This is a genomic window from Fulvivirga sp. M361 (assembly GCF_007097395.1).
GTDB lineage: Bacteria > Bacteroidota > Bacteroidia > Cytophagales > Cyclobacteriaceae > Fulvivirga.
The window spans coordinates 57672-115342 of record NZ_VKDC01000019.1; the positions used below are offsets into that span (position 1 = coordinate 57672).

A 57671-nucleotide genomic window follows, 5' to 3' on the forward strand; every position below is an offset into this window, starting at 1 on the left:
AGGTTGTCCCTGTACGGCCACCCTATCTTCGTCATCATCGTCATCATCCAGTGAAATACGATCTATCGTTCCTCCCAGGTCCACCACTTCTGTTTCAAAAGCAGTAAACAGGTTTCTTATATTCCAGGTAAAATCTCCGGTCCGGACAACATTAACTCCCAGATCGATCTCCACACCATCGGTATCCACACGTCCTACATTGGTAAGTATGTTGGAAAAACCTGTTGAACGATCAAGGGCCCGTTCAAGGATCTGGTCCTCTGAAATTCTTTTGTATACAGAAACGTCCAGATTAACCCTTCCTTGAAAAAAATTACCTTCAACTCCCAATTCGAACTCTTTATGCAGTTCCGGCTTCAGGTCAGGATTGGGTAAACGTAACCTAACACTGTTAGCCACTATTGCTGTACCATCTCTTTTGATAAACTCCTGAGGGTCTAACTCCAGGCTTTCACGGGTATTAAAGGCACCGGGGAATCCGGAGGACGTTGCATAAGCGCCCCTGATCTTCAGGTTATCGATCACATTGGACCCTAAATTAAACGCTGAAGTAGGTATAAAAGAAACTGCTACTCCAGGGTAAAACAAACTCCTGTTTTCAGGTTCTACGGTTGACCCCCAGTCATTTCTGCCTGATAAGGTAAGATAAAGGTATTGATCATAGCTGAATTCAAACTGCCCAAAAACCCCGACCAAGTTCCGACGCGTCCTGGAAGCCTCTGCTGTGGTAACATTAAAATTATCAGGCCTGTTAAACCCAAAAACGATTTGTTCTCTGGACCGAGATGAATTAGACCTGAATTTATCTATTCTTGAATTGATGCCTACCTGTGAGGTAAAACCTAGCTTATCTGCCAGTTGATAATCAGAGCCGATGATGATAGACTGATCGAGTAAAATATCCCTGTTAAAATCAAGCTCTAGCTCACCAAGCTCATCCCCCTCACCTGACAAGCTTACAATATTTGTAAAGTCTTCTTCATCTTCCGTTTCATTGTTGTAGCCTAAACGATAACTTATGTTTAAATTATCTGTGAGTCGATAACCTACATTTAACGTAGTAAATAAGCGAACAATATTGTCATTCCTGCCGGTATTATTGATGGTCCACAACGGGTTAGTATCTCCCCTGTAATAAACATTTTCCCCCGTCTGGGGATTTTGAAAGGGTAAATTTTTAAGGTCTAAGTTTCTCGGGAGATACAGTAAACGTTCAAAGATATCGGTCCCGCTTTGCGAATTACGCTCCCTGGTCATATAGCTCATGGTCGCAGAAACATTCAGCTTATCTGTGACCTGCGCCTGCCCACCTACGGATAAATTGAACCTTTCCAGGTCATTGTTTCCGATGATGCCCGATTCTTCTGTATACCCAATGGAAACGTTAAAAGATGTTCTTTCCTGGCTGGTGGTTATGTTCAACGCTGTTACAGAACCTGTACCTGTTTCAAAGAAGTCTTCTACATTATTGGTAGCTGGCACGTATGGCACATTAACGGTAGCAAATTCAGGAAAAATATCGGCTTGTCCTGCATAAGGGTGAGGCACAGAGTCCAGCTCAGCAAATGCGGGACCCCAGTTACCTATGGAACTGCTAAAAGTTCCATCAGCGCCCTGACCATAGGTATTTTGAAATTCAGGCAGGTTCGCCAGGGTGTTGGTATAGAAAGTCTGGGAAAAGTTTATCGTCGTATTTTCTTTGCCTTTCCCTTTACTGCCACTTTTTGTTTGTATCAGTATAACCCCGTTTCTACCGGCGCTACCATACAAAACAGAGGCATTAAGGCTTTTTAAAACCGTTGTTTCCTTAATATCATTAGGATCAATGTCTATTAAGCTACCGGCAAAAGGGACATTGTCTACCACGATCAAAGGGGCATTTCCCTGGGTAATGGATAGCGAGGACCGGACTCGAATAGAGGGGGTATTCCCTGTACTACCACTGGATTCCGTAAGCTGTACCCCGGCTATTTTACCAAATAACGATCGCCCTACATCAGACTCTGCTTTACCTTGAACTTCCTCCCCACTAATACGGGCAATACCGTAACCCAACGCCTCTTTCGACTTCTCTATCCCCTGAGCGGTAACAATTATTTCACTCAATGACAGGATATCTTCTTCCAAAGCAAATTCATACACCGTCTGTGCAGAAGTAATTTCCTTCACCTGGTATCGATACCCAATACCCGAAACCACCAGGTAGCGACCAGGCTCAACTTCCAGTGAAAAATTACCGTCGATATCGGTGATCGTGCCATTAAGAAAGTCATTTTGACTCAATACCTCTCCGGTCGGCCGTTCGTTAGTCACATAAACCGTCATACCAGGCAGTCCATTACCGTTCCGATCCGTTACTTTTCCTGTTATATTGATGGGTGCTACAACAGCAGCTGTCTGCTTGTTTGGAGGGTCACTTTTTTCTTTACGAGGTTTATCAAACAAAATAATCTGTTTGTCCTTTATATTATATTGCGTACTTGTTTCTGAAAAAAGGATTTTCAGAACATTCGTAATAGAGACTTTCCTGACATTTATTGAGACTTTACGGGATACATCTACCTGTTTATTACTGTATACAAACCTAAAATCTGTAGTGACTTCAATCTCATCAATAATTGCCGCAATGGAAGAATTCTCTGCTTTTAGTGTGATCTTGCTTTTTTGTGAGTAACTGTCATTAGCTTGTAATCCAATCAGAGTAGTTAATAATAACAGTGTAGTAAGTTTCATCCTTAAACCGAATTTCATAAAAGAATGATAGAACCTCTCTTTGTGTAGAAGTTTTTTCATATTTGCAATGTGTTTTGAGTGGTTAATTAATTTTGGTTAATCACTTTCATAGACCGGGAAATGTTGCCGCATTTTCCGGTTTTTCAGATAATGTTTCAACACCATCCAAAAGTGAACACCGAATTTTCATTCGTAAGTTAGTTGTGTTCCATATATTCCATTTTAGGCTTTAATTGTCTATTTAATTATTTGATATACAAGGTATTATCTTTTATCTTATAACCTATTCCCTGGATATCATCAAAATAACTTAGTACCATTTCTATGGTTTTATTGGTAAAACTGGCACTAAACAATTCTTCGCCTAACGCTTCATTTTCCAATACAATTTCAACATTGTAGTGCCTCTCCATTTTCTTAAGAATGTTCTTAAAAGGAGTATTTCTAAAGACAAGCTCTCCGTTTCTCCAGGAAGTATACACCCTGGTATTGACAGGTTCTGTTACTACTGTCTTTCCTGATTTATTAAAAGAACCTTTGAGTCCCGGAGTCAACGTCAGTGCATCTTCAACTACTTCCTGATCATTGTACATACCCACCATACCTTCAATAAGTACCACATCGGTTGAAGCATCTTCTACATAAGATGAAAGGTTAAATTGTGTCCCCAGAACGGCAACATTCAATGCTCCGGCATTCACAATAAAAGGATGTTCCGCATCTGTAGTCACGTCAAAATAAGCCTCACCAACGATAGACACTTTACGATCCATGTTTTTTAAAAAAGTAACAGGATATCTCAGACTGGTCCCGGAATTTAAGTGTACTTGCGTACCGTCGCTAAAGCGTTTGCCATAAGGCACTTTTAAGGTATTATATAGTAATGTCTCCGAATCATTCGTCCCCTGGTAGGTTAATTGACTTTTGTTTTGTACCCCTACAAGGTTCCCGGCTGCATCTTTAATATCTTTTGTGGCTCCCGGATTAATGGTCTGAACCAATCCGTTGTCCAATTCAAGGGTGATGAAATCTTCTTCAGGCACCAGAGTGGTTTCTTCCGGAGAAAGGAAGAAACCTTGCTGATATATAAAGGTCAATCCGACCAATAACACCACTGCCGCCGCATATTTCGTCCAGTTCGGGATCAGTTTTCGGATTGGCTTTTCTTCATGGTCAATCTGAGTGATCACGTTGTGGTAGGCGGCATCTACGTCATTTTTTATAATGGCCAGATTTAAATCATGCTCATCTTGTATATAGGTCTCAAGAAGCTTTTGATTTGCCGGATCTTTTAGCAACTCATGAAGTTCTAAGAGCTCTTCTTCAGAAATAGTCTCCGTTAGAAGCTTGGAAATCAGGATTTTCAATGTGTTTGACTTTATAATTAGTACTATTGCTCAAAAAATAAAAAAAACCTTAAAGATTTTTCGCTTTTTTTTTGATCTTTAAAATAGTCGGAGTTGGTTTTTCCTTACAAAACAAAATATGGACGAGGTAGAAGCTGCAAAAGCCTTAAAAAAAGGAGATAGGGCAGTTTCTAGGTATTTCTTTGAACGCTATTATGATCGACTGATAGCCTACATTACTACTTATACTCGTGATAAGCTCCAATCTGAGGACATCGTACAAGAGGCTTTCATTAACCTCTGGAAAGACAGAGACAAGTTAGATCCTACTAAATCACCAAAAAGTTATTTGTATGCGATTGCTTATAACAGGTGTATTGATAGTTTAGAAAAAGCTCCTGGAGGTAATATGGCATAGAGCACTGGGCGACCGTATAAAGGAAGATACCGAATCACTCGAAAAACGTATTGAAAAGGTGAAACAAGTGGTAGATTCCCTCCCTCCCAAATGCCAGGAGATCATTCGGCTAAACAAGCTGGAAGGTATTAAGTATAAAGACATTGCAGTTCGAATGGACATTTCTGTTAAAACAGTAGAATCACAAATGCGCATAGCTTTTAAGAAAATAAGAGAAGCTTTTCACGATTAATACCCCCGTTTCTTTGTTTCCCGGATGAAGTAATTCAAAATGTTAGAGGCCGTCTCAAAAGTAGTTGAGGCGGTTTTTCTGTTTTTGACATAAAAAAGAAGGTGCCCTTTTGAGACACCCTCATCTGTGAAAACTTTGGAATAAATCTGATCCTTTTAGAATGACTGTGAGACATTTCAACAATCAAACTATCAAAAATTCTTTTATTCAATATGGATGACTCCAGGCCGACTACCTTATTACATGAACTTGATACTTCAATCAACCAAGCTGAATGGCACACAAACGGTCGCACCGAGGATGCTTTGTAATAATCCAGTCTTGCTTTAAATTCTTCTTGTTGATAATTGCCATATAGAAGCCTCAAGGTACATCCAAAATGATCATACCATAGTTTTTTTTGCAGGGCAATGCAGCAAATGCTAGTACTGCTTATCCTACCTAATAATATTAGATTAAAATCGTTCGTTCCTACTAATTTTTTGTAATCTTCCATAACATAGAAATGGTACTCATGAATTCAAAAACTTTACCCATCCAAGTAAGTTCCCAATTAAAAGTTAATAAAGTAGTTATTTGCAATGTTTACAATGATTAGTTTTCACGGTTAAACAAAGGTGCTAATACCGCCTGAAATCAATGATGATCAAATTTTCACCTGCTTTATTAAGTACGCTGTTTTTGGGATGGCTGTCCTGTAGTTCTTCTATTCAACTAGGTGAAGTAGACCCTACAGAAGAATATGGAGCCTTGCACATACGCTGGTTCCGCGATCTTCATCTTTATATGGAACAACCTAATTGGATTATGAAATTAGAAGGGCCGCAAAATCTTCGTCGAGAAACATCTTATAAGAAAGACTCTGTATTCATAGGGAAGATTCCTACAGGGATTTATCAATTGAGCTTAAGTCGTAGGGTGGTAGAGCTCAATAGAGAAATCAAAATAAAGATCAGCGAAATTGTCGTAGTCAAGGAGAAAGTAAGTTTCGTCTCAGTCACGAAAGAAGATGAGCAGCTTACCCGTACTAAGGGTTCAAGTCTTTGGGAAGGGCATCAGATACTACTGAATCAATTAGACAAGACAGGCAATGTTGTAGGCTCTGTTGACACAATAGCATTTAAAAAATGGTTTAATGAGCCATTATCACCCTACAACGGCCAATTCAGGAAAGCTGTAATGGGAAACAGTCCTCGGGACAAAGCAGATTACCTGGTTGACCTGGATTCAGCGGCATCATTCCAATTTCATCATGTCAAGCCAGGTTACTACAAACTGCACGTAGTATTCCGTGAAAATCAAGCCTCTTACCAATCCAGGATTATCCAAAATGTATTTGTCAAACCGAACACTGCCTCAGTAGTTAAAGTGGATCAATTCATACGTCACATGTCATTGTTTCCTCCTCTGACTGGTAGCCAATACATGGATTGGCTACCCCAATTTAAACCGAAATAGTTACTCAATTAAACCAATACAGTTATGAACAAATCCCATAAATGCCTAATCACAGCAAAGGGTAAAAGTTGACCCTGCTCTCCGTATGATTTACCGTTCCAAATATTCACAACCTTTGTAGCCATCTTCGAGAATGGCAACGGCTCCCATAAGAAAGCTAACCCCGGGTATTAACGTATTATTTTCACTTTTCACAATCAAGTACGGCAGGTTGAATTCTAAAAAGAATGAGCAGCCTTACCTTGATTGAATAAATTACCATTCAATCAACTTCCAATAAGAATCTCTGAAAGCAATTAGAGTATAGCTTTTCGGGGATCCTTATTAAGATGTAACTGAAGTCGATGATCAGGGATAACCATCAGTGAAGATTGCAAATATGAATGATCACCAGTAAGAGGAGGTTGATTCAAAGAGTTACACCACTGGAAAGGAGACTGAAATGATGTTAAAATCATTCGATTACACCAACGAATTACCTTCACCACTTACTGGTTTCATATTTAAATATAGTGAAACAATGAACTACGCACCAGAAGGCACCTACATGATCTATCTAAATGATGAAGAAATGGAACTGAAGATGCTAAAAGCTACTAAATGCTTAGGGTTGAATATGGATATGGTATACCTCGACTAATATCGGCTACAGATCACACCAGATTAGGGCAATAGTTTAGTGCTGATGGAATCCATCAAGTAGTAAGAAGTGAAAGCAGAATTGTTCAAGCACTTTCGAAATAGAGAATGCAGGAATCCAGGGAGAACATTATTCAACTAATAAGAGAGCAAGTGGACAACTAACCGCTAATGCTATTGGAAATGGATAAAAGTGATGTGCCTTTAAAAAAATAGGTTACTCAAAGAAGATGGACAACCCTGAAAGGGTCCGCACAGCTATCAAGAATATTAAAAAATCTGCAATTTTCTACAAAAAAAAGCTTTGGACATAAAAAAAGCCCTTTTTAAGGGCTTTTAAGGGTGATTCGGCTGGGGCTCGAACCCAGGACCCTCTCCTTAAAAGGGAGATGCTCTACCAGCTGAGCTACCGAATCATACAAGAAATTTCATTAAAAAAAGCCTTCATCAAAGGCTGTATTTTCTAATAGAGTTGCAAAGGTAATAGCCCGTACATAAAATGCAAAAGATGGGAGAAAAAAACTGTAAAAATAAATTCACAATGCCAAGTGCGGCATAATCTATCAGGTAAGAATTAAGAATTCTCATCCAAGGATTTATATTTGCAGGCAATGCTGAAGAAAACTTTATTGTCTACCCTTGCCGTATGTTGTAGTTGGGCATTTCTTTACGCCCAGTCTACCGTTAATGAGCAACTGTCAAAAGCGGATTCATTATTTAGCGCCGGGAAGTACACGGAATCATTTGATCTCTTCCATCACCTGATGGAAACCGAAAAACTATCCAGCCCTGCTATGCTGCTTAAAATGGCTTTTATAAAAGAAGGGCTCGGTGATTTTAGTGGTGCACTTTATTACCTTAATACTTACTACTTAAAAACGGTTGACCGAAGGGTAATGACAAAAATGGAAGAACTAGCTGAAAAGAAAGAGCTATACGGTTATGAATTCCAGGACGCTGACTTTGTGATCACTCATTTCTATAAATACTTTAATATCATTACCTATAGTCTATTAGCTATTGCAGTATTACTATTAGCCCTTGCCTACCGTCAAAAAGTAAGGTTGAAACAAAGCCCGGTATTGCCCGCGGTATTTATGGTAGTAGTGCTGGCCATTCTTTTCTATACACTTAATTTTGGAAGAGATTATGATCGCGCTATTATCGTAGATTCCAACACTTACCTGATGAGTGGGCCTTCAGCAGGTTCTGAAGTCATTGATGTGGTAGGCAAAGGGCATCGGGTGAGCTATCTTAACGAGAAGGACGTCTGGGTCAAAATAGACTGGCAAGGCAAAATGGCATTTATCAAAAAAGATAAATTACGATTTATTAGCTTCTAGTACATCACCGTAAGCGCTCCCTGATATTTGTTATTGGAATAAAGGATGGTATAATAATAAACACCCGAGGCCACTCCATCCCCAAACCATTTAAAATCACGACTGGTACTTGAAAATACTTCTTTGCCCCAGCGGTTGTGGATGAGTACCTGTTCAAACTTACCTGCACAGTTGTCTGTCGGGAGATAGATCAAACGGTCATTTTCATTAGGGTTTTCTACAGGGTAATACCCGAAATAATCGTTCATATCCGGGCTGGTTTTTGGAGTAATGATATTCGTTATGGCAAATTCATTTTTACTCGGAAGGTCTTCTACATGTATGGTCAATGATGCGGTATCATACTGTGGCTGAAAACAATTTTTATCCCACAGTACAAAGGTGAATTCAAACTCCTCGGAAAGATCACCATTGGTAAATACCGAACAGTCCGGCGTCCATGACAATGTGGATGATACACGCCCCACTCCTTTTGCCGTTTCAAAATCTACTTCAGGCAGATTGTTGTTCAGAAGAAATAGTTCCAGGCTATCCCCTTCAAAATCCAATCCACTCACCTGAATATTCAATTCAGTATCTACAAAAAAACCAACACTATCCTGCGCTTCTATCCTTAACTGGTTCAAACTTGAAAAGGATATTTCTGGTCTGGTACTGGGAGGTGGGCCTAATAAAAAATCCACCGTCAAGGTATCTTGATTTGTGAACTGACATACATCAATATCCTCCACCAAAAACTCAACCCTTAAAGAATCCTGTTCTTCCAGGTCAAAATCACAGGCAAGCTCCCAAAAAACATTGCTAAATACACGTTCTTCCGATTCTGCCTCAGGAAAAATAAAATTCACCAGTTCAAAATCAAAGTTTATCCCCCTGGCTGATAACTTTATCAAATCTTTATCCTCATCAAAACCTCTTATTGTATGTGTAACAACTTCCCTTAATCTGTACTCAAATTGAAGCAATTCACTATCAGGATTATCAGACTCAAAAATGACAGGTTTTGACTGTTCGGGATCATTAATAAGTAAAGTGATCAATAATTGCTGAGGGTCCTCCCACTCACATTGATCAAAATCTTCTGTTTCCACCAGAATATCAAAGGCTTTGGTAACTCCAACGCTCGTTGGTACATCACGTCCGGCGGAAAAATCAAGGTCCTGGGAGTTACAATCAAAATTCCAAACTAAATTGGTTAAAGCCTCGCCATCTGAATAGGTTATTTCATCTAACTCAATTCCAATATCCGCAAATTCAAATCCCAAAGGCGTTAATACCAGGCTGACTGAATCACCATCATTATCAAAACTACCAATATCAATTTCCCGCATACCGTTGTCCTCAAGGGTATTGGAAAAAGTTACTATTCCTGACCTGGCAACATTATTAACCCGAAAAAAAGCATTTTCATTCGGTGGTGGTGGCACATTCAGTGATACAATGATCGTATCCAGCGATGGCTGAGGGCACGCATCATCAAACCCGATTATGCCAATCTCGTAAAAACCGCTTCGGGTAAACGGACAATCAGGAAAGCAAACTGTAAACCGGGCCGTATCGGTTTCACTCCTTATCACCACATTCTGAGAAAAATCAATTTCGATATCCTCTAAATCTGCATCGAAATTGATAGGTATCGCTCTTAAATTTACGTTTGAAACTGAATCTCTTCCAATGTTAGTAAGTGAATCCGTTACAAGTACATCGATACATTTGTCAGGATCATTAAAATCAAAATTTATGACTGTTCCTTCCGTGTATAAACTATTTTCCCCGGTTTCACGGGCAAGCACTAAAGGATCGCCGTTAGAATCACAATCAGCAATTACAAGCATCTGAAAATCCCTTCTCATTTCCCCGTGCTTTACACCATCTCTGAATTCTTCTACTTTAACCGCAAAAACGTAAAGACCAGCATTTGAAGGAGTCACGGTTAAAAGGCCATCAGAAGAAATCGTGAGGTCAGGATTACCTCCAATTATATTGTCAATACCAAAACTTGGCCGCCAAACCACTTCGGGGTATGGGCCAGGATTAGGGGTAAGCGGGAATGCATTTTGTGTATCTACCGTACTATTGGGTGTAACCAGTGAGTATACAAGCGAATCACCGTCATCATCCGTACCTCCAAAATCAGTAAAGTAGAGTTTATTGATGCAGGCGAAATCGCTCAACGGAGGAAACAAGCGCGGTGTGGAATTTACAAACGGACTCCCGTCAATGGTTACCGGAGGAAATTCAAGGTAAAAAGTCTGTCCGGCGGAAATACCAAATCCCAACGGGTCATTGCTTTGGATATTGGTTATGGTGTAATTTCTGCAACATCTTTCCCATGAAATGTAATATCCCTCCGGATCACTGAAACTTTCCGGAGGTAAAGTAAATACATCAGTATATAATAGTCGTGAGGTTGAAAGTGTTTCATTATCGGGATCACAAGAAGGATTGCTATATTCTACCTGCGTGTCCGTAACGAGATTTAGCGTTCGTGTGAGCACAAGTACATTATCCGATTTACGATAAAAATACACTGTCACTGTCGGGTCCTGGGCGCCGGGCTCACCATTTATCCTATCAAAATACAGGATCATATTCAATCGATACCGAAAATCCTGTACGTGCAATAATTCAAACTCTCCCCCCACAATATGAGAACCAAATACACTAGCTTTGCAGGCTGCAAAAAGAATAAAGAGAATTACATATCGCTTCATCACTGGTAGGTTTACCTCATCCGAACAATTTTCCTAATCGATAGCTCTGATTGGACTCGAAAAGAACATGAATTTAAAAAATAAAGTTTTAAAAGATATCAAAATAGAAGGAATTGCGTCTGAAGGTAAGTGTATTGCGCGTTATGAAGGACAAGTAATCTTTATCAATGGTGTAGCACCAGGGGATATAGTAGATCTAAAGGTAGTACGTAAAAAAAAGTCTTTTATGGAAGCCGTTCTCCTGGAGATCAAAGAGCACTCTTCACTACGAACCACTCCTTTTTGTAATCATTTCGGAACATGCGGTGGCTGTAAATGGCAACACCTTCAATATGACCGGCAACTTGCTTTTAAACAACAGCAAGTTGTTGACAATTTTGAACGTATCGGAAAAGTAAAGCTACCTCCTATTTCTCCCATCATTAGCGCCAGTCAGACCAAATATTACCGAAACAAACTTGAATTCACTTTCAGCCATAAACGATGGCTGAGTAGAGAAGAGATCGAAAGCGGACAAGAAATAGAAAGAAATGGGTTAGGTTTTCATATCCCCAGGCGTTTTGATAAAATTCTGGACGTTGAGCACTGCCACTTACAAAGCGACCCGTCAAACGACATACGCCTGGCCGTAAAAAAGTACGCTATTGATCATAACATTCCTTTCTTTGACATGGTCACCCAAAAAGGTTATTTGAGAAACCTTATCATCCGCAGTACTTCGATCGGTCAATGGATGGTAATGCTGCAGGTGACGAGTGATAAACCTGTTATAATAGAAGGTATCCTGGAGCATATTAAAGCACAATTTCCTCAGGTGGCTTCGCTGAACTATATTGTCAACTCGAAAAAGAATGATACTTTCCACGACCTGGAAGTGATCCATTACGCTGGTACTCCATATATAGAAGAGCAAATGACATTATCAGGTGGTGATGAAAAAGTGATCTTTCGGATAGGGCCAAAGTCTTTCTTTCAAACCAATACAGCACAAGCGGAAGTCTTATATAAGAAGGCATGGGAAATGGCCGGCTTAACAGGAAATGAGTTGGTATATGACCTTTACACCGGTACAGGAACCATCGCTAACTATGTAGCCAGGCATGCCAGGCATGTGGTAGGTATTGAATACATCGATGAAGCTATACAAGACGCTAAAACCAATTCCGGCATCAACGGTATCACAAATACAGATTTTTTTGCCGGCAATATGCGGGACATGCTCAATGCCTCGTTTCTGAACGAACATGGACATCCGGATGTCATTATTACAGACCCTCCAAGAGCCGGTATGCACCCGGACGTTTGCAACGTAATACTCAAAGCTACACCCACAAAAATCGTTTATATCAGCTGCAATCCGGCTACTCAAGCACGGGATGTGGAATTGCTAAATTCCAAATATGAAGTAGTAGAGATACAACCGGTGGATATGTTTCCACATACCCATCATGTGGAGTGCGTGGTTTTGTTGGAGTTAAAGAAGTAGATGGGAAATCAAATGAGAAATTTCCTATTCAATTTACGAAATAAATGCATAATTGTGTTTTTGGTACTTTTTCATTTCCTAGTCATTCCTATCATTTCTCATCCTTTCCCAACATTTTTTACTATTTCTCAACATATTTTTGTTCGAATCTTGTCCGCGGAAAAGAAAGGACAAACGTATCCTTCGGATATTGGATTTGACACTTATTCAATTTATTAAAATCGTTTATATTTTCAAACTAAAAGGAACTAACAGTACCTTTATAATTAATTTTTTAAACTTTCAGCTTGTAGTAGTTTAAAACATATGATAAATTGGTACTATGACTACTGAAAGAGGAAGTAAAATAAACCAACTCTTACAATCCCAACCCAAAGGGGTTGTTTTTCTGGCTTCCTGGCTATCTCAAAACGGATATAGCTCTGATCTGCAAAAGAGATACCGAAAAAGCAACTGGCTTAAATCCATCGGCACAGGCGCTATGGTCAGAACTGGTGATGAGGTCAATTATGAAGGTGCTTTATTCGCATTACAGAAGCAGACCACTTCAAGTATACATCCTGGTGGAAAAACAGCACTGTCCCTGTTGGGAAAGTCTCATTATCTTCAGTTTTCAACCAAGAGAATAACGCTGTTTGGAGGAAAGGGAGAAAGTCTACCTATTTGGTTTAGAAACTATGATTGGGGTGTTGAATTCAATCATTATCAATCAGGTTTCCTTCCCAAAGATTTAGGCCTCACTCAAATTGAAAGGAAAAATTTTACACTGAAGATATCCAACGCGGCAAGAGCACTTATGGAGTGCTTATATCTTATTCCAAAATATCAAGAATTGCATGAATGCTACGAATTGATGGAAGGGCTAAATAACCTGAGACCAAAAGAAGTACAAAAGTTATTAGAAGCATGTACCTCTATAAAAGTGAAAAGGCTTTTTCTTTTCCTTGCGGATAAAGCGGGGCATAGCTGGTTTAATTATATGGATGTAGATAAAATAGATTTGGGTAAGGGAAAACGGAGTATCGTAAAAGGAGGCATTTACATTCCGAAATATCAAATCACTGTAAATAAGGAATTGGGTCTGAAGGATGAACGAGATTTATAAAGGGCAGGTATCTTTATTACTATCTGTTATACCAGAGATAGCGAAAGAGAAATGTTTTGCCTTACATGGGGGAACAGCTATCAATCTGTTTGTACGTGAAATGCCCAGGTTATCTGTGGACATTGATTTGACTTATGTGCCTATTGAAGATCGACATACTTCATTAGATAAAATTGCTCAAGCACTCGAAGGCATACGAGAAAGAATTCTCTCAATTCTTCCCAAGGCAAAAGTTCAACACCAAAGGGAGGTGTCGAAACTTCAAATTTCTAATCAGGGTTATCAGATTAAAGTTGAGGTAAACCAAACCAATCGAGGTATTCTTTCTGATCCTATAGATTATCTACTATGCGAAACCGCACAAGATCAGTTCGATGCATTTTGTTCAATTGCTATCGTACCACTGTCCCAATTGTATGGTGGGAAAATATGTGCCGCTTTAGACCGACAACATCCGAGAGATATTTTTGATGTGAAATACTTACTGGAAAATGAAGGATTTACAGAAGATATAAAAGAGGGCTTATTGCTATCTATACTTAGTAGCAACAGACCAATACATGAGCTTCTCCGACCCAATTTACTAGATCAACAAGCAATCCTTGAAAATCAATTTTCGGGTATGACCACCGAGTCTTTTGCTTACAAAGATTTTGAAGCAACTAGAGAGCAACTTATAGCCAATATATCTAAATTCTGGACCGATTCTGATAGACAATTTCTAATTGGATTTTCAAAATTAGAGCCTGATTGGAGTATCTATGATTTTGAAAGGTTTCCTTCGGTTCATTGGAAAATTCAAAATTTAGCAAAGCTTAGGCAGGATAATCCTGATAAGCATAGGGAGCAGGTTAAATTGTTGAAAGAGGTTTTAGTGAAGGAATAGATCCATTTTTCATACCGCCCACTATCACCTTCAACATAGAAAAAAAAGTATGATAATTGCTTACGAATAACGGTAAATATCAAATCAAAAACCTGATAATGAATGAGAATAGCTATTTTATTTGTAAGCGATGCGGCATCGAAGGTGTGAAATCGCCACTTTACAAAGATGAAATGTGCGATCCATGCAACAGGATATTTTATATGGAAAAAATTAGAGATGAGCTAGACAAGTTTCCCCTAGATATTGGGAATAAACCCTTCTTATATGCGCTGAATGTCTCAATCGATGACTATGAAGAGCCAATCACAACAAAAGACTATACCTTAATCAAAATTGATGAACGTATTAGGCAGGTACTTAATAATTTATTAGAGCTTGTCAGCCTGGATATCAGGCAAGAAGTTATTGATAGTTCTGGGTACCTTTTTGCAACAGATACTTACCTTAATATTGGAAGGGTAGAATGTCACTTGCACAACAGATTCAGTGGAAAGTCTTGTGAGTTTTCAAGGTCAGCTATTCTGGGGTTCACGACACAGTATAGCGACTGGAAATTTCGGTACAAGCCTGCGAATAACGTTCTCAGGATAACAACTGAAGGCGTTGAAGAAATATCAAAGCTTCGACTGGATATTAGCAAATCAATCACGCTTGATGAAATTGATGCTCGATTCATATTGAAGCGGTTGGAAGAATCAAAAGATAGTCATTTGTTTCGGGGCATAAATAGACACTACTTTCATAATGATGGAATAGCTGCATCCATATACAGAAATAACAACGATTTGGTAGAACATGGAAAACTGCAAGAGCATGAAAACGAGATTGTAAAAAATTTACTAAGCAAGGGCCTTTATCTACCTGAACAAAGCCGCCCAATTTCTGCACTTACAGATTTAAGGCACTTCGGAAAAGACACTTGCCTGCTTGATTTTTCAGAGGATTTTAAAATTGCCTTATTTTTTTCTTGTCAGCCAACGATGAATAAATCGGCTACAGTTGCAGAGATACTGGTTCTTGACAAATCTGAATACGAGCAAAAAGAGGATATAGCATACCCCAATGAAGAAGACTTTTTGATAAGTCCTGCCATCACTGATATTACTAGAAATCGAGTTGAAGCTCAACAGAGCGTGTTTTTATATTGCCATCAAGGTCACCTCCCCAGAGAAACATGTGGGACAAAGGTTAGTAACTTACTGATAGCACCAAGTTTGAAACCGGCTTTTTATGATTATTGTGAATATTCAGATGAGATGGTTTATCCTGATTTTCATTCATTTATTGAAAACCCCCAGAACTTCATGACCAAAGCAAAACAGGACTGCCAAGATGAAGGTAAGAAAGAGGATAAGGAATATGTTTAAAGCTAAAAGGAATATCATAGAAATCACAGCTAAATAATATGACCTATGCCTTAATGAAAATCTTAGTAGAGTACTGATATTGAACGAATCCTACCTGCACAATCATCGTAAACATTTATGGTTGCTGTTTATAATGGCTACTATTGGCCATCAAAATGATACTTCTTAGGTAGTTTGATAGTCATAGTCAAGTTCGCATCTTTATCCCGTACGGGATGCATTTTGAGATATAGATTATCGGAATTTTCCCATCTTTCTGACCATTTTCAAAAACCATGAAGGATTTCCCAACATTTTTTGCTATTTCTCAACATACTTTTATCCGAATCTTGTCCGCAGGAAGTAAGGGAAAAACATATTCTTCGGACAAGAAGTCAATAATCGATTTCATTAGCAAAACAGGATGTATGTAAGCATTATCTCATCTGTAGAAATGCTACAATGTGATAAGATCATCCGATCTCACCCTAAATCAAAACCAAGATCAAGATTAGCTTCTTCCCAAATCACACTTAATACAGTATTGTATTTTGGCGTCACGATGCAATATTCATAGAATGTAAAATCCTGATCTCTATCGCGATCTCTTAGCTCAAACCAAGTTGATTTATCCACCTCTTGCGCGCTTTCGTTCTTTGGATAGATTTTACCATGATTAAAGAATTCGGTAGCGATCGAATCTTCAGGCGGTGGGAACTTGGTTCTGTTCTTGAGAAAATACCAAAAGTTGTCGTGTCTTTTCCAGTAACGAACTTTGTTGTTGTAGCTGTAGACCAAACAAATAGAATGGTGACCACATTCAACATAGCGGTAAGTGATACTTGACTCAAACTCTTCGGCAAGAAATCTTAAAAGCGTTGGATCAAAATCATAATCATCAGAAATGCTGGTGAAGAGCTTAGCTGACATGAGCAATTCGGACACGAACTGGTTAGTCTCGCCAAATAAAAGAGGGTGTCTCAAAAGTATTTTGAACGGTCTCAGATTTTCGTATATGAGAATTTTCTCAGGCAGGCACCTAAATACGTTTATCCTTTTGAGACACCCTCAGTCTTTATAAAATGAGTTTTTTTAACTTATCAACCAAATACTACGCTAAACATTCATTCTCAAGCATTACTCATTATTATTTTTTTAATTCGTCTTGCGCTTCAGGAGGGTAGAGTTCAGGATATTCAAGCTCCGTTACTGTTCCTTTGATTTTAGAACGATAAGATGCTAAACTGTTTTCAGCTGTAAACTCATGGTAATCTCGTATAGCAGACACCAACGATTCTCCTATGAGGCGCATATTATCCTGGGTAATTCGATCAGGTGCGTACCCTGCCCTGTCATAAGTGACTTCCATAGTCATCGCCATGACAGAATCTTTAAAATTAGCCCACCACCACGCTTCAGGATAGCCTCCATTGACAAAACCTGAACCACCCTCGTCAGGAGTAGGTTCCAGCATATCTTTCCCATAATACTTTGCCATTTGATCTATAAAAAACAACTGCTTATGCCAAAGATTAGATTCAACCTCAGAATATCCCTGTGCCCTGGTTCCAAAGTGAGGAAAAAAGAAGGGGCGAGTATCGGGCTCACTGTTGGATCCATGTAAATTAAGTGCCATCGATACCTTAGGACCTCCGTCCGTCATCAGATTCCTGGCATATTCATGTATAACATTTACTTCCAGAGGTAAGCCATCAATCAGGTTTAAAGGATCAAGGGGGTCATATTTCCACTGCACTTCAAGGTTTTCAGACTTGGGAGTTGTACGATAATTGCCAGCGATCACGCCATCCACATTGTGCATCGGATAAATATAAAATTCATGCTTGCTCAATATCAATGCTGACTCTGGTGAGTTGTTCAGAAGTCTTTTAACCAAACCTTCTACCACGTACGAACCCGGAGTCTCAGCGGGATGTGTGCGGGCATGAATAAAGACTTTTTTCTTGTTTTCCGGTGGGGAATGTGGGTGGGTTAATTTTATCAAATAAATAGGTTTTTGGCGCTGCGAATAACCGGAGACTTCAACCTCGGTAAAAAATACATACCTTTCTATATCGGAAATAAACCGCTCTAAATCAGAAAAGGTATATGGATAAAACCTGGCTATCCATACCTGTGATTGACTAAAGGTTGTAGTGACTACTATTTCTTTATTGGTATTTTGGTATACCTCGCTTTCATTGAATCTAAACCAACGTACATTATCATACGAGTACACTGGAACGTAGTAAAATGGCCACCCCCTGTTTTTTATGGTAAAAGTAACGGGTTCGTTCGTGGGGGCGTTATCAACTTTCAAATACCACCAACTACGATATTCATCTGGTAAGCTAACATCCCCATTATCATCAGCTAGATAAAAGTCCCATTTATTATTTGCTATTTTCACAACATCCCCTATGCTGCCAGATTCAAAATCATCAGAAAAAATAACTTCTCCGATATGATTAAATTTTCTCATAGTTTTTTGGTTTGTGTAAAGACTAAATGGCGCTCACTATTAGATCCAAAACTTAACATTCCAAACTCCCAAACATGTCAGCATTAAAATTGGCAAACTCAAACTGACAAGTAGCGGTCTAATATCAATTTCAATACAGATCACTTTCTTGAATTAATATCTGCGTACTTTCAGATGTGAACTTTTCATTAATTCTTACAGCCAAAAATTCACAAGAGACATCTAAACATCTGTGCTAAAAACGTTAATGTGTATGCAGAAACCATCAAATGTAGGTTCTCCCGCTGGTGCGAGCTCAATGTCGTTAAGTTAAGCTCATATTCCTTTAGAGTTGTTCATTTTATTTCTTCGTCTCGATGAGGTTTGGGGTCTTGGAAATGACCTTCCTGGCTGGACAATCTCCTATCTTTTTTCACTGTTTTTCAGAAGTTGGGAAGGATTTCCCAACATTTTCTCAACTTATCTGAGAAAAAGATGAGAAATGAACATGCTTTTGTCCGTTTTTTGTCTGAAGAAAACTAATCTTCATAAAAAACGGCCTATACGAACAATAAAAGGCACATTTAAACCTCACAGACATCTCATGTGGAATGCGTGATTTTGTTGGAGTTGAGAAAGTAGATAAGAAATTTTACAAACCAGGAAATCTCCCTTTAAATAATTTTCATAGATGTTTTTTTCTCATCTCTTCCAAACCTTTCCAATTCATTACAATCTATTTAGGTCAATTTCCTGGTTAGGTTTTGAGTTTAATTAACGCTGTTTCGTGAGACTAATTATTGAGACGAGTTTATGAGATGCGGCAGCTATGTAGTCTACCCCTAAAAATTTGACGGTAAACCATAATTTTAATTTCATTTTTAAATTTCTAATCAAAAACATCAGGGACGTAATGCAACTTTAAGTGTTCCTGATGAACGATCGCGCATTAAGTCATATCCTTTTTCTGCCTCTGATAATGGTAAAATATCTGTAAAAATCGCACTGGGGTCAATAACGCCTCTTTCTACTATGGGCAACAGTTTTTTCATATATGCAGCTACATTTACAACACCCGTATGAATGGTTATATTTCTAAACAACGCTGATGAATAGGGCTGCTCAACTGGTTCGTAAAGATGACCAAACCCTAGAACACTTATTGATGCACCAGCCTGAGTCATTTCCATGCCTTGTGCAATTGCTGTTTTATTACCTACAGAATCGATAACAGAATTCGCACCTCGTCCATCTGTGAGTGATTTCACAAATTCAATGGGATCCTCGTTTTTTGAATTCACCACATGCGTTGCTCCAATAGTTTTTGCTAATTCTAATCGACTATCGTGACGTCCTACAAGAATAATAGTAGAGGGACCAAATAATGTAGCGGCCATTACTGCGCTTAGGCCTACTGCACCATCACCAATAACCACTACGGTTTCTCCTGTCTTGATATTAGCATTTAGTGCACCATGATAACCCGTAGCAAAATTATCTGCTAGTGGAAGAACTTTTGTATCATGCTCATCTCCAGTCAAACCTTCCGGAAGTTTAAATAGTGTAGTATTACCATAAGGAACGCGTATAAATTCAGCCTGCCCTCCCTGGATATCATCACCTCCATGTTCGGCAAAAAGTGGTGTTCCAAATAAACCTCCATGTTCACATGCTGAAGGTAATTCACGTTTACAATAGTAACATTCTCCGTCGACAAACATAGCGGAAGCCACGACGCGGTCTCCAACTTTTAATGAGTGAATACCTTTACCTACCTGGTCTACTTCACCAACAAATTCATGACCTATTCGCATACCCTTATATAAACCCATTTCAGGTCCGTTTTGGGTAAATTCTAAATCAGCTCCGCAAATACCCGCAAGTGTGATACGAACAATAACATCATCACTCTTCAATAATTCTGGTTTCGCCACATCAGTTACACTAATTTTTGCGCGATCTTCATATACAACTGCTTTCATTTATTTTGCTTTATAATCTATCAAAATTGAGATCCCAAAGTTGAATCATAATTGAAGGGATTAAAATGACGTGTGGTAAGAAAAGAGCTTGACCTCTATCAAGGAGTAAAATTGATTTAAGTCAATTTTTGTTTATGAGCGTGAACGGATTCTACTCAATGATTCTGGAGAAATTCCTAAATATGATGCTAAGACATATTGCGGTACTCTATTTGCGATTTGAGGATATTTATTAACATACTCCCAGTATCTCTCTTCTGAGTTTTTACTAATGCTGGAAATAGTTCTTTTAAGTGAGTAGGATAAAGCCCTTTCTGAGAATAACCTAAAATATTGACATAGTGGATGGATTCTTGCACATAGCTCTTCAACATCTTCATATTTCATTTGTAGGATTAAAGAGTTCTCAAGAGCTTCAGCAAAATATTCGGCAGGAGTTCTATTTAAATAACTGTAAAAGTCTGTGAAAAACCAATCTTCGATTCCAATACTTACAGTATGTTCCTTTCCATGGTCATCTAAATAAAAAACCCTAACCGCACCCTCTACAATATAGTTTCGATATTCAGATACAAAACCTGGTTGAACAACAAATTGCCTTTTCTTTATCCTGGTGGTTTTCAATATTGAAATAAACTGTTCTATTTCATCATCTGATAGTTTAACATATCTGGCTATGTTATCCAATATTCCTTTGTAGTGACTCATCGATATTTTTTTTGACTCTTGTCGGTAACACAAAATGTATGAGGACAAAAAGCTCCTGTAATCCCCATATATAATTCCCTGATCTAACCGTTTTCAGCTTGTCCAACTTAATGCTTTTAAAACTTCAGGTAAGTCCAGCTCATACTTTATCTCAAACAACATCAGGTGAATAGCAGTCAGCTGGATGTTGAAATAATTGTAGACAAGCTGATGGATTTTATGAAAATGAAACAGCCTCTTTGATCGGTATTCCTCCATCGTGCATTGAAATCACTTTTTGGAATGTTGATTCTTTATCTAGTAATTCCTTCAGCGTTTCAGCTACATCTTCAATAGAATTATCACCAAGATCATTCACATTTACACTGATCTTGCCCGTGGCTTTCACTTCTTTTAAATGCCCGGGTTGCAAGATTGTATAGCTTAATTCGGTATTTTTCATCAACCACTGATCAGCATAGAATTTGGCAAGGTAATAGTCTCTCAGGCTTGGTACTTCATTCCACCTTTCAGGTTGAAGTGAAAAAATAGTGCTGAGCATAATGTAACGTTTGATACCCAGATCCTCAGCAACTCTCATGGTTTTAACGGCGCCATCAAGATCCACTTGCAGTAGGTTTTTACCTCGGGAACCGGACACAAAGTAAACGGCTTCAATGTCGTTCGGAATTTCTTTTCGAATTTCTTCCATACTTCCTAGGAGATTCAAATCGATCTGGCTGTAGTTTGAGGCTTCAAATAATCTATCTCCATGTCTTGAAGTCCCTACGACCTTGTGATTATCTTGAAGTAATTTCTCTGTCAATAAAAGGCCAACCCTTCCGGTTGACCCTATTACTAATATTTTCATTTTATATCTTAATTATTTGAATGAGAATCGTATGTCTTACCACTGATCTTCCATTGACCATCTTTCTTGTAAAGCACGAAGAAGTCAGTAAATCTCAGTCCAGCCCAATCTATAAACTCTACCTTAGCAGCAGCTGCCGGTCCAGAGACGTCAATCCATGCGATATGATGTTTGATATTTTCTGATTTTCCCGTTTTGTTGATTTCAGCAGCAAATTCATCCGCAGTTAACGCTGAAAATTGTCCACCTATGGATCCTACAATATCAGCATGATCGTAAAAAGCTGTCCTACTCAGTTTTCCATCTCCGCTTTTTGCGCTTTCTATGTACGGTTTCAGAGCAGCTGCCACTTGCTGATATTCGCTAAAACTCTGGGTTTCGTCCTGCTTTGTCTTAGCCTGTTGTGCAGAAGCGCTAAGGGCTAATGCCAGTGCTAGGATTGTGTGAATAAATTTCATATTTCTTTTGTTTTTGGTTTTAAATTTTATTTTAGTTCTGTGAATGAGAATCATAGGTTTTACCACTGATTTTCCATTGCCCATCCTTTTTATACAGCACAAAGAAGTCCGTGAATCGAAATCCTTTCCAATCAAGAAATTCTACTTTAGCCGCTGCTGCCGGTCCCGAAATGTCTATCCATGCAATATGATGTTGGATATTAGGAGACTCTCCCAGGGAACTCACTGCCTTTGCGAATTCATCAGCAGTATTATTCTCAAATTGTCCGCCTATAGAGCCTACAATATGAGCATGATCATAAAATGCGGACCGGCTTAATTTACCATCTCCGCTTTTTGCTGCGTCAATGTAAGGCCGCAGCGACTTAGCTACTTCTTGATATTCATTGAAGCTCTTAACTTCATTAATTTGTGTTTCCATTTCGAATTATTATTTATTTGTTTTATTGTATTAGAACGTTCGTATATAAATATTTAAAATTTTTTATTTCATTATTTGATCCATCATTTTTGATTTAAACACCTCATATGGTTCTATTGATCGGATAGCTTTTACCATAGTCAAAGCTCCCTGCCTACTGCTTAGAAAAAACATTGCCATTTCTTTCGGTTCAATCTTCATTGAAAATGACCCATTATCCTGACCTTCCCTTAAAAAACGCTCAACGATCCCCTGGAATTTCTCATAACTACTCTTCTGTATTCTTTGGGCAGCATCTACTTGTCCTGCCAGTTCGCTACTCAAATCCCCAAGCATGCAACCTATCCTGCAATCTTCACTAAGCAGCCATTTCGTTTCAGCCTCAAAAAGTGACTCAAGTCTTTTTTTATAGCTGATATCTCCTTCTAATAATTGCGATTTATAAAATTCAATTACGTAATCGGTGTAGTATTCTATCGCTTTTAAGACAAAATCTACTTTACTCTTGAAGTAGTAATAGAAAGAACCACTGGGAATACTTGCTTCCTCCAATACCTCTCTCAATCCAAGGTTATGGTATCCCTTTTGACTCAAGATCTTAACGCCAATTTCTAATGCCCTATTTTTATTCTCTTCTTTCATTATTAGAAATATCGTATGTAAGAATGTTCAATCAATTTCGAATTACTAATCTGTTAATAGATTTATATATTAGAACGTTCGTATATACGTAGTAAAATGTAAAAGGTTCAAACTATTTCTTCACTCTTTAGTGTTGATATATAATTTAGCGCCTGAGGTAAACACTATAAGTGGCGATGATGCACTACCCCTTGGAGATAATTTTGCTACGGGTTATCATGGTGTACTAAATGCTAATATCAAGACAAGAGGAACAGTGGTGATTATTGGTGATGGCGAAGTAGATCAAAGTGCGATAATGGCTGCTAGATTATTCGTACCATCGACAATTATCCTTGTGGGTCGACATGACAGCCGCTTGAAATTAGCTAAGACTATCGGAGCTACTCATGCTGCAAATTCAAAAAATACAGATCCTGTAGAATGTATTAAGTCTCTTACTAATGGACGTAATTCGATTACAGTACCATTAGTGATGTGATCATTCATATCAGACACAGCATATCAGGACGATACTTTGCGTGGTCAGGTAGAAGCAAACGTAGCTCAGGCAATTAATTAAGGGTCTAACAAATTGTCATCAAGGATAAAACACCCTGGAAATCTTGAATATAAAATATGATTGAACTATCAAAAAATCTCGATTGAGAATTATCATGAAAAATTTTAAAAACTGAGAAATGAACATTCTTTTGTCCGTGTTTTGTCTGAGTTGTAACCAATAGCCTACGAAAGTGTCTTACAAATGCAATAGAGGCCGATTATAAGCCAAACCAACACATCATGTGGAATGCCTCTGCTTGCTTGAGTTGAGAAAGTAGGTGGGAAATCAGATGAGAAATTCCTACTAAGGTTTGGAAATTATGGCAAAATCAGCACTTTTAAGCTTTTTTCATATCCATGCTTCCCTATCGTTTCTCATCCATTCCCAATATTTTTCCTCATTTCTCAACATGTTTTTGCCCGAATTTTATTCACGGATAAGAGGAGGCAAATATATCATGAGCGCAAAAGAATGATTATGGTAAGTGTGATGAGCCGAATAAATTCACTAATCGGCTCATTTTTTAGTTAAATTTGAGCCGAAAATATATTATAATTGGCTCATGATGTATAATTGGCAACAATCGGATTGGCCTGATTTCAAATATAATACGTCCCAAATTGATGAGTTACTCATAGATTTTGCGCAGAAATCAGGGAAAAGTACTGGCTTATTAGAAGCACTGCCTAATGACTATCAGCAGGAAACTGTGATTGAATTGATGGTTGCCGAAGCCATTAAGACATCTGAAATTGAAAATGAATATCTCAGCCATCAAGATGTCATGTCTTCTATTCGAAGAAACCTGGGGTTTAAGACTAATATGGCCAAGACACATGACCTTCGTGCAGAAGGTGCTTCCGAATTAATGGTAAGTGTCAGAGAAAACCATGATAAGCCATTGAGTAAAGAAATGCTTTTCAACTGGCACAGAATGATCATGAAAGGAAGCAAAGGAATCAATGCCGGGCAGTGGAGAACCCACAAAGACCCCATGCAAGTGGTTTCAGGTTCGATAGGTAAAGAAACAGTACATTTTGAAGCACCACCTTCAATGAATGTTCCTAAAGAAATGCAGCAATTTATATCGTGGTTCAACGATACTGCCCCGGGAAGAACGAAGGAAATAAAGAAAGCCCCCGTTCGATCGGCTATAGCACACGCATATTTCGAAACAATTCATCCTTTTGAAGATGGGAACGGGCGTATTGGCCGCGCAATTTCGGAAAAAGCCATATCTGAGGGCATGGGTAAACCTGCCTTAATCAGCCTTTCCAGAACTATTGAAGCAAATAAAAATGACTACTACAACGCACTGAAGGAGGCACAATCATCCAATGATCTGACCCACTGGATCAATTACTTTGTGCAAGTGGTTGTTAATGCTCAGGCTGAAGCTGAGGAATTAATTGCTTTCATAGTCAAAAAATCCAAGTTCTTCGATCGTTACAAAAACAAGCTCAACGAAAGACAAATGCGTGTAACAAACCGCATGCTGGAAGAAGGGTCAAAAGGGTTTGAAGGTGGAATGAGTGCAAAAAAATATATGTCTATTGCCAAAACTACCAAAGCAACGGCTACCAGGGATTTACAAGATTTAGTGGAGAAAGAAGTTTTCCTTGTATCAGGAGGTGGTCGAAGTACCCGGTACGAAGTTAATCTCAAGTAGCTCTTGTTAGCAGCTTATTAGATTGGAAATCTCCAATATTTCACCCACTCTTCCTGTTTGGATTGGAAGGATTTCTCATCATTTTCCCAACTTATCTGAGAAAAAGAGAAATGAATATGCTTTTGCCCGTATTTGTATCTGAAGTATCAAAAAACAGCCTATAAACGCAATAGAAAGCAATTTTGAGTGAAACAAACACATCATGTGGAATGCGTGACTTTGCTCAAGTTGAAAAGATAAATGACTGATTCACCACCGCGATTCACTAGGTGGATAACCATAGTACCTTTTAAATGCCGCGCTAAAATGCTGTGGGTTTTTATACCCAACTCTGGCACTCACTTCTGCAACATTCAACTTACCTTCCGTTAGCATTGTTTTAGCTTCTTGCATTTTTACCTCATTCCAGTACCCAAAAACGGTAGTACCAAACAACTCTTTAAACCCCTTCTTGAGTGTAAACTCATTAGTACCCACTTGGTGGGCCAGGCTGTTCAAAGTGAGTTCGCCAGTAAGTTGCTGACTGAGAATTTCACGTGCTGTATAAAGTTTCTCTTCATGTTGCTTGTTAGCGGCACAAAACACCTCACAATTATGGTTACTGATTTGTTCAAGTTGTAACATCAAAAGTTCAATAACATGCGATTCCAGAAACATTCGTTTAAAATGTCCGGTGCGGTTACAGTTTAACATCTGGTGGATCAAGGTCATCATTTGGGGTGTGATAGGATAGTTATGAGGAGAAAGAACGGCACCTTCTTTTTTTTCAATACTCTTACGAAACAGATCAAAGAGATCTCCTTCCGGAAGATACTTGGTGAAGAAAGAAGGCCATAAGTTGATTTCAAATACCTTCATATCTTTTTCAGCACACCATTCAATAGCTCCTTTAAATTCATTAGCATAAATCAAGTTGTGCTGATTTGCATTAAAATCTACCTCCCTCTGAAAGACCTTTGAGCTGGTGCGAGCTCTGCCTTGCAGGGCAAAATGCATCTCGATGGTTTCCATATCAGTATCAAAGTAGATGGATGTGGTTTTAGGTAACTTGAAATCACCATAGCCTATATGTATTCCCTCAAAAAAAATCTCCCGATAAGACCCTTCGATCAACAAGTGCTTAGCATTGTAATTCCGCTCTAAAAAGGATGATTTATCAGTGCGAAAACACTCTGGATACACAGTCTCTACAACCAATTCTTGAAGTTCAGATCCATAAATTCTTGTTTTCATATAGCATTCAAGATTTGGATGTTACCGATCAAATAATACTTGCGCATAAACAAAATTGAGTAATCCGAAGTGAAAAATCAATCGCTAATCATAGTGAAATTATACAGATGATAACAGACTAAGGCACCTTACTTTGAAGGCCTATTTTGAACGACCCAGATCAGTTTAAACACCAATGATCTTAAAGTGTTTAGCTTTTCTCCTTATTGCGTACGTTTTTCTCCCTTTGGCGTAGGTCCTTGCATTATCCATACGCGTAGGTTTGCTTTCGTTTAGAATAATTCTAAATAAGCATTTAATAAATCTACTCGTGTATACCAGGTATAGTTCTTTTTTCTCGCTATCTCAACTTAAATCGCTTCTATTCTTTTATGCTTTAATTGGTACACCGGCATTGTTGGCTCAGCCAAACAATGCGAATGTAAAGTTCAAGGTCCTGGACTCAAATAAAGATAAAATTCCAGGGGCATATGTAGAAGTTTTGGGGACAGACTTCAAGGGCATTTCTGATACAAATGGTGAGGTCAGGTTTGCGCTTGAACTTGACAGGTCATACAGCATTAAAGTTGCTTATCTAGGGTTTGAAGATTTAATACATAAGGTTCAAATAAGCAGAAATACCACATCGATACGCTTGAATCTGAAGGAGAAAGTTACTGAACTTGATCAAGTGGTTATCAAAGGTGGTTCTGAACGAGATAGAGTTCTCAAACAGCCTCATAAGGCAGCGTTCATCAGTTTGGAGAACATTAGATCCCAACCTGTGGAAGTTGTCAATATCATCAACCAGATGCCAGGTATGCGCATTCGGCAGAATGGGGGTGTGGGCAGTGAGGTGAACATCTCTATCAACGGAATAGGAGGAAAAGGAGTGAAGACATTTATCGATGAAATCCCTGTTTCTTTACTTGGAGCGGGCTATTCACTCAATAATATCTCTCAAGGAATCATTGAAAACATAGAAGTGTACAAAGGGACGATCCCTATAAAGTTTGGCTCGGATGCCCTGGGAGGCGTAATCAACATTACCACCAGACAAAAGAATTCGGACTATTTGGATTTGAGCTACTCTTATGGCTCATGGAATACACACCAAACGACATTGGGTTTAAACAAGCGATTCGGAAAAGATCGCAAGTTCGGTGTCAGTCTGGAGGGATTTCAAACCTATTCGAACAACAACTACTGGATGGATGATGTGCTGGTCAAAGATGAGCTCACCTCAAAACCAGGAATTACCAATACCAAAAGAGGACGTGCCAGAAGATTTAATGACACTTTCGATTCAAAATTGGTCAGGCTGACAATTGGTGCAAGAAACCTCTCATGGGCAGATGAAATCCAACTACACTCCACGCTATCCAACGTTGACCGTGAATGGCAGCATGGTGTGACCGCCGAAAACCCTTGGGGCGAGGCATTTTCCGAGGAAGACTCCTGGAGTACTGCCTTGACCTGGAAAAAATTCGGAAAAGATGACCGCTGGGATATCAATCTTTCGTCAGGATTCATCACCAACCAATTGGCTTTCGTTGACACAACCCGTAAAACGTATCGCTGGGACCAGAGTTTTGAACCCCGTCCATCCGGTCTCCAAGGCGAATCAGGCATTTTTAGTAACGGTACTACTCCGCTGGTGGATAAGGAAACGTATTTCATCAGACAGAGCGCTAACCTTGCCATAGACAAGCAGCACAGCCTAAACTTAACTGCGTTATTTACACGAGATGCACTCAGGGCCGCTAACCGTGCATTTTCTCAAGAGAATCAACAAGGTCTGGGAGAACCTCAATACCTGCTTAAAAACTACACAGGCCTGGCACTACAGAGTGAACTGTTCCATTCGGCACTCACTAATATCATTTCCGTCAAACACTTCTACCAACAGTCTGAGGCCATCAGTTTCGAATTTGACGAAGTAGGACCGACAGAGCAAAATGTCTACTCAATGTTTGGTTATGGAAATGTACTTCAGTATCACATCAACCCATCTATAGTCGCCAATTTGGGTTATGAATTTACCGTACGCCAGCCGGATAGTGATGAGTTGTTCGGTGACTTTATCAGAATAATCCCAAACCCTGGATTAAGACCGGAAGAAAGCCAAAATATCAATTCAGGTATAGGGTGGACATCTAAGAATAAAAAGATTAAAGTTGGAAGTTCGTTTTTTTACCGAAACACGTCCAACAAGGTATTTCTGATAGTGGCTGACAGGGCCAACTCTCAATATGAAAACCTGTCACGGGTAGAAACAACCGGAGTGGAGATAAACGGAAGTTTCCAACCTATATCCACTCTTAAATTTTCGCTCAATGCAACCTATCAAAACGCGATAGCCAAAGAACTGGATACCAGTAGAGGTTTTTCGACGAGTTCTATCGGCGAGAGAGTTCCCAATGAGCCTTATTTCTTTTCCAACTTCATAGCCGATTATTCTATCCCAAAACTGCCCGTTAGCAAGGGTAAAATCAAATTACTGTATAGCCTGAATTATGTAAACTCATTCTTGATAGCCTGGGATCAGAACGCCATAGACCAGTCCAATACTCCATCCCAAACGATCCATAATCTATCTGCCGCATGGCTGGCGCCCAAAGAAAAATGGAGTGTGGGGTTTGAATGCCGAAACCTCTTTGATGCACTGGCTTTTGACAATTTTGAAGTTCAAAAACCCGGGAGAAGTTTTTACGTCAAGGCAAGAATTTTCTTAGAAAGAATTTAAGTATAACGAATCGAATAAAATGAAAAAACAACTTTACAAAGCAAACAGGTTTTTACTTTATGTACTCCCGTTACTGGGGGTCTTATCCTTCGTCAGTTGTGATGACGATGATATAAAAGTCGATCAGCAACCCGGGGAGTTTGCGATGATCACTTCTACGCTGAATGCCGACGGTCAAAATCGTGCCTTCTTCCTGCAACGGGTCTCCGTAGACTCTACTGGTTCCATCAGTAATAGTAATGCTACAGAATTAAGTCCGGCGACAGGTGCTATGGTGCACTCTTTCAATGGCTCGATTTTTTTTAGTGACTATGCCATTGGCCAAATGGTCAAATGGGATTTAGACGAATCTAACAGAGCTATCAAGGCTGGAGAATTATCACTTACAGAATTGGTATTTCAAGGAAATACAGCATTTAAAGACAATAACACGGCATTTGTCGGTGGCCTGAACACAAGCATTGTCATATTTGACCCGACCACTATGATCAAAACAGGAACGATCGATTTTTCTGCGGTCTCCAAGATCGGAGAGTCCACTGATTATCCTACGGAAGGGGGAGTTTATAAGGGTGAAGCTGTTTCAGAAATCATCATCAGGGACAACTTCCTCTTCGCTGCTTTGATGCCGGTATCTAACATAGAAAACTTTGTACCGGCAGAAATCGGATGTTCCATTATCGTAGTGGATTTGGATAAAATCGATGCAAATACTGTAGGAAATCAGTCGGCAGTGGTGAAACGGATCTACGATGAGCGCGGATCTTCCACCGGAGCCTGGGGTTCCGGAGGAGGAAACTCTTTTATGCAGTTAGATGAAAACAACGACATCTACATGCTCTGTCATAATTTCTGGGCTAATCCATTTTTGCGTCCTGGATTTAAGCCTGCCTGTATTCTAAAAATAACAAACGGTGAAACCGATTTCGACCAGGATTACTATTTTGATGTGGAAGATGCCTCCAGAGGCACAGGTAATGGTGTCATGAACTTTGAATACTATGGTAACGGGAAGTTTCTTGCTGCCGTGCAAGATCCGCAGGCAATCGATCCGGAGAATCCATTCTCTTACTTTGTAGACCCTATCTTCCAATGGTGGAGTTTCGATCTCAAAAACAAAACGGCCTCCGTTGTAACGGAAGAATACACCAGAGGGGCACTAGCGGCTGTTTCTTATTTCGAAAATGGATTTGGCTATGTTCCTTTCGAAAGCAACGGAGAAAATTTTGTAATGAAAGTGGACCTGGACAAACTGTCAGCCACTAAGCAATTCGAGACCGTAGGCCTGCCGCAGCTTTACAGCCTGGACTGACTGATGCTGATGGGTAATTTAGCTGCATATCTATGGCAATAACACGATATATCATCCGATTTCTTTTGGCACTGGTGTTTGTATATGCAGGAATAGAAAAACTATTCCTGCCGTACAACCCCTCCGTCTTTAAATCGGATGTAGATATGACTGATCCGAAGTTCTTCGAGTTCTACAACTTCCTGATGGAGACAGGCTATCTCTATTATGTTGGATTTTTCCAGTTACTCAACGGGTCGCTGTTGGTTTTCAAACGCACCTATCTCTTGGGAGCAGTGATGATGGTCCCACTACTATTGTGCCTGCTCATGACGCATGTCTTTATTTCAAAATATGTCGGGTTTATAATATTTGATGGCATTATGTTTTTGATGAATGGAATTCTGGTTTTGAGCCATTTTGGAGAGCTCAAAAGCATATTCTTAAAACCTCAACCAACCCTTATGTAAGTATGGAACCAATTATCTTAAAAATCATCTATGGCTGTTTCATGATTGCCACTTTCATCATTCGAATACCCCATGAACGGAGAAATAAGAAGAATACAATCATTAACAATCAGATTAGTCTCCTGGAAAAATTACTGCTCTTTCTGGTATACATCGGTATGATGATCCTTCCCTTGATCTATTTTTTTTCAGAGCTTCTGAATTTTGCAAATTATCAGCTACCAATCTGGCTTCATTTTCTTGGGATAACGATGATAGCGTTATCCGTGTGGCTTTTTTTACAGATCACATAAAGATCTGGGTCAAAATTGGTCTGTAAGTCTGGAGATACGAAAGCAACATACCCTGGTCTCTACAGGTGTTTACAAGAACATCCGTCACCCAATGTATACAGCGATATGGTTATCAGTTATAAGCCAGGCATTATTACTCAATAATTATATAGCGGGACTGAGTGGCATTTTGACTTTTGGTCTGCTCTATTTCCTAAGAATAAACCATGAAGAAAAGATGATGGAAGAAACTTTTGGGCAGCAATACATAGAATATAAGTCCCACACCGGAAGACTCACACCTAAATTTTAATACATCTAAATCATTCGAAATCATGCAATTAGAAATAAAAAACCTCTCGAAAACGTACTCTAATGGGGTACAAGCCTTGAAAAATGTAAGCCTCAAAATTAACCAGGGCATGTTTGGCCTGCTTGGCCAAAATGGTGCGGGTAAGTCCACGCTGATGAAAACCATCGCTACACTCCAGGATGCCGATAAGGGTAGCATTCACTTTGATGACATAGATGTGGCCAAACAGCCGGATAAGCTGCGCCAAGTATTGGGATACCTTCCCCAGGAATTTGGCATGTATCCTACGGCTACCTCAGCAGAATTGCTCACACATATTGCCGATATGAAAGGCATTACAAATACAGGAGAACGCAAAGACCAGGTAGAAGCACTCCTTCGAAGAGTCAACCTATGGGACGTTAGGAATAAGAAGCTAGGAGGTTATTCCGGAGGTATGAAACAGCGCTTTGGCATTGCTCAGGCACTACTAGGTAATCCTAAACTCATCATTGTAGATGAGCCTACCGCCGGGCTAGACCCGATGGAACGAAACAGGTTCTACAACCTGCTCTCTGAGATCGGCGAAAATACCGTAGTGATCCTATCAACACACATCGTGGAAGATGTGAGTACCCTCTGCAATCAAATGGCGATCATTGGTCATGGAGAGGTATTGCTGACAGGTACTCCAAATGAAGTGGCTGGTGCATTGGATGGCAAAATTTGGGAAAAGGAAATCGACAAGGACGAATTGGAAAAATATGAAGGCTCGCTCAACGTCATTTCTAACCGTTTCCACCTGGGTAAGCTGTTGATTACAGTAGCTTCTGATCATCGACCGGATCATGATTTTGATCAGAAAATACCTAATCTGGAAGATGCTTATTTCAACGTCTTGAAGAATGGTACATTAACCCGTAAAAAAGAGATTGAAACGGTATAATTACTATCAGTGGCATCCATGATCAGACGCATTTTAATCTTACTGCTGCTTGCTATTCTAGCGTTTTCCATCTTTCTCTTAGCGGAAGATTTTACCTATGATGAAATTCAAACAGATATGCTCACTGATGAAAATAGAAGGGCTTTAGTGGTAACCTGGGAAACTGACGACCAAATGGCTTTTTGGAGGGACTATGAAAAAAGTATACATCCTACAGTTAAAGATTTGCATGATCAGAAACTGATAAAACAAGTATTCCCTTTTCATCATAAAGCATTCAACTATGAGGAGGAGGATCAACAATGGACCAATTGCATCGTACTCATGCTTTCGGACAAAGTTGACCATAGCCTCTACTCATCACTCGACTCAGTTATCAGAAAATCAGCTGTAGCGGGGAATTTCCGTGCTTTAGATGTAATGAAAGTTCAAAAAGGAATAGACATGTTCTATCCTGTAAAAAATGGTATCTCGAGAGAACCTAAAATGTCACAAACAATCGAGTATCTGTTTTCTAATATGGAAGCCAGAAAGTCATACTATGAGGATCAATATAGGTTTTCCGGGCCTGCTATGCAGGATTTGCATAGTCGGGACAAGGTAGGACGATTCGTTGGTTTCGAACTAGAGAAAAGAATTGCCGCAACCGAAAATATGCCGGAATGGGACTTGATCCATATCATTGGTTTCACCACTTGGCAAGAAATTAAGGCAGCTCCATTTTTTTACAGCACATGGAACAAACATGCAGAAAGAGCTTTTGGGGAAGGAATGACAATGAAAAAGAAAGTTGCGGAATGGGACCAAATAAGAATAAATGTGAAAGGTAAAATACTGCAAAATTTTGCGTTGACTTTGAGGTGATAGCAGGCTTATAATTAGAACAACAAGCTATCTGATATAGTCAAAAAGTAAAAGTTATGAGAATTTCAACAGAAAGAAGGAAACATAAAAATCGCCCATTAAATAGATACACATGTTAAAAAAAATCTTACAATTCGAGCTGAATGCACGGTTCAAACAACCCATTACGCTCCTCTTTTTTCTGATGCTCGTATTTCAGGGTGTGTGGTATACCCAGGGAAGTTATGAGCATTATGTAAGCGACAGTACGCTGATGAATGGCTCGGCATTATTCTACCGAAATTTTGCCGGTGGAGGAATGCTACTGATCATAGTCATCGCTATTATCACAGGTACGCTGCTTTACAAAGACATTCAGTACAAATCAGCTGGTTTTCTGTATGCGCTTCCCATGAATGAAAAACAGTTTTTCCTGGGACGTTTTATCGCCGCTTTTTTGATCAATGTAATCATCAGTACAGGATTTTTTGTAGGGATGTTGCTGACTCCCTACAGTGGGATCGCCGGCCCTGAAAAGTTTGGGCCTATGCCATGGGGGCAGATGTTTCACGGATTCTTCCTGCTTACCACCGTCAACCTTTTTATGCTCACTATGATATGCTTCTCGATGCTGGTCTTCTTCAAAAAGATGGCGGCAGGATACCTCAGCATATTTGGTGTTGTGATGTTCTTTCTAATTGCTGAGGCAACCCGTGAAAATGCGTCTGATCCTTTTATCTATGAGCTAATGGATCCGTTTACCTATGTGTACACTGCCCATCAAATGGATGCACTGCCGGCGGCCCTGAAAAATACCGGTTACCTTCAGTTCAACACCACTTTCTTCCTGAACCGTCTGCTATGGGTTGGAGGCTCACTGATTTTATTTATTTTGGCTTACCGGAGGTTCTCTTTCAAACAATTCATTACAGAAAATGCAAAGAAGAAGTCGCAATTGGTGGATGACACTTCTAACTCCGGGCTTAAATTGAGCATCCCCGGAGTGAGGCTGGATTTCACCTCTCTGGAATTTATACGAAAGTTTTGGAGGCTCTCTGTATTGGAGTTTAACAATGTCGTCCGGCCTGTTAATTTCAAAATAATCCTGGGCATTTTCGCTTTGATGTTTTTCCTCCAAAACGTCATGTGGAATGCCACCTATTACCTTGGTCCCACCGAACCTCTCACTTCGGTCATGACCTTTGTAAGATTACCGAATGGTTTTTTTATCATGATTATCCTTATGATCTGGGCAGGAGAGCTATTCTTTAAGGATAAAGTATCAAACATCTGGCAAATTACGGATGCACTTCCTGTGCCTATTTGGGTGACTCAGTTTTCCAAGTTTGTGGCCATGTGTGGGATCGCATTGATCATGGCACTTGTCATCATGGCATGTGGTATAGTAGCGCAGGTGCTGATGGGTGGATGGCAGGAAATAGATCTGCTGCGTTATGCCGATGATCTACTGGGGTATAAATGGGGTTGGCTGACTTTTGTGATGCATATTGCTCTTGTGTTTTTTGTCTCTGGACTTACCGGAAACCGCTTCTTAACTCATATTCTATGCGTTGGCTATTACCTGTTTAATATCATCAGCTTCGATCAGGGCATCATGGAAGAGGTGAGATTTGGCTTTGCCCTGGTTCCAGGTGTGGAGGATTATTCCGAACTCAATGGTTACGGTATTTGGAAGACAGCATCGTTCTGGTTTTTCCTGATGTGGACGTGTTTCACTGTTGTATTGGTTTTGCTGGGCATCCATTTCTGGAGGAGAGGCACATCTCTCAATTTCATGCGTAAGCTTACCTTCCGGACCAACCAGCTGAATTTATCAGGCAAAGGAGTGGCTTTACTCAGTCTAATCGCTTTTTTCTTCCTTCAGTCATTCATTGTCAGAGAAGTAAACGATAAGGGCAATTTTGAGACGGAGACCGAGGAGAAAATGTCGGACGCAGCATACGAGAAAAAGTACAAGTGGATAGAACCCATTCCTCAGCCTAAGTTGACTAGTCTTAATGTCGATCTGGATATCTATCCGGCGGAACGAAAAGCCGTTTACGAGGCAGAAATGCAACTGTCCAACCGGGCAGGTATTTATATTGATACGCTTTATCTGCACTTTGAAGACTTTGTGGTTTTTGACCAAATCCAATGGAACAAACAGTCAGTAGCTATCGCCTGGATAGATGAAGCCCTCGGACAATTGGCACTTCCTGTCAAAATAGACTCTGCTGAGACCGGGACGCTGAGTATTTCCGCTAAAAAGCAATATGTAGGGTTTACACAAAGTGGCGAATCTCCTCAACCGGATTTGACCTTCAATGGCACCTTTATGAACGCCAAGGATATCTTGCCCGGGATCGGATACCACTCGGACAGAGAACTGGATCAAAACAGAGATCGTCAGTTCCATAACCTGGAGAAGATCACTTCCAGGATGGCAGGTACGCAGGATAGCGAAGCACGATTGGAAGGCTATTTCACGGCATACGCCGAGTCGATCAAAGGGACGGTGACCATTAGCACCTCTGTTGACCAGATGGCAATAGCACCGGGAAAGCTGGTCCGATCGGATGAAGAAAATGGTAGACGCTCCTACGAGTACAACATAGTGGATGCCAGTCCGTACGAATGGTACTTCGGTTCTGCCAGGTACGAAAAGCAATCTTTTTCTGAGGCTGGATTAGCGAGTCACTTTTTCTACAAGTCATCGCACCATTACAACATTGAATTGTTTCAGAAGGTGGTTAAAAATACTCATCAATTCATTTCAGAAAAGCTTGGGCCCTATCCTTTTGAGGAGTTGAGGGTCGTAGAAATTCCTTCCTATCAAGAGGATAACTATGGGTTCGCAAACAGTATTGCCATCGCTGAGACCGAAGGGTGGTATGTGGATGCTTCCGGCCTGCCTGAAAAAGCCTACATCACTTTTTCTATTGCCACACAGATGATCAGCCACTGGATACACCAAAATGTACAGGTGGCCAATGTGCAAGGCGCAGATATGCTGACCAAGGCTTTGCCCCAGGCACTTGCTCTTCAGGTGGTTAAATCTGCCCACGGAGAGAGGGCGGTCACCGGGCTTTTAGACAAGAAAAAGAGTTTTTATGGCAAAGAGCGTGGCAATGAACCTAACCAAGAGCCGCCATTGATTTATGCAGACGGTATCGACTACCTCGAGGGCAACAAAGGAACGATGGCTATGTATGATTTAAGTCTGACCATTGGTCTTGGAAACTTTTATGGTAAGCTAAAGTCATGGATCAGTGAAAACGAAAACAATCATGTGATCTTTGAAGATCTGTATCGTTCACTTACTGCTAATCTAAATCAAAGTCAAAAAACGAAAGCTGCTAACGATTTTGAGAAAGTGGCAATGCCATAAAAAAATTAAGATTTATAATTACTTTCTAAGAAGAAGCAGACATGTCCTACGGACAAAATTCAGGACAGACATAATATTATATATTGTAATAATATTATTTGAACCAGTTTTACGTATCTTTATGTAAAGGAAAGTCATTATGGGTGAATCAACAAAAACGGTAAGCTTTACACTTGGAAAACATGATAGGGGTTTTATCTCAGATATGGTTAAAAATGGTCGCTTTGGTAATCGAACGGAAGTTGTAAGAGCTGGTTTACGCTTACTTGAGGATTATGAAAACAATCAAAAGCTCCAAAGACTTCGGGTGGAAATTGCCAAAGGTGATGCAGATATTAAGACGGGTCATTTACAATCGTATGCCGAACCTTCAGATTTGCTCAAGGATATTTTAGCAAAAAGCAAAACCCACAAATCATAAAACCTTTACAGCTCATCATAACCGATACTGCAAGTACTGACCTTGCTGGTATTTATGATCATATTTCCGCTGATAATCCAGATGCAGCTTTAGCTTTTCTTGAGGACTTAACACATAAAATTTTTGAGTTAGCAAAATTGGGAGTAACAGGATCATCCCGTGATTGGATAAGTAAAGGATTGCGAGGATTCCCCTATCGCGATAGATGTTTCTACTTTCGAATTATTGAGGATAAAATGATCTTGATTCGTGTTTTGCATGGAAAGCAAGACGTAGCCGGAAATAGTTTTCCACCAGGTACGTTATAGGGTAAGAAATTATTGCTAAAGGAATTTTTCATTATCCATCAAATACTCCATAAACCTGACCCCTTGCTACTTGATGTGTAGCCTCTATTTAGGACGGGACATTTTGCCTACTGCCCCTTGCCTATTGATAACTGGCCAAGAACTTTCCAACGCTGCAAATAGCGTTCATCATCTGACCCTACACATCCGTTGAAGATTGATTAGATACTGGTTATTGAGATGGGTTTTATAAGACGAGGTAGTAAGGTTTGAGCAGTTCGATCGTGTTAATAAAATCACTATTGGCTAACCACCTACTAAAATCTAAAAATTTATAATTTTGATATTATCATCTGCCTCACTCCTATGAAACGAATTTTACCAATAGTTATTTTATCGTCAATAATGGTCACATGTGGCCAAAACCATCAAAACGCTTCCGAACCAGCAGGTGTAGAAAACCTTGCCTATCGGTGGGGTGAAATGGCACTGCAAGCCACTGCCAATGATACAGAAAGGTTTCGGCCAAGGCCAACGGTGACATCGCGGTATCTTGGTTTAATTTTTATTGCTGTTTTCGATGCATGGTCCAGGTATGACGAAAAGGCAACCCCTGTTTATTTGAAAGGAGCAGAAAGACGCCCCCTTAACGAACACTCTCTGAGCAACAAGGAAATCGCCATCAGTTATGCTGCTTTTCGAACCATGGAAGAATATTATTACTCTGATAAAGAACTGTTTGCAAACTTTATGAGGACACTGGATTTAGATCCGGTGAACAACTCTATGGACCCGGCCACTCCTGAAGGAATTGGAAATCTGGCTGCAAAATCAGTGATTGAAGCCCGTAAGGGTGATGGAGCCAATCAATATGGTGAAGAAGAAGGTTCAAACGAAGAGCCGTACTTTAATTACGTTGGGTATGAGCCCGTTAATTCTGCCGATAAAAATGTTGATCTAAACCGTTGGCAACCTAAGTACTTCGCCGATGGCCAAGGTGGAAAATATGCACCGGGTTGTTTAACGCCTTTTTGGGACAAGGTAAAACCTGTTTCACTTAAATCCAGTGATCAATTTCGCCCGGGGCCTCCACCGATGATTGGATCAGAGCAACTACAAAAAGAGGTCCAGGAAGTCATTGAACTACAAGCAGGTTTAACGGATTATGAAAAGGCACTGGTCGAATTTATGCGAGATGGTCCTCAATCCGTACAGCAAGCAGGTCACTGGTTGAAGTTTGCCCAGGATGTTTCCAGAAGAGATGACCATACCCTTGATGAAGATGTTAAGATGTATTTTTTCAATCAGGTGGTAGCGATGGATGCATTTATAGCCTCTTGGGACTCAAAAATGTACTATGACTATGCCAGGCCCTATGCCTTAGTACATAAGTATTACGAAAATCAAATTATCAAAGCCTGGGGAGGGGAAGGCAAAGGCATGATGGAAATGGATGGTAACCAGTGGCGACCTTACTCGCCTGAAACATTTTTATGTCCTCCATTTCCGAGTTATGTTTCAGGACATAGTTGCATAAGTGGGGCCTGCGGTGAAGCCCTTAAACTCTGGACAGGCAGTGATGTATTTGGAGAGGAGGTAGATCTGGTAGCCGGAGCATTAACAGAACCAAATAATCTTGGTGATACTGTGACCCTAAAATTTCCAACATTTACAGAAACTGCAGAAATGGCCGGGATATCGAGAGTTCTCGGAGGATACCACATCCAGGCTGATAACGTTGCCGGATTAGAGCTTGGAAGAAATGTGGCAAAAAATGCATGGAAATTCTATCAAAAGCACGTAAACGGGAACCAGTCCGGTATATAGAACTCAACACAACACCTTTGTAATCTTAAAAAGCCTTAAGCAACAAGCTATATCTATATCTAACTATATTATACATGAGAGCTATTAGCAAAATACTGACGTTGATGGTATTGTTTTTTCTTTTATCGTCACACGAACTCTTTCTTAAATGTGATTCCTACTTTTTTGAGGAAAACAGCCTAGGAGTGCTGTACCTTTTTAATGGAACATTTGATGAAAGCGAAAATGTAATAACAAGGGATAGAATTATTGATCCCCAAATCATTGGACCTGATTACGATTTAAAGCCTTCCTCTGATGATTACTACGATAAAGGTGACATTACTTACTTAAAATTTAAGACAGGGGACGAAGGAACTTATGTGGCCGGAATCTCTACAAAACCAAGAACTATCGAATTAAGTGGAGAGAAATTTACAGATTACCTGGAGCATGAAGGGCTGACCAGGATACTATCAGACCGAAAAAAGAAAGGGATCTCTCATGAAACTGCCAAAGAAAAATATTCCAAGCACGTGAAAGCAATCCTTCAAGTGGATAAAAAAAGAACCGACCATTTTTCTACTCAACTCGATTATCCAATAGAATTTGTCCCTTTAAAAAATCCTTACTACTTGTCCGTCGGTGATGAAATGTCCTTCAAGCTTTTATACCTGGGGCAACCGTTAGTCAATCAAACTGTGCATATAAGCTCAAGGAAAAATTTGGAAGAGAAAGGAAAGGACGAGATCGCTTCAACAACAGACAAAAATGGTGAGGTCAGCTTCAAGATCGATACTAAAGGTCACTGGTACATTGCAACGATTCATATGCTTGAAAGTGAAGAGGAAAATCTTGACTATGAATCAAATTGGGCCACTCTGACCTTTGAAGTAAAGTAGCTCCTTAAAGAGGGTAAGTCGTATGCCAGCATGTTATTCAAGAATTGGTCTGCATTTCACCTCACCTCGAGACACCTTCTGAAAGTTCATCTCCATCAGCAATTACAGTGGTTCCGGACCTTACCTTTCAATTTTGATGACCTATCATTTCCCATCTTTTATTTTGGTTTTTCGAAAAATGAGAAGGATTTCCTATGTTTTTCTCTTCTACTTAAGAAAATGATGAGAAACGAACCTGCCTTTGTCCGAAGGAAATGAAACTCAACAAAAAGTACTTCCTAGATGCAATGTAAGCTGATTTCAAACCAAACAAACACATCATATGGAGAATATTGCTCTCCTGGAACTCAGATAAGAAATAAAAGTTCTGGCTTGATATTTATAACGAGTACCCTGTTAGATCCTTCATGAAAAACTTCAGTTTCTACATTTGTTTGAGATCTCTGCAAATATCTTGTTTAAGTTTTCATTCTTCTCTTTTCCAAGCAGCTAAACCACAGATTGTATTTGGAACAGGCCTACTACTGAAACACTTTATTTCTACATGTTCTTATCTACTTGTAAAAGCAACTTTAAGCAAAATCTAAAGCCAATTTAACAGTAGAAGTCAACTCCAAAAATTGCTTTTTAGTCATATGCCAGCTAACATAAGCGTTCAATAACCATACCTACTATTCAGTAAGTATGCTGTCAGGAATTACAAAAAAATGATCAACCGGATATATCAATAGCGGCTTTTAAGCGTTTTTTGATAGATTTACTCCCTAAATCTTAGTTAGCACCTTGAAATATTTAAAAAATATTATTTAAAACTTGTTTTAGTTCAATGAATTACAAATAATATCATTTTTTGATATGTTGAAGCAGAGTTTATGAAAGTGCTAATTATTGGGGCTGGTTGGGCTGGTATACAGGCAGCAGCTATGCTAAAAAACAGGTATGGCTGTGAAGTTATTGTTTTTGATCAAAACTCCGATATAGGCGGAACCTGGGCGAAAGGTATTGCTTATAGCCACTTAACCACTCATGCAGCTGCGAGTACTATCGAGTTTATAGGATATCCATTCCCCAAAGACATAGTTTCAAACCCTTTGGACAGAGTTCCGGCATCAGATGTGGTAGAGTACATGAAAAGGTATGTCAACGATGTGCGACTTAGCGATAATATCAGGCTCAATAGTCAAGTAAAAGCAATTGATCAGATCTCTGAAAAAGAGATTCGGTGTACCGTGAGAGATGTGATCTCAGGTGAGAAATATACTGAAAGTGGGGAGTTTGTCATGCTAAGTGGTTTTGGTTTTAAGGCAAAAAAATTCCCTGATATTCCGGGAATAAGCGATTTTGAAGGATCGATATATACAAGTCACGGTGTAAGTGATGCAGTACTGGAAAAATTAAAGAAATCTAATCGTCCCGTTGTAGTGGCGGGTGGTTCTAAAGCTGCTCATGATATTGTAAACATTCTTGTTGCCCAGGATATTCCGGTGGAGTGGGTAGCCCGGAAAACTTACTGGATGTACAATTATGATAAAGGCATCTATCATAGAAAAAAGGGCAGACGATCAAAACCACTTGACAGGCTAAAGGCACTGATAGGCCACCTGGCCTTTGGTTTTTTCCCTAAAACCAGTATGCGTTTTTTAAGGTTGAGCGATCTCATGCTCAACGTACATCCGGAAACGTCTGAAGCCGACTATCATTTGGGAGTAATAGATCACGACATGGTAAAAGTGGCCAGGAGTGTGCCATTTACTCAGGGAGAGATAGTGGCCCTGCAAAAAGATAAAGTAGTAGTGCGTCAGAAGGGTGATGGTGCTCAGAAATTAATATCATGCAGGGCTATTATAGCCTGCTTTGGTACAGAAGTCGCTCCGGATTACCCGAAGTTCAAAGCTAATGAGGAAAAGATAGATATTTTAAAAGCCAGGCACCTCTTCCAGTTTTCCATCCACCACAAACTCCCTCGTCTGTATTTCATGGGACCAATAGCCCTCCGGGGTTTGGGTATGCTCAATGGTTACCATGCCGTACAGCATGCCATTATATACTTATCTAAAATGATGACTGGTGATGAAATAAAGAGAAAGGAAGAACAAGAGGAAAGAATGCTTAAAAGTTTTTTTAAGACAAACGATTTCAAGCCTCAATTGATGAGAGTGGTTTCTGATATTAAAAACCTTATGAACTACTTAAAACTGGTGGATAACATTGGCAAAAAAATGGGATACTCTTATCCTCTTAATTTGGGACCTGTACTACTTCTTTACGGAGCATACTATCAAAATCATAGCAAACCGGTTTATCGAGAGCCCACGGAAAAAGAAGTGATCAATGTTTTTGGGCATCCCCCGAATAAAAGCAATGTAAATGGAATACCAAATGTCCCTACTGACCTAAAGGCAGACTTATGAAGAAAATTGCTGTAATTGGAGGAGGGCCATTTGGCATCTTTTCCGCACTCAAACTTTCTGAAAAAAAAGACCATCAGGTGGTACTATTTGAAGGTTCAAACAAGCTGGGTGGCCTTGCTGCATCAGAAAAGTATAAAGGCCAGTATCTTGACTACACCACAAAGTTCATCCCCTGCAATCAATTCGGCAAACCTGGCATATACCCTCCTTTGGATCATCTGTTAAAACAAAAAGGTGTGTTGTTAGAAGACATAGGAGATTATCATTTCCTGAAAGACAACAAGAAAGCTACGCTCCCTCCTTTTTTTGAAAAAGTATCAAAGTTTCAAATGCTGAAAGAAGCCATGAGGATCTACAAATATTTTTCTGATATCGATCAATATTCTAATATGATAGATTTAGAAAAAGTGGATGGTTTTGAGCGTGGCAAAACTTTCCATGGGCTTTTCGAACAGCTTGGATTGACCACCTACCCGAAAGCCATCGATTACTTTTCTACCATTTTTGGAAACTCTATTGAGGGGGCAGAAGCGCTATCTGTTATTACTTCCAGGAATAGTTATACAAATTATAATTACCTAAAAAAACTCTTCTCAAAAAATGGAATACTGGAATTGATCGGGTCATTCATCGACAAGAACGATTTGCTAAATATGCACACAGCTTTACCCTTTAAATTTCTAATGCTCACTACCGGATATGATGTTTTCCTGCAATCACTGCTTGATAATGTTGAAAATACAGACGTTATGTTGAATCAGACGATAGTGGATATAGATAAAGATGCTGATGCAAAAGAGCAATATCATGTGATCAATGATCAAAAGGAAGTGTTTTCTGGTTTTAATGAGGTAGTTCTGGCCTTACCAATGCAACATTTAAAAAAATTCAGGTACCCATATATAAATGACTTAGTAGCGCCTATAAGATCCGAAAGGCACAATTATATACTTACTTCCTTCTGTAACCTGGAATCTGACAAATTGAAGTATTTAGAAAAAGGCATTTACCTTGACTATAACAATCCACACAAAATAGGAACAAACACAGTCAAAAAGGATGGATCAAAATACGGACTATTTAAGTGCTTTCATGCAGATACAATGTTCCAATCCTTAACCATGGTCAATAACATTGACATTGAGAAAATAGACGAGACATTCATTCACAACAAATGGCATCAAGCTACGACAGAATTTAAGTTCGACCTATCTCGTTCTCAGGTTAAGCCTTACGGATGGCGGGTTGTAAAATGGAATAACCCGTTTGTTCAGGTAGGTGACTTTGATAAAATAGAAAAATTGCACAAGGAGCAAGGAAAACAAGGCATTTGGTTTGGAGGAGAAATTATGAGTGGACCGGGCGTACCTATTGTACTTAAATACATAGAAGACCTTTTTAGTAACACCTGATTACCACTCTTTGCTTACTACCGTGAAGGTTATGCCTGCAGTTGTCGTAATGCCAATCGGTCATATTGATCCTTCCTTTTAGCAACTTCATAAAGAATATCCAATAATCCATCCGATTATGATCAATGAAGTAAAACTGTGTTCCCCCTGTTGTGAGCCTGAACTGCAATATTGCCGTTTCATCCAAGTCAACTGTCTCGACCATGATGAGGTTTCCGCTTTCCATGATGCTTATTATATATTTTAAACTCAAGTATTGATCAACTTTGAAATGTATAATAAACGGGTACTATTAGTACCAAAATCGGAAGCAAAATAATGGGTTTGTCCCTCTATCCGGTAAATCACGACATGCTGGCCTGCCTTCCATGACAAACAGGGTCCCGGTACATCAGAACGTTCATGACCTGAAAATGGAAAACCCAAGAAAAGCCCGGAAGTTTGAATTTCAAGGTAGTTTTTCTTTCGAATTCTTCTTAATATTCCTTATCTAGTCCATACCATTGACGGGGGTTTCCAAATTTGGTTTGAACTTGATCAACTTTTATTAGCGAGACGATTTTATGAGACAGAAGGTAGCAAGTTGAGTTTTTTAACTTTAACCAGTAACATGATAAAGCTGAACATCCTCAATGCGGGCATAACGCCGATAATGGTTTTTGATCAGTCGCGTCGAATTCGATTGGTGAATGTTTCTGCGCTTTTAGCCTCTGGAACTACCCTCCCGTATTTACTCTTCTTTGCTTTCAATGGCCTTTTTCTGGCTCCGGTAGCTTTAGGCTTTTTATTGTGCTTTAGTAGTACATGGCTGTTGAATAGCTATAGGTTTTATAAGCTTTCCCGAAACCTACTCTACATTTTTTCCTGCATGTACCTGTTTACGGTGGCATCATCATTGGGTCGAGAAGCCTCCCATCACTTGATGTTGATTCCGGTACTGCTAAGCGTGGTGGTTGTATTCGAATTTGATGAGAAACTTACCCTTTATTCAATCATAAGTCTAATTCTGTCCGCCTTTTTAATACTAGAGCTAACAGATTTTTCACTTTTTTCAATTGAACTATCCACCCAGGTTCAACGCTATTGCTATTACGGAAGTCTTTCGACAGCCGTTTTAGGAACAGCCATCATAGGCATCTACTATTTTTATTTGTACGGTAAGCAACTTCGCCAAAATGAATTGATGGTAGCTGAAGCCAAAGAAATTGAGAGAACCATTAATTATTTTTCTACATCTCTTTTTGGAAAAAACACAGTTGATGAAATTTTATGGGATGTTGCCAAAAACTGTATTGGCAGACTCGGACTTGTAGATTGTGTGATCTATCTGGTAGACGATGAAAGAAAAACGCTCGTACAAAAAGCAGCTTATGGCACTAAAAACCCACAAGCCTTCGAAATCTATAAACCAATAGATATACCCCTTGGAAAAGGAATTGTTGGAACTGTAGCTAAGACAAAAGAGCCTTTGATAATAGCTGATACCTCTAAAGATAAAAGATACATTCCGGATGATGCTCACCGATTATCTGAATTGGCTGTGCCCCTCATCTACGACAAAAAAGTTATAGGTGTCATCGATTCAGAACATCCTGATAAACATTTTTTCACAGAACATCACCTGAATATTTTGAAAACCATTGCCTCGCTATGCGCCAATAAAGTGATCCGGGCTATGGCAGAAAAAGAACATGAACAAGCACTTAAGATTCAGCTAGAGGCAGAAAAAATCAAATCATTTGATGAACTCAAATCCAAGCTTTTCGCTAATGTTTCACATGAATTGAGAACACCCCTCACACTTATTGTAGGAACTATTGACAGACATACTAAGCAGGGGGAGTCTGATGACTGGAGTGTATTGAAAAAACATACTGACCGATTGTTACGATTAATTAACCAATTATTGGACCTTTCTAAATTAGAATCAGGACAGTTTAAATTAAACCCCACGCCTGGAGATATTTACCAATTTCTAAAAACAGTTGTTGCTCTTTTTTCCTCTTATGCAGCGAATCGCAATGTCAAGATTATTGAAGAAATCCCTGAAGGATCAATGTGGCTAAATTTTGACCACGATGCACTTGAGAAAATATTCTTCAATCTGGTTTCAAATGCTGTTAAATTTACCAATGAAAATACGATCGTAAAACTTAAAGTAGTTGATGCCATACCACTCAAAGTACTGGTTATTGACCATGGAAAAGGTATTTCCCGTCAGGAATGCGATAAAATTTTTGATCGCTATTACCAGATAGATCAAAAATCCTCTCAAGGTACAGGGATCGGCTTAGCACTTACCAAAGAGTTAGTAAATCTTCAGCAAGGCCGGCTTACTGTTGAGAGCACACCTGATGTTAGTACTACGTTTACGGTTATTTTACCCTTAGACAAAACAGAAAAACGATCCCCAGCTATAAATAAAGAACAACCTGATAAAAAAAATACGTTTGAAGAGACTGGTCGTTTTGTGCTCTTGGTAGAAGACAACATAGCAGTGGCTAAATTGATAAGATCTACATTGGAGCAAAAATTTAATATCATACATGCCAACAACGGGCAAGAGGCTATGAACATTGCCAAAAACCGCATACCTGATCTTATTATAAGTGATATTATGATGCCTGCTATGAATGGATTAAAATTTTGTCAATGGATCCGGGAAAATGAATTGACAAGTCACATACCATTTATTTTTTTAACAGCAAGAGCTGATGCTGATACAAAACTAAAGGGGCTTCAAATTGGAGCTGATGATTTTTTGACTAAACCATTTAGTGGTCAGGAATTAGAAATTCGTGTGACTAATTTAATAGTAGGTAGAAATAAACTTGCCGAAAAATACAGAAAGATTATTTCGTTAGAGCCGGGTAACATTGTAGTAACCAGTATAGAAGAGGTTTTTCTGAAAAAATTACTAAAAGTAGTAAGTAAAAACATTGACAACAATGATTTTAACGTAACCGATTTAAGTCGATCCATCGGTGTAAGTAGAATGCAGCTACATCGCAAAATCACTGCTCTAACAGGACATTCAGCGACTTCATTTATCAGGAATCAACGGTTACTTCACGCCTCAAAATTATTGGAAGCCGGGGAGTCAGTATCTCAAGTGGCCTACGCAGTTGGATTTGAGAGCCTGTCATATTTTTCAACGGTCTTTAAGGAAAAATTTGGGGTATTACCTTCAGAGTTTATCAAAGCCAGAGCAAAATAGCCCCTGTTACATTAGAGCAAATCATTGATACATTGTAGCAAACGGTCTCAGGAGGGTTAGATCAACTTTGTGAATCACACAAAGCAAATTAAATTGAAGATAAAAGCTTTTTTAGCACTATCTCTGACCGGCTTATTGCAATTCACCTATTCGCAAACACCGGTTAGTGGCTCCATCACTTCCAATACCACATGGGGCTTAGTAAATAGTCCTTACCAGGTAACAGGAGATGTGACCGTTATCACGGGAGTTATATTAACCATAGAAGCTGGCGTACAGATAAGTTTACCTATTTACACCAATGATATCATTATAAACGGCACATTAATCGCAGTCGGTAACGCTTCGCAGCCGATCATTCTAACTGGTCCCGGGGGCATTGATATTTCGGAGACCAGTAATAATTCCATACTAGAATTTATAGAATACACAGGAGCGGGATTTGTAGGTTCAGGCTTTTTGGATGATACCTTTACAGCGGGGATTTCATTGGGCTCTACTGGCAGTTCGTCCATTAGTAATGCCGTTATGAACGACTGTGATGCTTGTCTGTACGTTTATAATGATTCGGAGCCAGTGATTCATCAATCCACTCTGTCTAATGCAATTGTAGGCATTCGCTCTCAACAGGGAAATCCTACCATTACTAACTCTGCTCTAGACCAAAATACAGTTTATGGAGTGTGGCTGATAAATGGATCGGGTGTTGTTCAAAACAATACTTTTTCCAACAATGGTTCTTCCGGTAAGAATTCGGCTCTCTACATCCAAAACCCAATGTTGGGATTAATTATTGAAAATAATGTTTTTACCTCTAATCATCAGGACTTACTCATAGATGCTGAAATGGCAGATGACGAACTCTATGACACTAACGGTCTAACAGTTATTCAGATCGATTTAGGTACTATTACTGGCAACACTACCTGGCAGAAGCCCCAGGCTCCTGAGACTTGGACTTATGCCATGTCAGCAGGTGCTGTGGCAGTTAATGCTTCCGTCACCTTAACGATTGAGCCGGGAGTTGTCATTCAGCCCACAAATGATATTCAGGTTCAGGGTACAATAATCGCTCAAGGTACACCTTCAGAGCCTATTCAATTTTTTGGGTCAGGAGCTTTTAATTTTTTAACCAATAGTATAGGTTCTGTATTTGAATTTGTAGAGTACTACGGTACTAAAAGTGACGGTGGAGGAGTATTTCGTCCACGAAGTGCTGCCAGTCCGATTACCATTAGGAATTCCCTTATAGACAATTGCCGATTTGGGGTATTGATCGATGGACAAAACTCAATCATAGAGCAAAACACGATTAGCAATTGCGATGAGGCCATACGATCCTCCTCAGCCAGTCCGATCATTACCAATAATTCAATAACAGATAATGAGTTTGGCATTCAATTCACACAAGGAAGCCCTACCATCTCTAATAATACCTTTACTAATAATGGCAGTAGTTTTAATGGATCGGCAGCAATAAAGTTTAATAATGGTATTTCAAACCCCATAATTGAAAACAATTCATTCAGTAACAATACGAAGGATATCATTACCCACCCTGAAGTAATGGATGATGAGTTTTTTGATACGAACGGATTCTCAAAAATTATCATAGATAATGAAGCTGTTGAAAATGATGTAACATGGCATGCGCCTGTGTTACCTGAGGTTTGGGAATTTGAAATGCTAGGAAGTGTTACTGTAAACGCAGGTATAACACTCACGTTGGAGCCGGGTTTAATTATCAATTCGACTGCTTATACCTACGATATTGACGTTCAGGGGACATTATTGGCTGCAGGGACGTCATCATCTCCAATCCAAATAGTTGGAGCCGGTGGCATAGACCTTTCAGAAACCAGCGTAAACTCAGTTATCGATCATTTGGAATGGCAAGGTATAGGTAATACAGGTATTGGGGCCGGAGATCGTACTTTTGGTGCAGGAATTTCCATCGGAGGCACTACTTCTACCATTTCTAATATAGAAATGAACGACTGTAGAAGTTGCATTTACATCTATAATGATGCTACTCCAATTCTAAATGATCTCACGCTTCGTAACGCCTTTTTAGATGGGATGTATGTCGATAGTGGTTCACCAACTATTGCTAACTCCTGCATAACCAATCATGGAGATAATGGAATTGAAAATGTTGGAGGAGGGAGTGTTAATGCTATTAACAACTGGTGGGGTGATGCTTCAGGACCTTTCAATGCCAGTGCTAACAGTGGTGGTACGGGCAGTTCTGTCACTGACGGAGTTGTATTTGCCCCCTGGCTAACAACTGATATCTGCAATCCGGCAATAGCAGTTACCATACAACCACAGGATACAGACCAATGCGAGGGAACTAATGTCAGCTTTTCTGTGCTGGCATCCGGAGTAAATAATCTGCAATACCAATGGCAGGAAGATGAGGGAACAGGTTTCACTAATCTGACTGATGGAGGATCAATTTCAGGGACACGCACCCCTAATCTGGATATATCTTCTATTACACCGTCAATGGATGGGTTGCTATACAGATGTGTAGTGTCAGGGGATAATACCACAGATGAAATCTCTTCTTCAGCAGTCCTTAGCGTAACGGCCCTTGCGAGAATTACTACTAATCCAATAGATCAAACTCAAAATGTTGGTGAATCAGTCAGTTTTAGTATAACTACAAGTGGTGATAACTTAACGTACCAATGGCAAAAGGACGGCACGGATATCTCTAACGAAACAAATCCTAGTCTTATATTGAATAGTATTACCATTAGTGATCAGGGCAATTATACCTGTGTTATCACCAGCAGCTGCAATACAATTGCCAGTTCATCTGCTCAATTAATAGTCAATGATCCTAATATAAGCTTCTCCATCATAGATTCAGAGCAGAATCAACCCATAGCAAATAATCAACAAACCTCCATAAGTTTTGGACAAACAGTCTCAGAGCAAAGTATTTCACGTCGTTTTTTAATAGAAAATACTGGCACCCAAACGCTAAATATAAGTACTATAACTTCTTCTGACCAGGCTTTTGAAATCAGTGATGTCCCAGAACAAGTACCTGTAGCGGGTAGCCAGTCATTTGAAATAACTTTCTCAGCAAAGATACCTGGAGTTTACCTCTCAACTATAAGTACTCTGACGGAATCAGGCTCTTTTCTTTACCCGGTTACTGCTGAAGTAACGGTACTACCGCCTGGCGAAGATCTTATTGTATATAATGCTTTAGCCCCTAACGGCAATGGCAAGAACGACTTCCTGAAAATCGAAAATATTGAATCTTATATAAACAACTCCGTGCAGATATACAACCGCTGGGGTAGCAAGGTCTACGAAGTCTCGGGATACAACAACCAGAGTAAGAGGTTTGAAGGGCAAAGTAACACGAATGGAAATCATGCCTTAATAGAAGGTACTTATTTCTACATAATACAGACAGAAACTGATAAGCTCACAGGGTTTTTATATTTAAGAAGATGATTATGAAAAAAGTAATCTTAGTGATTGTCTTAACTTCTTATGCCTGGTTTACAAACGCTCAACAGGACCCGTTATTAAGTCAATATCAATTTAACCAGTTACCCATTAACCCTGCCTATACCGGAGTGAATGATATGACAAGCTTTGATCTACATTATCGCTCTCAATGGGGAGGAGTAGCAGGAGCTCCAACCACTATTACATTTTCAGGTAACAGTTCTCTTTTTGAGAATAAAGTTGGGCTTGGACTATCACTTGTTCATGATGAGACAGGCGTTACTAAAAACACAAACTTTAACCTTGCTTACGCCTATGAACTGGACCTGTCGAATGATATGACACTATCTTTTGGGTTACAAACAGGTATTCTGTCATTGCGATATAATTTTGGGGAACTCACATTGGACGACCCAACAGATGAGGATTTCACAAATGCAGATGACGGCCTCACAAAATTGAATTTTGGAACCGGACTCTTTATTAGTAATGAAAAATACTACTTGGGGGTTTCGGTCCCAAGATTACTCAAAGCCACGGAAGGTATTGGTGAAAACATAGGAGAACGATACAATCGACACTATTATTTCACCGGAGGACTGATTATAGACAAGTCACAGAGTGTTAAATTGAAGCCTTTTGCTGTACTTCGCCTGGCCGAAGATTCCCCACTTTCCACGGATATAGGCATCAGTGTCTTGCTTGCTGATGTCATTTGGGCTGGAGTATTTACAAGAAATTTTAATGTTTATGGGATTTCAGCTTTTCTCAACCTTAATAATGGTTTTCGGCTTGGATATACTGGTGAACTGACTTCTAACGACTCACCTGCTTCTACCTTCAGCACTCATGAAGTTTCTGTAGGTATTGATCTCGAGTTGTTCGCTAACCAGGCTGTAGCAAGAAGATATTATTAGAAAAGTAGCAATGAACAAGTATAAAAGCCTTCATTTATGGATGATTATCCCTTTTGTATTGATGCAGAGTGGATTCATAGACAGCTACTGGATAACCTGGTCAGATGAAGATTGGTCTACCCATATTCATGTCTTTAGCGCCATGTTTTGGTATATACTCCTTATCGTACAGCCGTTCTTAGCCACGCACGGAAATATTCAGACTCATCGTACCTGGGGTATCATCGGTTTTTTTGTAGCTGGTGCTACAGTTTCCAGTGCCGTTTCCTTTCTATGGCAAGATGTTAGTTTTGGTGATGCCGGAGGTTTTGGCGAACCATTCACCGAAGGTTTTTTCTATGGGATAGTACTGGTGGAGTTAATCATGATGACGGGTTTTGCAGTAGCTGTCATTATGTCAATCGTGCATAGAAAAAGAACCGATGAGCATGTTTTATGGCTTATATCCACCATTTTTTATATCATGATGCCTGGACTGGGAAGAGGACTGGAATTTCTAATATTTACTTTCTACGGCCCTTATGCCTGGCTGGCCCTGTCCATCTGCTCGGTACTTATTATTATAACCTTGCTCATGATTGGGTGGCGGTTGAAAAAAATCATGCACCCTGCCATTCTACTAGGAATTGTGGTCAATATACCTACGTTTTTTGTCTATTGGATTGGTCAGCAGGCTTGGTATGTAGATTGGCTTCAGCAATTTATGAAGTACTAGCAATGAATAAGTATTTAAAGATAGCGCTATGGTCGATTATACTGGCTCTCAGCTGTTGGTTCTACTTTGAAAGCACAAAACCTTACTTTACAAATGACTTACAACCTCGTAAAATAGCCATCAAACCCTGGTTGGTCGCCCATTTTATCGGAGCATTTTGCACACTATTTTTAGGGCCGCTGCAGTTCTGGCCAAGACTTCGAAAAACATACCTCTCTCTTCACAGAACTTTAGGCAAAATCTATATTATAGGATCTCTTTTAGGAGCTTCCACTGTGTTTTACCTACTTTTCAACGGATACACTTTATCCGGTGGAATTCCTTCCTTGTTTATACTGGCAATCTTATGGATATTCATGACTATAGCCGCATGGATATCCATTCGAAATCGGGATATTGTCAACCATAAAAATTTTATGATCCGAAGTTATGTCTTCGGGCTTGCCTTCCTCTTTATTCGAGTTTTTAATAGGCTTGATGAATATGGCTATAATCTTTTCCCTTATATAGAAGATGGGCTAATGCGATACACCTTGTATGAATGGATGTGCTGGGTTTATCCTCTGGTAATCACAGAAATGATTTTGGTCTGGTGGCCTGCACTTAAAGAAAGAGCTAAAACGACCTTATGAAAGCATTTCACTTCCCAGCCCTGATGATTCTAATTTCTAATAGTAGCACCAATGACCTCCTCCTGACTTCAGCACTCCTTTTACTATGTTTATTATTTAGCATAGTACCTTTTTCTCATCTTTCCCTCTATTTTTTCCAACATTATTGAGAAAATGATGAGAAATAAACATGTTTTTGCTCGTTATTGTCTGAGGAAACTTATTATCATCAAAAAATCATCCATCTATCAGAAAACACTTTCTACGTCAAACAAACATATCATGTGGAATATGCGAATTTGCTGAAGTTAAGAAAGTAGATGGAAAATATCTGAGAGAAACTCAAAACTCTTAAAAAAGCAGTTTTGGTTAGTTTTTCTTTCCAGTTTCTTAATGGTCTTTCCTACCCCACCCATATTAATGAGGCAGATTTCCAAGTTGATTTTTAGATTTAATTAAATGTCTTTCCACAAAATGAATTCGGATAAGAGATAAATAGATACGAATCAAAGACCAAGCATTCTCCTGTTCAGTTCCGGCAATCTTTAAACTGGGAGAACTACCTACAATTTCCTCATTTTGACTACATCCTTCCTCAATTAGGCTACAGGAAGGCAGAAGGGACTGTCGACCTTTGATACCAGAAACTAAATAATAAAATCATGGAAAATCAAAAGGAAAAAAAGGTTTGGTTCATCACAGGCTCTTCCCGCGGATTTGGTCGAATTTGGACAGAGGCAGCACTTGAGCGTGGGGATAAAGTAGTCGCAACAGCCCGTAAACTAAGTAGCATTGCAGACCTTCAGAAAAAGTATGGAGAAAGTGTTTTGACTCTTGAACTTGATGTAACAAAGCCAGATCAGGTTAAGACGACTATCATCCAGGCACACGCACATTTTGGAAAACTTGATGTCATCCTGAATAATGCAGGTTATTCACTTGTAGGCACTGTTGAAGAGGCCCGTCTGGACGATGTAAGAGCACTCTATGATACTAATTTGTTCGGAACACTCTCCGTTGTACAAGCAGTACTACCATTTTTAAGGAAGCAAGGAAATGGTCATATAATTGGAGTATCCAGTAGCCTTGGTCATGAGTCCATGCCGGTAATTGGGTATTACTGTTCTACAAAATGGGCATATGAAGCCATTCATGAAAGTTTGGCTGCAGAGATCAAAGCCTTTGGCATCAAAGTATCCCTTATTGAACCAGGAGCCTATGCTACAGAATTTGGTAGTCCTGAATCTTTGAAGATGTCGGAAGGACTAGATATCTACAATGATTTTAAAGAGCAATTCGTTAATGGTTTAAGAAATATGGAAAGGGGGAACCCGAATGCTACACCCGAGGCAATTTTCAAAGTGGTAGATGCTGAACAGCCACCATTACGACTTTTACTGGGTGATCAAGCGCTACCTTCAGTTCGCAGGGCCTACAATGAAAGACTTGCCACATGGGAAGAATGGAAAGAGGTATCTAATGCCGTGCAAGGTAATTAGGTAGTTGTAGCACAGAAACAGATAAAATATTGTTTAACTTATGATAACGATGACCAGTCATAGTCGCTGTTGGTTATCGTTATCAATTTCTAAAAATGAAAAAAAGAATAAATACACCACGGAAATTTGATTCATTATCAGACTTTCATAACGCGTTTCGATTACCCAAGCCTATCCATCCACTGATAAGTTTTATTAATTTGGAAGATGCAGACGTTTCTACAAAAGAGCCCTTTGACTTTTTTACGCTTAATTTTTACAAGATAGCTTACAAAACGTCGCTCTGTGGGACTGCCAAATATGGACAAAACTATTACGACTTTGGAGAAGGGGGGTTGATCTTCACCGCACCAAATCAAGTATTTGAAAGCCCGAAAAAATCAGCCTCAGGTTATATTTTTTTTATACATCCTGATTTTTTACTCACCTATTCACTTACCAGAAAAATCAAACAATACGGTTTTTTTTCCTATGCAGCCAACGAGGCTTTACACCTTTCAGCTCAGGAGAAAGATACCATTATGTCTATTTTTAAAATAATAGATGAAGAGCTGAAGGGCAGAATAGATGATTTTAGCCATGATGTAATTATTTCTCAAATAGAATTATTACTTAACTACAGCAACCGATTTTACAATCGTCAGTTCATCACGCATAAATCTGTTTATAAAGATCTACTGGTTAAGATGGAGGAGCTTTTAAATGACTACTTCGATGATTCAAAACCATTAAACGATGGCTTACCAACAGTTCAATACCTGGCTGAAAAGGTTAACGTATCTCCAAGCTATTTAAGCGATATGTTGCGATCCCTTACAGGGCAAAATGGTCAGCAGCACATCCATCAGAAATTGATAGAAAAAGCAAAAGAGAAGCTGTCCACTACCAGTTGCTCCGTAAGTGAAATCGCCTATGCATTGGGTTTTGAACACCCTCAGTCGTTTAGCAAGCTTTTCAAATCAAAAACGAATTATTCACCTATCGAATTTCGACAATCTTTTAACTGACAAACAGCATAAGCCTTAAGGTCAAGCCCAAAGTATGTTTGAATTTTATAACTTTGTGCTATGAATTCATTGGAGAGCATAGAAGAATTTTACCGACGCAAACTCAATTGGGTGCCTGATAGCGTTCGTAAGGAAGTGGGACATTTCAATGTGTTCAAGCTAGCGCCTTTCGTGGGCACCAATGCTAAACCGGTACCATATAGCCGAAGGGATTACTATAAAATAAGTCTTATAAAGGGGAATAATAAGGTTCACTATGCTGACAAAGTAGTGGAGATAAAGCAAAGGGCATTATTATTCGCTAACCCGCAAGTACCCTACAACTGGGAGGAAATCGACAAAATACAATCAGGCTATTTCTGTGTGTTTACAGGTTCATTTTTTAATCGCTTTGGTAACCTTACCGATTACGAACTTTTCCAACCTAACGGATCGTCCATTTTTGAGCTTTCTGAAAATCAAGCAGATGAAATAAGCCAGGTCTATGAACGCATGTTTGATGAAATTAACTCCGAATACATGCATAAATATGATATTCTGCGCACGCTTGTCTTTGAATTAATCCATAAAGCGTTAAAAATCAACCCTTCTCTTCACAAGGTCAAAAAATCTCTGAATGCCTCACACAGGATTACAACCCTTTTTTTAGAACTTCTGGAAAGACAATTTCCTATTGAAGATACCCGTCAGCGGTTAAATCTTCGAACACCTGCTGCCTTTGCAGACCAATTGGCCATACATGTAAATCACCTCAACAGGGCGCTGAAGAAAACAACACAAAAATCTACATCAGACATTATTCAGGAGCGTATTCTGCAGGAAGCGAAAATACTGTTAAAGCATAGTTCCTGGAATATTTCTGAAATCGCCTACGCTCTTGGCTTCAATGAAGTCACCCATTTCAACAAGTTCTTCAAACAACATCAGACGTTAGCACCAACATCTTTCAGAAATGTTTGATTTTGATAAGTTATCATTTACTTAGTATAATGAGAAGATAAGCTTCAGTACCAACTTTGTCTTATAATTAAAAACCAAAAATTATGAGCAAAAACAAAGTATGGTTAGTAACAGGAGCGTCGAAAGGGCTAGGCCTTATATTGGTAAAAAAGCTTCTGTCAAGCAATTATCGCGTGGCAGCTACTTCTCGCACAGTAGCTTCACTCATTGATGAAATTGGTGACGTTTCGGATAGCTTTTTTCCTATCGAAATGGACGTTACCAGCGACAACAACGTCAAAGGGTCAATTAACAAAGTTGTTGACCACTTCGGAACAATTGATGTAGTTGTGAATAATGCCGGGTTCGGTCAAATAGGAACGCTGGAAGAATTGAGTGACGGAGAGGCAAAAAACAGTTTCGATGTGAATGTGTTTGGTTGCCTGAATGTAATCAGGCACGCCACTCCGATCTTAAGAAAGCAGGAATCAGGTCATATTTTTAATATTTCCTCCATTGGTGGTTACATTGGAAACTTCCCCGGCTTCGGCGTGTATTGTGCTACCAAGTTTGCAGTATCAGGGTTTACAGAAGCACTAGCTGAAGAAATGAAAGGGTTTGGAGTAAATGTCACTTTGGTATATCCAGGATATTTCCGTACCAATTTCCTTTCAAAGGGCTCGGTAAAAACACCTGTAAATCCTATCGAAGCTTATTCGATCGCAAGAGAATCAGAACAAGCGCACTTAAACCAGATCAATGGGAATCAGCCTAATGATCCGGAAAAAGCGGCCGAAGTAATGATCGCCGTTAGTGAGCAAGAAGCCCCACTAGTACACTTATTTCTTGGAAAAGACGCCTACCAATACGCAGGCACTAAAATCGATCTTATTCAAAAGGAAATGGAAGGAAATGAGGCATTGGGTACCTCTACCGAAATACTAAGTGAATGATCAACAAAACATTAAATAAAATGGCAAGTAATCAAAAAACAGTCTTGATAACCGGAGCAGGTTCCGGGATGGGATTACATACCGCTCAGACACTTGCCTTGTCGGGATTCAAAGTTTATGCCGGCATCCGAGACCCAAATGGTCGGAATAGCCATAAATCCACCCGGCTAAGAGAATATGTGGAAGGGCACGGAAA

Annotated in this window: 45 protein-coding genes, 1 tRNA gene and 1 pseudogene (2 of these 47 cut by a window edge); 33 read left to right on the plus strand and 14 right to left on the minus strand. The window is 39.5% G+C overall.

All coding sequences use genetic code 11. The features are described from left to right. A protein-coding gene (locus FNH22_RS19500) for a SusC/RagA family TonB-linked outer membrane protein (RefSeq protein WP_143400117.1) crosses the window boundary here: on the minus strand, positions 1-2793 show its 5' portion. It extends 669 nt beyond the left edge of the window; only the first 2793 of its 3462 coding nucleotides appear in the window; the start codon lies at positions 2791-2793; its stop codon lies off the left edge, out of view. 185 nt (positions 2794-2978) lie between these two features. After that, complete coding sequence (locus FNH22_RS19505; RefSeq protein ID WP_221420312.1) at positions 2979-4100, minus strand: FecR family protein; 1122 nt, start codon at positions 4098-4100, stop codon at positions 2979-2981. Positions 4101-4218: 118 nt separating this feature from the next. Between FNH22_RS19505 and FNH22_RS19510 the strand changes: the two genes are divergently transcribed. From FNH22_RS19510 to FNH22_RS19520, 3 genes are all read left to right on the plus strand, one after another. Continuing rightward, on the plus strand, positions 4219-4497 hold the full coding sequence (locus FNH22_RS19510; RefSeq protein WP_143400119.1) for a sigma-70 family RNA polymerase sigma factor: 279 nt from the start codon (positions 4219-4221) through the stop codon (positions 4495-4497). Between the two features lie 16 nt (positions 4498-4513). After that, positions 4514-4729, plus strand: coding sequence for a sigma-70 family RNA polymerase sigma factor (locus tag FNH22_RS19515; protein ID WP_255518108.1), 216 nt, complete (start codon positions 4514-4516; stop codon positions 4727-4729). Positions 4730-5368: 639 nt separating this feature from the next. Continuing rightward, positions 5369-6187: a hypothetical protein gene (locus FNH22_RS19520; protein WP_143400121.1), complete on the plus strand. Its 819-nt coding sequence runs from the start codon at positions 5369-5371 to the stop codon at positions 6185-6187. A gap of 982 nt (positions 6188-7169) precedes the next feature. Here the strand turns inward: FNH22_RS19520 and FNH22_RS19525 are convergent. Beyond that, positions 7170-7242, minus strand: a tRNA-Lys gene (locus FNH22_RS19525). 195 nt (positions 7243-7437) lie between these two features. On the opposite strand from FNH22_RS19525, the gene FNH22_RS19530 reads away from it, so the two are divergent. Beyond that, on the plus strand, positions 7438-8169 hold the full coding sequence (locus FNH22_RS19530) for an SH3 domain-containing protein (protein ID WP_143400122.1): 732 nt from the start codon (positions 7438-7440) through the stop codon (positions 8167-8169). Here the strand turns inward: FNH22_RS19530 and FNH22_RS19535 are convergent. Beyond that, complete coding sequence (locus tag FNH22_RS19535) at positions 8166-10883, minus strand: gliding motility-associated C-terminal domain-containing protein (RefSeq protein ID WP_143400123.1); 2718 nt, start codon at positions 10881-10883, stop codon at positions 8166-8168. The genes FNH22_RS19530 and FNH22_RS19535 overlap by 4 nt on opposite strands. 67 nt (positions 10884-10950) lie before the next feature. Here FNH22_RS19535 and rlmD point away from each other — a divergent pair, with 67 nt between their 5' ends. From rlmD to FNH22_RS19555, 4 genes are all read left to right on the plus strand, one after another. Beyond that, complete coding sequence (rlmD, locus tag FNH22_RS19540) at positions 10951-12369, plus strand: 23S rRNA (uracil(1939)-C(5))-methyltransferase RlmD (protein WP_143400124.1); 1419 nt, start codon at positions 10951-10953, stop codon at positions 12367-12369. Positions 12370-12691: 322 nt separating this feature from the next. Beyond that, positions 12692-13474 (plus strand): type IV toxin-antitoxin system AbiEi family antitoxin, encoded by a 783-nt coding sequence (locus tag FNH22_RS19545; protein ID WP_143400125.1) that lies wholly within the window; start codon positions 12692-12694, stop codon positions 13472-13474. Next, positions 13458-14360 (plus strand): nucleotidyl transferase AbiEii/AbiGii toxin family protein, encoded by a 903-nt coding sequence (locus FNH22_RS19550; protein ID WP_143400126.1) that lies wholly within the window; start codon positions 13458-13460, stop codon positions 14358-14360. The genes FNH22_RS19545 and FNH22_RS19550 overlap by 17 nt, the downstream gene beginning before the upstream one ends. 98 nt (positions 14361-14458) lie before the next feature. After that, positions 14459-15730 carry an FRG domain-containing protein gene (locus tag FNH22_RS19555; protein WP_143400127.1) on the plus strand — a complete coding sequence of 424 codons (1272 nt, stop codon included), beginning with the start codon at positions 14459-14461 and terminating at the stop codon, positions 15728-15730. A 462-nt stretch (positions 15731-16192) separates the two neighbouring features. Here FNH22_RS19555 and FNH22_RS19560 read toward each other — a convergent pair whose 3' ends face one another. The 8 genes from FNH22_RS19560 to FNH22_RS19595 all read right to left on the minus strand — a co-directional run bounded on the left by FNH22_RS19560 (position 16193) and on the right by FNH22_RS19595 (position 23231). After that, the gene (locus tag FNH22_RS19560; protein ID WP_143400128.1) at positions 16193-16654 is read right to left on the minus strand and encodes a hypothetical protein; all 462 of its coding nucleotides are present in this window, start codon (positions 16652-16654) and stop codon (positions 16193-16195) included. 202 nt (positions 16655-16856) lie between these two features. Further along, positions 16857-18191, minus strand: coding sequence for a M14-type cytosolic carboxypeptidase (locus FNH22_RS19565; RefSeq protein WP_143400129.1), 1335 nt, complete (start codon positions 18189-18191; stop codon positions 16857-16859). Positions 18192-19072: 881 nt separating this feature from the next. Next, positions 19073-20152: a zinc-binding dehydrogenase gene (locus FNH22_RS19570; RefSeq protein ID WP_143400130.1), complete on the minus strand. Its 1080-nt coding sequence runs from the start codon at positions 20150-20152 to the stop codon at positions 19073-19075. Between the two features lie 132 nt (positions 20153-20284). Further along, positions 20285-20860 (minus strand): Crp/Fnr family transcriptional regulator, encoded by a 576-nt coding sequence (locus tag FNH22_RS19575; RefSeq protein WP_143400131.1) that lies wholly within the window; start codon positions 20858-20860, stop codon positions 20285-20287. 217 nt (positions 20861-21077) lie between these two features. After that, the gene (locus tag FNH22_RS19580; protein ID WP_143400132.1) at positions 21078-21710 is read right to left on the minus strand and encodes an NAD(P)H-binding protein; all 633 of its coding nucleotides are present in this window, start codon (positions 21708-21710) and stop codon (positions 21078-21080) included. Positions 21711-21718: 8 nt separating this feature from the next. Further along, positions 21719-22168 carry a nuclear transport factor 2 family protein gene (locus tag FNH22_RS19585; protein WP_185154313.1) on the minus strand — a complete coding sequence of 150 codons (450 nt, stop codon included), beginning with the start codon at positions 22166-22168 and terminating at the stop codon, positions 21719-21721. Between the two features lie 31 nt (positions 22169-22199). Then, on the minus strand, positions 22200-22589 hold the full coding sequence (locus FNH22_RS19590; RefSeq protein WP_143400134.1) for a nuclear transport factor 2 family protein: 390 nt from the start codon (positions 22587-22589) through the stop codon (positions 22200-22202). Positions 22590-22652: 63 nt separating this feature from the next. Continuing rightward, positions 22653-23231, minus strand: a complete 579-nt coding sequence (locus FNH22_RS19595) for a TetR/AcrR family transcriptional regulator (protein ID WP_143400135.1) — start codon at positions 23229-23231, stop codon at positions 22653-22655. A 133-nt stretch (positions 23232-23364) separates the two neighbouring features. Here FNH22_RS19595 and FNH22_RS19600 point away from each other — a divergent pair, with 133 nt between their 5' ends. Then, entirely contained in the window at positions 23365-23712 is a 348-nt protein-coding gene (locus tag FNH22_RS19600; RefSeq protein WP_143400136.1) for a zinc-binding dehydrogenase, read from the plus strand. A 625-nt stretch (positions 23713-24337) separates the two neighbouring features. Next, complete coding sequence (locus FNH22_RS19605) at positions 24338-25444, plus strand: Fic family protein (RefSeq protein WP_143400137.1); 1107 nt, start codon at positions 24338-24340, stop codon at positions 25442-25444. A 249-nt stretch (positions 25445-25693) separates the two neighbouring features. Here the strand turns inward: FNH22_RS19605 and FNH22_RS19610 are convergent, their stop codons facing one another. Next, positions 25694-26677 (minus strand): helix-turn-helix transcriptional regulator, encoded by a 984-nt coding sequence (locus tag FNH22_RS19610; protein WP_143400138.1) that lies wholly within the window; start codon positions 26675-26677, stop codon positions 25694-25696. 310 nt (positions 26678-26987) lie between these two features. Between FNH22_RS19610 and FNH22_RS19615 the strand changes: the two genes are divergently transcribed. The 13 genes and pseudogenes from FNH22_RS19615 (at position 26988) to FNH22_RS19675 (ending at position 44143) form a co-directional block, all read left to right on the plus strand. Continuing rightward, positions 26988-29402, plus strand: a complete 2415-nt coding sequence (locus tag FNH22_RS19615) for a TonB-dependent receptor plug domain-containing protein (protein WP_143400139.1) — start codon at positions 26988-26990, stop codon at positions 29400-29402. Between the two features lie 19 nt (positions 29403-29421). Continuing rightward, complete coding sequence (locus tag FNH22_RS19620; RefSeq protein WP_143400140.1) at positions 29422-30714, plus strand: hypothetical protein; 1293 nt, start codon at positions 29422-29424, stop codon at positions 30712-30714. A gap of 32 nt (positions 30715-30746) precedes the next feature. Continuing rightward, the gene (locus FNH22_RS19625; protein ID WP_143400141.1) at positions 30747-31163 is read left to right on the plus strand and encodes a DoxX family membrane protein; all 417 of its coding nucleotides are present in this window, start codon (positions 30747-30749) and stop codon (positions 31161-31163) included. A 285-nt stretch (positions 31164-31448) separates the two neighbouring features. After that, a pseudogene (locus FNH22_RS32955) lies at positions 31449-31748 on the plus strand (protein-S-isoprenylcysteine O-methyltransferase); the annotation flags it as partial. A 22-nt stretch (positions 31749-31770) separates the two neighbouring features. Further along, a complete protein-coding gene (locus FNH22_RS19635) occupies positions 31771-32673 on the plus strand; it encodes an ABC transporter ATP-binding protein (protein ID WP_143400142.1) in 903 nt (300 codons plus the stop codon). 18 nt (positions 32674-32691) lie between these two features. Next, the gene (locus FNH22_RS19640; RefSeq protein ID WP_143400143.1) at positions 32692-33537 is read left to right on the plus strand and encodes a hypothetical protein; all 846 of its coding nucleotides are present in this window, start codon (positions 32692-32694) and stop codon (positions 33535-33537) included. A 112-nt stretch (positions 33538-33649) separates the two neighbouring features. Beyond that, entirely contained in the window at positions 33650-36904 is a 3255-nt protein-coding gene (locus FNH22_RS19645) for a hypothetical protein (protein ID WP_143400144.1), read from the plus strand. Positions 36905-37043: 139 nt separating this feature from the next. After that, the gene (locus FNH22_RS19650) at positions 37044-37325 is read left to right on the plus strand and encodes a type II toxin-antitoxin system ParD family antitoxin (RefSeq protein ID WP_143400145.1); all 282 of its coding nucleotides are present in this window, start codon (positions 37044-37046) and stop codon (positions 37323-37325) included. 17 nt (positions 37326-37342) lie between these two features. Continuing rightward, on the plus strand, positions 37343-37633 hold the full coding sequence (locus tag FNH22_RS32960) for a type II toxin-antitoxin system RelE/ParE family toxin (RefSeq protein ID WP_143400215.1): 291 nt from the start codon (positions 37343-37345) through the stop codon (positions 37631-37633). A 345-nt stretch (positions 37634-37978) separates the two neighbouring features. Beyond that, positions 37979-39439 (plus strand): vanadium-dependent haloperoxidase, encoded by a 1461-nt coding sequence (locus FNH22_RS19660; protein WP_143400146.1) that lies wholly within the window; start codon positions 37979-37981, stop codon positions 39437-39439. A gap of 74 nt (positions 39440-39513) precedes the next feature. Beyond that, complete coding sequence (locus FNH22_RS19665; RefSeq protein WP_143400147.1) at positions 39514-40320, plus strand: DUF4198 domain-containing protein; 807 nt, start codon at positions 39514-39516, stop codon at positions 40318-40320. Positions 40321-41192: 872 nt separating this feature from the next. Next, positions 41193-42731 carry an FAD-dependent oxidoreductase gene (locus tag FNH22_RS19670; RefSeq protein WP_143400148.1) on the plus strand — a complete coding sequence of 513 codons (1539 nt, stop codon included), beginning with the start codon at positions 41193-41195 and terminating at the stop codon, positions 42729-42731. Beyond that, positions 42728-44143: an FAD-dependent oxidoreductase gene (locus FNH22_RS19675; protein WP_143400149.1), complete on the plus strand. Its 1416-nt coding sequence runs from the start codon at positions 42728-42730 to the stop codon at positions 44141-44143. Before FNH22_RS19670 ends, FNH22_RS19675 begins: the two co-directional genes overlap by 4 nt. Here the strand turns inward: FNH22_RS19675 and FNH22_RS19680 are convergent. Further along, positions 44130-44369 carry a hypothetical protein gene (locus FNH22_RS19680; protein WP_143400150.1) on the minus strand — a complete coding sequence of 80 codons (240 nt, stop codon included), beginning with the start codon at positions 44367-44369 and terminating at the stop codon, positions 44130-44132. The two genes, FNH22_RS19675 and FNH22_RS19680, sit on opposite strands and share 14 nt — an antisense overlap. 957 nt (positions 44370-45326) lie before the next feature. Here FNH22_RS19680 and FNH22_RS19685 point away from each other — a divergent pair. The 10 genes from FNH22_RS19685 to FNH22_RS19725 form a co-directional block, all read left to right on the plus strand. Continuing rightward, complete coding sequence (locus FNH22_RS19685) at positions 45327-47360, plus strand: response regulator (protein ID WP_185154314.1); 2034 nt, start codon at positions 45327-45329, stop codon at positions 47358-47360. 93 nt (positions 47361-47453) lie between these two features. Next, positions 47454-50837: a gliding motility-associated C-terminal domain-containing protein gene (locus tag FNH22_RS19690; protein WP_143400152.1), complete on the plus strand. Its 3384-nt coding sequence runs from the start codon at positions 47454-47456 to the stop codon at positions 50835-50837. 2 nt (positions 50838-50839) lie between these two features. Next, entirely contained in the window at positions 50840-51751 is a 912-nt protein-coding gene (locus tag FNH22_RS19695; RefSeq protein ID WP_185154315.1) for a type IX secretion system membrane protein PorP/SprF, read from the plus strand. Positions 51752-51761: 10 nt separating this feature from the next. After that, entirely contained in the window at positions 51762-52466 is a 705-nt protein-coding gene (locus FNH22_RS32090) for a hypothetical protein (protein ID WP_185154316.1), read from the plus strand. A gap of 2 nt (positions 52467-52468) precedes the next feature. Beyond that, positions 52469-53098, plus strand: coding sequence for a DUF2306 domain-containing protein (locus tag FNH22_RS19700; RefSeq protein WP_185154317.1), 630 nt, complete (start codon positions 52469-52471; stop codon positions 53096-53098). Between the two features lie 641 nt (positions 53099-53739). Beyond that, the gene (locus tag FNH22_RS19705) at positions 53740-54576 is read left to right on the plus strand and encodes an SDR family NAD(P)-dependent oxidoreductase (protein WP_143400155.1); all 837 of its coding nucleotides are present in this window, start codon (positions 53740-53742) and stop codon (positions 54574-54576) included. Between the two features lie 95 nt (positions 54577-54671). Next, complete coding sequence (locus FNH22_RS19710) at positions 54672-55583, plus strand: AraC family transcriptional regulator (protein WP_143400156.1); 912 nt, start codon at positions 54672-54674, stop codon at positions 55581-55583. Positions 55584-55643: 60 nt separating this feature from the next. Then, the gene (locus tag FNH22_RS19715) at positions 55644-56543 is read left to right on the plus strand and encodes an AraC family transcriptional regulator (protein ID WP_143400157.1); all 900 of its coding nucleotides are present in this window, start codon (positions 55644-55646) and stop codon (positions 56541-56543) included. Positions 56544-56626: 83 nt separating this feature from the next. After that, complete coding sequence (locus FNH22_RS19720) at positions 56627-57475, plus strand: SDR family oxidoreductase (protein WP_143400158.1); 849 nt, start codon at positions 56627-56629, stop codon at positions 57473-57475. 20 nt (positions 57476-57495) lie between these two features. Beyond that, on the plus strand, positions 57496-57671 hold the start of the coding sequence (locus FNH22_RS19725) for an SDR family NAD(P)-dependent oxidoreductase (RefSeq protein ID WP_143400159.1). 730 nt of this gene lie beyond the right edge of the window; only the first 176 of its 906 coding nucleotides appear in the window; its start codon is at positions 57496-57498; the stop codon falls past the right edge of the window.

Bases quoted from the DNA above. Each gene is read 5' to 3' on its own strand.
- rlmD (WP_143400124.1), top strand. From the start codon at position 10,951: ATGAATTTAAAAAATAAAGTTTTAAAAGATATCAAAATAGAAGGAATT.
- FNH22_RS19570 (WP_143400130.1), bottom strand. From the start codon at position 20,152: ATGAAAGCAGTTGTATATGAAGATCGCGCAAAAATTAGTGTAACTGAT.
- FNH22_RS19685 (WP_185154314.1), top strand. From the start codon at position 45,327: ATGGTAGCTGAAGCCAAAGAAATTGAGAGAACCATTAATTATTTTTCT.
- FNH22_RS19660 (WP_143400146.1), top strand. From the start codon at position 37,979: ATGAAACGAATTTTACCAATAGTTATTTTATCGTCAATAATGGTCACA.
- FNH22_RS19565 (WP_143400129.1), bottom strand. From the start codon at position 18,191: ATGAGAAAATTTAATCATATCGGAGAAGTTATTTTTTCTGATGATTTT.
- FNH22_RS19710 (WP_143400156.1), top strand. From the start codon at position 54,672: ATGAAAAAAAGAATAAATACACCACGGAAATTTGATTCATTATCAGAC.
- FNH22_RS19695 (WP_185154315.1), top strand. From the start codon at position 50,840: ATGAAAAAAGTAATCTTAGTGATTGTCTTAACTTCTTATGCCTGGTTT.
- FNH22_RS19705 (WP_143400155.1), top strand. From the start codon at position 53,740: ATGGAAAATCAAAAGGAAAAAAAGGTTTGGTTCATCACAGGCTCTTCC.
- FNH22_RS32090 (WP_185154316.1), top strand. From the start codon at position 51,762: ATGAACAAGTATAAAAGCCTTCATTTATGGATGATTATCCCTTTTGTA.
- FNH22_RS19650 (WP_143400145.1), top strand. From the start codon at position 37,044: ATGGGTGAATCAACAAAAACGGTAAGCTTTACACTTGGAAAACATGAT.
- FNH22_RS19635 (WP_143400142.1), top strand. From the start codon at position 31,771: ATGCAATTAGAAATAAAAAACCTCTCGAAAACGTACTCTAATGGGGTA.
- FNH22_RS19575 (WP_143400131.1), bottom strand. From the start codon at position 20,860: ATGAGTCACTACAAAGGAATATTGGATAACATAGCCAGATATGTTAAA.
- FNH22_RS19670 (WP_143400148.1), top strand. From the start codon at position 41,193: ATGAAAGTGCTAATTATTGGGGCTGGTTGGGCTGGTATACAGGCAGCA.
- FNH22_RS19675 (WP_143400149.1), top strand. From the start codon at position 42,728: ATGAAGAAAATTGCTGTAATTGGAGGAGGGCCATTTGGCATCTTTTCC.
- FNH22_RS19715 (WP_143400157.1), top strand. From the start codon at position 55,644: ATGAATTCATTGGAGAGCATAGAAGAATTTTACCGACGCAAACTCAAT.
- FNH22_RS19535 (WP_143400123.1), bottom strand. From the start codon at position 10,883: ATGAAGCGATATGTAATTCTCTTTATTCTTTTTGCAGCCTGCAAAGCT.
- FNH22_RS19605 (WP_143400137.1), top strand. From the start codon at position 24,338: ATGATGTATAATTGGCAACAATCGGATTGGCCTGATTTCAAATATAAT.
- FNH22_RS19590 (WP_143400134.1), bottom strand. From the start codon at position 22,589: ATGGAAACACAAATTAATGAAGTTAAGAGCTTCAATGAATATCAAGAA.
- FNH22_RS19550 (WP_143400126.1), top strand. From the start codon at position 13,458: ATGAACGAGATTTATAAAGGGCAGGTATCTTTATTACTATCTGTTATA.
- FNH22_RS19610 (WP_143400138.1), bottom strand. From the start codon at position 26,677: ATGAAAACAAGAATTTATGGATCTGAACTTCAAGAATTGGTTGTAGAG.
- FNH22_RS19620 (WP_143400140.1), top strand. From the start codon at position 29,422: ATGAAAAAACAACTTTACAAAGCAAACAGGTTTTTACTTTATGTACTC.
- FNH22_RS19545 (WP_143400125.1), top strand. From the start codon at position 12,692: ATGACTACTGAAAGAGGAAGTAAAATAAACCAACTCTTACAATCCCAA.
- FNH22_RS19645 (WP_143400144.1), top strand. From the start codon at position 33,650: ATGTTAAAAAAAATCTTACAATTCGAGCTGAATGCACGGTTCAAACAA.
- FNH22_RS19680 (WP_143400150.1), bottom strand. From the start codon at position 44,369: ATGGAAAGCGGAAACCTCATCATGGTCGAGACAGTTGACTTGGATGAA.
- FNH22_RS19530 (WP_143400122.1), top strand. From the start codon at position 7,438: ATGCTGAAGAAAACTTTATTGTCTACCCTTGCCGTATGTTGTAGTTGG.
- FNH22_RS19585 (WP_185154313.1), bottom strand. From the start codon at position 22,168: ATGAAATTTATTCACACAATCCTAGCACTGGCATTAGCCCTTAGCGCT.
- FNH22_RS19510 (WP_143400119.1), top strand. From the start codon at position 4,219: ATGGACGAGGTAGAAGCTGCAAAAGCCTTAAAAAAAGGAGATAGGGCA.
- FNH22_RS19580 (WP_143400132.1), bottom strand. From the start codon at position 21,710: ATGAAAATATTAGTAATAGGGTCAACCGGAAGGGTTGGCCTTTTATTG.
- FNH22_RS19640 (WP_143400143.1), top strand. From the start codon at position 32,692: ATGATCAGACGCATTTTAATCTTACTGCTGCTTGCTATTCTAGCGTTT.
- FNH22_RS19555 (WP_143400127.1), top strand. From the start codon at position 14,459: ATGAATGAGAATAGCTATTTTATTTGTAAGCGATGCGGCATCGAAGGT.
- FNH22_RS19625 (WP_143400141.1), top strand. From the start codon at position 30,747: ATGGCAATAACACGATATATCATCCGATTTCTTTTGGCACTGGTGTTT.
- FNH22_RS19700 (WP_185154317.1), top strand. From the start codon at position 52,469: ATGAATAAGTATTTAAAGATAGCGCTATGGTCGATTATACTGGCTCTC.
- FNH22_RS19665 (WP_143400147.1), top strand. From the start codon at position 39,514: ATGAGAGCTATTAGCAAAATACTGACGTTGATGGTATTGTTTTTTCTT.
- FNH22_RS19520 (WP_143400121.1), top strand. From the start codon at position 5,369: ATGATGATCAAATTTTCACCTGCTTTATTAAGTACGCTGTTTTTGGGA.
- FNH22_RS19720 (WP_143400158.1), top strand. From the start codon at position 56,627: ATGAGCAAAAACAAAGTATGGTTAGTAACAGGAGCGTCGAAAGGGCTA.
- FNH22_RS19595 (WP_143400135.1), bottom strand. From the start codon at position 23,231: ATGAAAGAAGAGAATAAAAATAGGGCATTAGAAATTGGCGTTAAGATC.